53 protein-coding genes and 1 tRNA gene (1 of these 54 running past the window's edge) are annotated in these 56153 nt (G+C 72.0%); 31 read left to right on the top strand and 23 right to left on the bottom strand.

Annotation, left to right across the window (positions count from 1 at the left end; translation table 11 throughout):
• Positions 1-736, top strand: partial view of a LuxR C-terminal-related transcriptional regulator gene (locus ABD269_RS07390; RefSeq protein ID WP_344117032.1) — the 3' portion only. 239 nt of this gene lie to the left of the window's left edge; only the last 736 of its 975 coding nucleotides appear in the window; its start codon lies off the left edge, out of view; it ends in the stop codon at positions 734-736.
• Positions 737-908: 172 nt separating this feature from the next.
• Here ABD269_RS07390 and ABD269_RS07385 read toward each other — a convergent pair whose 3' ends face one another.
• Positions 909-1229, bottom strand: a complete 321-nt coding sequence (locus ABD269_RS07385) for a hypothetical protein (protein WP_425572849.1) — start codon at positions 1227-1229, stop codon at positions 909-911.
• Positions 1230-1231: 2 nt separating this feature from the next.
• Positions 1232-1381, bottom strand: coding sequence for a hypothetical protein (locus tag ABD269_RS07380; RefSeq protein ID WP_301886836.1), 150 nt, complete (start codon positions 1379-1381; stop codon positions 1232-1234).
• 108 nt (positions 1382-1489) lie between these two features.
• Here ABD269_RS07380 and ABD269_RS07375 point away from each other — a divergent pair, with 108 nt between their 5' ends.
• Positions 1490-2113 carry a TetR family transcriptional regulator gene (locus tag ABD269_RS07375; RefSeq protein ID WP_344117031.1) on the top strand — a complete coding sequence of 208 codons (624 nt, stop codon included), beginning with the start codon at positions 1490-1492 and terminating at the stop codon, positions 2111-2113.
• Between the two features lie 7 nt (positions 2114-2120).
• Here ABD269_RS07375 and ABD269_RS07370 read toward each other — a convergent pair whose 3' ends face one another.
• Positions 2121-3395, bottom strand: a complete 1275-nt coding sequence (locus tag ABD269_RS07370; protein WP_344117030.1) for a M6 family metalloprotease domain-containing protein — start codon at positions 3393-3395, stop codon at positions 2121-2123.
• A gap of 267 nt (positions 3396-3662) precedes the next feature.
• Between ABD269_RS07370 and ABD269_RS07365 the strand changes: the two genes are divergently transcribed.
• Positions 3663-4301 carry a TetR/AcrR family transcriptional regulator gene (locus ABD269_RS07365; RefSeq protein ID WP_301886839.1) on the top strand — a complete coding sequence of 213 codons (639 nt, stop codon included), beginning with the start codon at positions 3663-3665 and terminating at the stop codon, positions 4299-4301.
• Positions 4302-4378: 77 nt separating this feature from the next.
• Positions 4379-5893, top strand: a complete 1515-nt coding sequence (locus tag ABD269_RS07360; RefSeq protein WP_344117029.1) for an MFS transporter — start codon at positions 4379-4381, stop codon at positions 5891-5893.
• 75 nt (positions 5894-5968) lie between these two features.
• Here ABD269_RS07360 and ABD269_RS07355 read toward each other — a convergent pair whose 3' ends face one another.
• On the bottom strand, positions 5969-6508 hold the full coding sequence (locus tag ABD269_RS07355; protein ID WP_344117028.1) for a MarR family winged helix-turn-helix transcriptional regulator: 540 nt from the start codon (positions 6506-6508) through the stop codon (positions 5969-5971).
• A gap of 117 nt (positions 6509-6625) precedes the next feature.
• On the opposite strand from ABD269_RS07355, the gene ABD269_RS07350 reads away from it, so the two are divergent.
• A complete protein-coding gene (locus ABD269_RS07350; RefSeq protein WP_344117027.1) occupies positions 6626-7408 on the top strand; it encodes a dioxygenase family protein in 783 nt (260 codons plus the stop codon).
• 41 nt (positions 7409-7449) lie between these two features.
• Here the strand turns inward: ABD269_RS07350 and ABD269_RS07345 are convergent, their stop codons facing one another.
• Entirely contained in the window at positions 7450-7887 is a 438-nt protein-coding gene (locus ABD269_RS07345) for a hypothetical protein (protein ID WP_301886843.1), read from the bottom strand.
• A gap of 543 nt (positions 7888-8430) precedes the next feature.
• On the opposite strand from ABD269_RS07345, the gene ABD269_RS07340 reads away from it, so the two are divergent.
• Positions 8431-9438, top strand: coding sequence for a sigma-70 family RNA polymerase sigma factor (locus ABD269_RS07340; RefSeq protein ID WP_301886844.1), 1008 nt, complete (start codon positions 8431-8433; stop codon positions 9436-9438).
• Between the two features lie 89 nt (positions 9439-9527).
• Here the strand turns inward: ABD269_RS07340 and ABD269_RS07335 are convergent, their stop codons facing one another.
• Complete coding sequence (locus ABD269_RS07335; RefSeq protein ID WP_344117026.1) at positions 9528-10034, bottom strand: NUDIX domain-containing protein; 507 nt, start codon at positions 10032-10034, stop codon at positions 9528-9530.
• A 273-nt stretch (positions 10035-10307) separates the two neighbouring features.
• Here ABD269_RS07335 and ABD269_RS07330 point away from each other — a divergent pair, with 273 nt between their 5' ends.
• On the top strand, positions 10308-10829 hold the full coding sequence (locus ABD269_RS07330; RefSeq protein ID WP_344117025.1) for a P-loop nucleotide/nucleoside kinase family protein: 522 nt from the start codon (positions 10308-10310) through the stop codon (positions 10827-10829).
• A gap of 167 nt (positions 10830-10996) precedes the next feature.
• Here the strand turns inward: ABD269_RS07330 and ABD269_RS07325 are convergent, their stop codons facing one another.
• Positions 10997-11212, bottom strand: a complete 216-nt coding sequence (locus ABD269_RS07325; RefSeq protein WP_344117024.1) for a DUF397 domain-containing protein — start codon at positions 11210-11212, stop codon at positions 10997-10999.
• Between the two features lie 88 nt (positions 11213-11300).
• Complete coding sequence (locus ABD269_RS07320; RefSeq protein WP_486387798.1) at positions 11301-12662, bottom strand: NsdA family TPR-like regulatory protein; 1362 nt, start codon at positions 12660-12662, stop codon at positions 11301-11303.
• Between the two features lie 121 nt (positions 12663-12783).
• Here ABD269_RS07320 and ABD269_RS07315 point away from each other — a divergent pair, with 121 nt between their 5' ends.
• Positions 12784-13110: a hypothetical protein gene (locus tag ABD269_RS07315; protein ID WP_344117279.1), complete on the top strand. Its 327-nt coding sequence runs from the start codon at positions 12784-12786 to the stop codon at positions 13108-13110.
• Between the two features lie 274 nt (positions 13111-13384).
• Here the strand turns inward: ABD269_RS07315 and ABD269_RS07310 are convergent, their stop codons facing one another.
• From ABD269_RS07310 to ABD269_RS07295, 4 genes are all read right to left on the bottom strand, one after another.
• Positions 13385-15346, bottom strand: coding sequence for a PTS fructose transporter subunit IIABC (locus ABD269_RS07310; protein ID WP_344117022.1), 1962 nt, complete (start codon positions 15344-15346; stop codon positions 13385-13387).
• Positions 15347-15418: 72 nt separating this feature from the next.
• Positions 15419-16369: a 1-phosphofructokinase gene (gene pfkB / locus ABD269_RS07305; protein WP_344117021.1), complete on the bottom strand. Its 951-nt coding sequence runs from the start codon at positions 16367-16369 to the stop codon at positions 15419-15421.
• Positions 16366-17127, bottom strand: a complete 762-nt coding sequence (locus tag ABD269_RS07300; RefSeq protein ID WP_344117020.1) for a DeoR/GlpR family DNA-binding transcription regulator — start codon at positions 17125-17127, stop codon at positions 16366-16368. The genes pfkB and ABD269_RS07300 overlap by 4 nt, the downstream gene beginning before the upstream one ends.
• Positions 17128-17290: 163 nt before the next feature.
• Positions 17291-18766 carry an MFS transporter gene (locus tag ABD269_RS07295; RefSeq protein WP_344117019.1) on the bottom strand — a complete coding sequence of 492 codons (1476 nt, stop codon included), beginning with the start codon at positions 18764-18766 and terminating at the stop codon, positions 17291-17293.
• A 98-nt stretch (positions 18767-18864) separates the two neighbouring features.
• Between ABD269_RS07295 and ABD269_RS07290 the strand changes: the two genes are divergently transcribed.
• The 5 genes from ABD269_RS07290 (at position 18865) to ABD269_RS07270 (ending at position 23158) form a co-directional block, all read left to right on the top strand.
• A complete protein-coding gene (locus tag ABD269_RS07290) occupies positions 18865-19836 on the top strand; it encodes a helix-turn-helix transcriptional regulator (protein ID WP_301886855.1) in 972 nt (323 codons plus the stop codon).
• A gap of 160 nt (positions 19837-19996) precedes the next feature.
• Entirely contained in the window at positions 19997-20425 is a 429-nt protein-coding gene (locus ABD269_RS07285) for a GntR family transcriptional regulator (RefSeq protein ID WP_301886856.1), read from the top strand.
• Positions 20422-21345 carry an ABC transporter ATP-binding protein gene (locus ABD269_RS07280; protein ID WP_344117018.1) on the top strand — a complete coding sequence of 308 codons (924 nt, stop codon included), beginning with the start codon at positions 20422-20424 and terminating at the stop codon, positions 21343-21345. The genes ABD269_RS07285 and ABD269_RS07280 overlap by 4 nt, the downstream gene beginning before the upstream one ends.
• Positions 21342-22310, top strand: coding sequence for a transporter (locus ABD269_RS07275; RefSeq protein WP_344117017.1), 969 nt, complete (start codon positions 21342-21344; stop codon positions 22308-22310). The genes ABD269_RS07280 and ABD269_RS07275 overlap by 4 nt, the downstream gene beginning before the upstream one ends.
• A gap of 89 nt (positions 22311-22399) precedes the next feature.
• Entirely contained in the window at positions 22400-23158 is a 759-nt protein-coding gene (locus tag ABD269_RS07270; protein WP_344117261.1) for a class I SAM-dependent methyltransferase, read from the top strand.
• Between the two features lie 20 nt (positions 23159-23178).
• Here the strand turns inward: ABD269_RS07270 and ABD269_RS07265 are convergent, their stop codons facing one another.
• Together ABD269_RS07265 and ABD269_RS07260 are read right to left on the bottom strand one after the other, a co-directional pair.
• A complete protein-coding gene (locus ABD269_RS07265) occupies positions 23179-24288 on the bottom strand; it encodes a P1 family peptidase (RefSeq protein ID WP_344117016.1) in 1110 nt (369 codons plus the stop codon).
• 13 nt (positions 24289-24301) lie between these two features.
• A complete protein-coding gene (locus tag ABD269_RS07260) occupies positions 24302-25522 on the bottom strand; it encodes a low temperature requirement protein A (protein WP_344117015.1) in 1221 nt (406 codons plus the stop codon).
• Between the two features lie 196 nt (positions 25523-25718).
• Between ABD269_RS07260 and ABD269_RS07255 the strand changes: the two genes are divergently transcribed.
• Positions 25719-25910, top strand: coding sequence for a hypothetical protein (locus ABD269_RS07255; protein ID WP_116212244.1), 192 nt, complete (start codon positions 25719-25721; stop codon positions 25908-25910).
• A gap of 25 nt (positions 25911-25935) precedes the next feature.
• Here the strand turns inward: ABD269_RS07255 and mscL are convergent, their stop codons facing one another.
• The 5 genes from mscL to ABD269_RS07230 all read right to left on the bottom strand — a co-directional run bounded on the left by mscL (position 25936) and on the right by ABD269_RS07230 (position 31347).
• Positions 25936-26415, bottom strand: a complete 480-nt coding sequence (mscL, locus tag ABD269_RS07250; RefSeq protein ID WP_344117014.1) for a large conductance mechanosensitive channel protein MscL — start codon at positions 26413-26415, stop codon at positions 25936-25938.
• A gap of 653 nt (positions 26416-27068) precedes the next feature.
• A complete protein-coding gene (locus ABD269_RS07245; protein ID WP_344117013.1) occupies positions 27069-27881 on the bottom strand; it encodes an S-methyl-5'-thioadenosine phosphorylase in 813 nt (270 codons plus the stop codon).
• Between the two features lie 89 nt (positions 27882-27970).
• Positions 27971-28303: an FmdB family zinc ribbon protein gene (locus tag ABD269_RS07240; protein WP_301886863.1), complete on the bottom strand. Its 333-nt coding sequence runs from the start codon at positions 28301-28303 to the stop codon at positions 27971-27973.
• 66 nt (positions 28304-28369) lie between these two features.
• A complete protein-coding gene (locus tag ABD269_RS07235; RefSeq protein ID WP_344117012.1) occupies positions 28370-29647 on the bottom strand; it encodes an MFS transporter in 1278 nt (425 codons plus the stop codon).
• Between the two features lie 200 nt (positions 29648-29847).
• Positions 29848-31347: a potassium/proton antiporter gene (locus ABD269_RS07230; RefSeq protein WP_425572858.1), complete on the bottom strand. Its 1500-nt coding sequence runs from the start codon at positions 31345-31347 to the stop codon at positions 29848-29850.
• Positions 31348-31571: 224 nt separating this feature from the next.
• Here ABD269_RS07230 and ABD269_RS07225 point away from each other — a divergent pair, with 224 nt between their 5' ends.
• Entirely contained in the window at positions 31572-34463 is a 2892-nt protein-coding gene (locus ABD269_RS07225; RefSeq protein ID WP_344117010.1) for a penicillin acylase family protein, read from the top strand.
• A gap of 81 nt (positions 34464-34544) precedes the next feature.
• Here the strand turns inward: ABD269_RS07225 and ABD269_RS07220 are convergent, their stop codons facing one another.
• On the bottom strand, positions 34545-35165 hold the full coding sequence (locus tag ABD269_RS07220) for a 5-formyltetrahydrofolate cyclo-ligase (protein WP_344117009.1): 621 nt from the start codon (positions 35163-35165) through the stop codon (positions 34545-34547).
• Between the two features lie 51 nt (positions 35166-35216).
• Between ABD269_RS07220 and galU the strand changes: the two genes are divergently transcribed.
• The 7 genes from galU to ABD269_RS07185 all read left to right on the top strand — a co-directional run bounded on the left by galU (position 35217) and on the right by ABD269_RS07185 (position 40595).
• Positions 35217-36119, top strand: coding sequence for a UTP--glucose-1-phosphate uridylyltransferase GalU (galU, locus tag ABD269_RS07215; RefSeq protein ID WP_116212238.1), 903 nt, complete (start codon positions 35217-35219; stop codon positions 36117-36119).
• 79 nt (positions 36120-36198) lie between these two features.
• Positions 36199-37461, top strand: coding sequence for a molybdotransferase-like divisome protein Glp (gene glp / locus ABD269_RS07210; protein WP_344117260.1), 1263 nt, complete (start codon positions 36199-36201; stop codon positions 37459-37461).
• A 73-nt stretch (positions 37462-37534) separates the two neighbouring features.
• The gene (gene moaC / locus ABD269_RS07205; RefSeq protein WP_344117008.1) at positions 37535-38056 is read left to right on the top strand and encodes a cyclic pyranopterin monophosphate synthase MoaC; all 522 of its coding nucleotides are present in this window, start codon (positions 37535-37537) and stop codon (positions 38054-38056) included.
• Positions 38053-38619: a MogA/MoaB family molybdenum cofactor biosynthesis protein gene (locus ABD269_RS07200; protein ID WP_344117007.1), complete on the top strand. Its 567-nt coding sequence runs from the start codon at positions 38053-38055 to the stop codon at positions 38617-38619. The genes moaC and ABD269_RS07200 overlap by 4 nt, the downstream gene beginning before the upstream one ends.
• Positions 38616-39236, top strand: a complete 621-nt coding sequence (locus tag ABD269_RS07195; RefSeq protein ID WP_344117006.1) for a GNAT family N-acetyltransferase — start codon at positions 38616-38618, stop codon at positions 39234-39236. The genes ABD269_RS07200 and ABD269_RS07195 overlap by 4 nt, the downstream gene beginning before the upstream one ends.
• A 151-nt stretch (positions 39237-39387) precedes the next feature.
• On the top strand, positions 39388-40428 hold the full coding sequence (gene sepX, locus ABD269_RS07190) for a divisome protein SepX/GlpR (RefSeq protein ID WP_301886873.1): 1041 nt from the start codon (positions 39388-39390) through the stop codon (positions 40426-40428).
• A gap of 93 nt (positions 40429-40521) precedes the next feature.
• A tRNA-Ala gene (locus ABD269_RS07185) sits at positions 40522-40595 on the top strand.
• Positions 40596-40715: 120 nt separating this feature from the next.
• Here ABD269_RS07185 and ABD269_RS07180 read toward each other — a convergent pair.
• Positions 40716-42902 (bottom strand): alpha-N-acetylglucosaminidase, encoded by a 2187-nt coding sequence (locus tag ABD269_RS07180; protein ID WP_344117004.1) that lies wholly within the window; start codon positions 42900-42902, stop codon positions 40716-40718.
• Positions 42903-43095: 193 nt separating this feature from the next.
• Here ABD269_RS07180 and ABD269_RS07175 point away from each other — a divergent pair, with 193 nt between their 5' ends.
• The 3 genes from ABD269_RS07175 to ABD269_RS07165 all read left to right on the top strand — a co-directional run bounded on the left by ABD269_RS07175 (position 43096) and on the right by ABD269_RS07165 (position 45393).
• Complete coding sequence (locus ABD269_RS07175; protein ID WP_344117003.1) at positions 43096-43557, top strand: hypothetical protein; 462 nt, start codon at positions 43096-43098, stop codon at positions 43555-43557.
• 20 nt (positions 43558-43577) lie between these two features.
• Positions 43578-44813 carry an ATP-binding protein gene (locus ABD269_RS07170; protein ID WP_344117002.1) on the top strand — a complete coding sequence of 412 codons (1236 nt, stop codon included), beginning with the start codon at positions 43578-43580 and terminating at the stop codon, positions 44811-44813.
• Between the two features lie 70 nt (positions 44814-44883).
• The gene (locus ABD269_RS07165) at positions 44884-45393 is read left to right on the top strand and encodes a DUF1269 domain-containing protein (RefSeq protein ID WP_301886877.1); all 510 of its coding nucleotides are present in this window, start codon (positions 44884-44886) and stop codon (positions 45391-45393) included.
• Between the two features lie 27 nt (positions 45394-45420).
• Here the strand turns inward: ABD269_RS07165 and ABD269_RS07160 are convergent, their stop codons facing one another.
• Positions 45421-45903: a GNAT family N-acetyltransferase gene (locus ABD269_RS07160; protein WP_344117001.1), complete on the bottom strand. Its 483-nt coding sequence runs from the start codon at positions 45901-45903 to the stop codon at positions 45421-45423.
• Positions 45904-45970: 67 nt separating this feature from the next.
• Between ABD269_RS07160 and ABD269_RS07155 the strand changes: the two genes are divergently transcribed.
• From ABD269_RS07155 to ABD269_RS07140, 4 genes are all read left to right on the top strand, one after another.
• Positions 45971-46762: an exodeoxyribonuclease III gene (locus ABD269_RS07155; RefSeq protein WP_344117000.1), complete on the top strand. Its 792-nt coding sequence runs from the start codon at positions 45971-45973 to the stop codon at positions 46760-46762.
• A 187-nt stretch (positions 46763-46949) separates the two neighbouring features.
• On the top strand, positions 46950-48470 hold the full coding sequence (locus ABD269_RS07150; RefSeq protein WP_344116999.1) for a flavin-containing monooxygenase: 1521 nt from the start codon (positions 46950-46952) through the stop codon (positions 48468-48470).
• Complete coding sequence (locus ABD269_RS07145; protein WP_344116998.1) at positions 48467-49345, top strand: SDR family oxidoreductase; 879 nt, start codon at positions 48467-48469, stop codon at positions 49343-49345. The genes ABD269_RS07150 and ABD269_RS07145 overlap by 4 nt, the downstream gene beginning before the upstream one ends.
• A gap of 100 nt (positions 49346-49445) precedes the next feature.
• Positions 49446-49634, top strand: coding sequence for a hypothetical protein (locus ABD269_RS07140; protein WP_301886882.1), 189 nt, complete (start codon positions 49446-49448; stop codon positions 49632-49634).
• A 138-nt stretch (positions 49635-49772) separates the two neighbouring features.
• On the opposite strand, the gene ABD269_RS07135 is transcribed toward ABD269_RS07140, so the two are convergent.
• Positions 49773-53027 carry a S41 family peptidase gene (locus ABD269_RS07135; protein WP_344116997.1) on the bottom strand — a complete coding sequence of 1085 codons (3255 nt, stop codon included), beginning with the start codon at positions 53025-53027 and terminating at the stop codon, positions 49773-49775.
• A 174-nt stretch (positions 53028-53201) separates the two neighbouring features.
• Between ABD269_RS07135 and ABD269_RS07130 the strand changes: the two genes are divergently transcribed.
• Both ABD269_RS07130 and ABD269_RS07125 read left to right on the top strand, forming a co-directional pair.
• Entirely contained in the window at positions 53202-53804 is a 603-nt protein-coding gene (locus ABD269_RS07130; RefSeq protein WP_301886884.1) for a TetR/AcrR family transcriptional regulator, read from the top strand.
• Between the two features lie 99 nt (positions 53805-53903).
• On the top strand, positions 53904-56105 hold the full coding sequence (locus ABD269_RS07125; protein ID WP_344116996.1) for an MMPL family transporter: 2202 nt from the start codon (positions 53904-53906) through the stop codon (positions 56103-56105).
• Positions 56106-56153: the final 48 nt, after the last annotated feature.

Raw genomic sequence — 56153 nt, 5'->3', positions numbered from 1 at the left:
GCAGCGGTTCGTGGCGAGCAGGCTGGCCGTCGCCCGGCTGGTCACCGAGTACGGGGAATCCCGCAGCCCCGCCAGCCACGAGGACGCCCGCCGCCTGGAGGGTGTGGACGCCATCCACAGCTGTATCGAGGAGCTGACGCACGCCTGCGAGACGGAGATCGCGGTGTTCTCGCCCGGCTCCACCCCGGCCACGCGGTATCTGAAGGCCCTGACCCCGCTGCACATCGACGCCCTCGACCGGGGCGTGAGCGTGTTCCACATCTGTCTGGAGAGCATCCGCAACAGCACGTCCGCGCTCGCCCGCGTCCGTGGACTGGCGGGTCGGGGCGGCCAGGTGCGCACCGTGCCCCACCTCCCCACCCCCCTGGCCATCTACGACCGCCGTGCCGCGCTCGTGCCCGTGGACCCGGAGGCGTCCGAGCCCACGGCGGTCCTGCTGCACTGCACCGGAACGGTGGCGGCGCTGCAGGCGCTCTTCGACCAGACCTGGACGCACGCCACCCCGCTCCACGCGGACCAGCGGCGCGACGAGGACGGTCTCAGCGGCCAGGAGCGCGCCGTTCTCGAGCTTCTCGCGCAGGGGCATACGGACGAGGTCGTGGCCCGGAAGCTCGGTGTTTCCGTGCGCACCAGCAGAAGGATCACCGCGGATGTCATGGCGCGTTTGGGAGCGCGCAGCCGATTTCAGGCAGGGGCCCTGGCGATTTCCCGCGGCTGGATATCCGACCTGCTCTGAAACCGGAGCCCCGGGCCGCCGCCACGCCCCCGCTTCGCCGGAGCCGATTCCGTGAACTGGCCTTGTCCGTAAGCGGACATGGCCACCCGGATGCCTGTAATTCATGGGGGCATTGCGTGGAATGCCTTTGCGCCGGAGGCGCATTGGGGCCACTCGGAGATCGGGGCCGGGGTCAGGTGGTCGCGGCCCAGGAGATCGTGTGGTCCGTCGCCATCAGCGTCGCGATGACGATCAGGTCCGCCGCCCCCAGCGCGAGGCCGAGCGTCGCGCGGCCCTTGCGGGTCGTGCCGCGGGTCAGGGCCAGGGTCGCGAGGGTCAGGGCGATCGGGCCCAGGACCAGGTTGAAGATGAGCAGCCCCAGCAGGCCCAGGACGAAGGACCAGACGGCCATGGTGTCCGGCCGGCTGCGGGGAGGGCGCGGGGCGGGGGAGTTGTGCGAGGCCGGCGCGGCCGGTGCAGTCGGGCGGTGCCGGGTGGTCAGGGTCGTCGTCATCGTCAGCGCTCCCTCGTCCGTTCGCGGACCGCGAAGACCAGCAGCCAGGCGGCGATGGCGCCCGCCGCCGGGAGCAGCAGGGGGAGCGGGGTGTGTGCCGCGGCGCCCACCAGGACTCCCAGGAGGAGGACGGCCGCTATCAGGAAGATCATTTCCGGTCCTTCCTCAAGCGTTGGGTGAACAGTTGGGATGACAACTGTTCACTGAAGGGAGCGTACCGCGCCTGGCGCCATCCGGCAAACAGTTGTTAACTGAACTCCATGAGCAGCAACACCCTCGGCGTCCGCCAGGCCCAGAAGCAGAAGACCCGGCAGGCCCTCCTGGAGGCGGGTCTCGGCCTGCTGGAGGAGCAGAGCCTGAGCAGCCTCGGGCTGCGCGAGGTCACCCGGGTCGTGGGGGTGGCACCCGCCGCCTTCTACCGGCACTTCCGGGACATCGCCGACCTCGGCGTGGCCCTGGTCGAGGAGTCGCTCGGCAGTCTGCACGTGATGATCCGCGCGGTCCTGGGCGAGCAGGCGGACGCCGAGGAGGTCATCGACCGCAGCGTCGAGGTGGTGGCCGCGCACGTACGGCTGCACCCGGCGCACGTGCGGTTCGTCGCGCGCGAACGGCACGGCGGCGTACGGGCCGTGCGCGAGGCCATCGCGGCGGAGCTCGCCCGGTTCGGGGACGAGGTCGCGGAGGCGCTCGCCACGCAGGAGGTCTCCGACGGGTGGAGCGCCGAGGACGTGCGGATGCTCGCCGGGCTGTACGTCGACCACCTGGTGATGACCGCGTCCGCCTTCCTGGAGGCACCCCCGGAGGAGGAGCGGCGCATCGCGGACACCGCGCGGCGGCAGTTGAGGCTCATCAGCCTGGGGCGCAGGCACTGGCGGGACGCCTGAGGGCCGGTCAGCGCCCGCCCACCGTCACGGCCACCCGCCACGTCCCCGACCCGCGCCCGCTCAGCACCTCGATCTCCACCCCCGCCGCCGAGCAGCGCTGCCCGGCGACGTAAGGGGCGTCGCTCAGCGGGGCGTTGACGTTCAGGTCGCCGGCGTAGCAGCCGATGCTGCCCGGGGTGGCGTCGGAGGTGCGTACGGGCCCTGCGCCCGAGGCGATGTCCGTGGCGACCGTCGAGACGAGCACGCCGGAGCGGCAGACCGTGTGGTCCAGGGGGCCGGGCGCGCGGACCTCCAGGGTGATCGCGCGGGTGCGGGAGAGCGGGACGACGGCCAGCTTGGGGCCGCCGGGCACCGAGGTGGGGGTCAGGGTCAGGACGCGCCGGCCGGGGCCCGTCAGGCAGTGCACCTGGTCCGGGGCCAGCCAGCCCAGCTTCCACTTGTGCCAGGCGAGGAAGTCGTTGGACGGCCCCCAGTCCTCGTCCATCGGGTCCCAGTGGCCGACGGGCGTCTTCACCCGGCCGCCCTCCTCGGCGCTCGTGTAGTAGAGGTCGGGCAGGCCGAAGCTGTGGCTGTTCTCGTGGTTGAGCACGCGGAACGGGCTGTCGCCGGTCTGCCGGCTCCAGATGAACGAGACGTTTTTGAACGGGGTCCCGTCGTCGGTGGTGAGCCCGGTGGGGGCGCCCGCGAAGGTCACCGAGCGGACGTCCTGGGTGGCGGGCGGCCCGGCGCCGGGGGCGATCAGCACATTGATGAGGTCGAACTGCCGGAAGTCGACCGTCCGGCCGACGGCGGCGAGGATCTCCTTCGCGATCGCGTGATAGCCGTTCTCGCTCCCGCTGTCGAAGGGTGCGCCGCGCGTGATGCCGTACGTGGCGTACGGGCGCGACATCCGGATCCAGCGCGGCACCGGCGTCGAGCGGTAGTCCAGCCGGCCGTACGAGCTGGCCCGGTAGAAGTCCGCGACCGCCGGGAAGAACTCGGCGTAGCGCTCCCACGGGCTGGTCCCGGCGGTCGCGTCGGGGAAGTCGACGAAGAGGGTGACGGCCCGCACCGTGCCGTAGGAGCGGGCGAAGCCGGCCGGGGTGTGCGCGGACTCGGAGACGTTGTCGGTGACGCCGGGGAGCGCGCAGGGGCCGGACGGGCGGTCGCCGCCGCCCGCCGCGGCGGAGCGGGAGGCGGGCCCCGCGGTGACGACGGCGCCGGCCGAGCCCTCCCGGGCGGGCAGCGGCACGGTGAGGGCGAGCGTGGTCAGCACCATGACCACGATGGCCAGGGATCTCATGCCGGTGCACCTCCGGGGCGCGCGGCCCGCCGTCCGGCCGCTCTGTGATCACCCTGTGCCGCCGCGCGCCCGCGCGCTCCTCGGGCTGCGGCAGATGGGGGCACCGCGAATGTGACCGGGGTCACGCGAGGAACGGAAACAACCGGGGATGGATTCCCCGTTTAAGCCTTCGTTCGATCGAAACGGGGAATCGCTCCCCGCTTACGGGTCGGAACACACGGCAAGCTCGTGGAAACGTGACAGCGGTCACAGAAAGGAGTGCCACCCGTGGCCACCCCCCAGCCCCGCCTCCGTGCGGACGCCCTGCGCAACCGGGAGCGGATCATCGCCGCCGCGCGCGAGGCGCTCGTCGAGCACGGCGACGAGAGCTCGCTCGATGAAATCGCTCGACGCGCCGGGGTCGGGAATGCCACGCTGTATCGGCACTTCGCGGACCGCTCCGAGCTGATCCGCCATGTCACCCTCTTCGTCCTCGGCCGCCTCGCGGACCGGGCGGAGTCCGCAAGAGCCGAGGAGCCCGATGCTTTCCAAGCGCTGAGGCGCTTCGCCCACGCCGCCGCGGACGAGCGGGTCGGGGCGCTGTGCACGCTGTTCGCCGAGAGCATCGACCCGACGCACCCGGACCACGTCGCGGCCAGCGACCGCCTCGACCGGGCCATCGAGGCGCTGATGGACGCGGCCCGCGCGTCGGGCCAGCTGCGCGACGACGTCGCCGTCGGGGATCTGATGATCGCCCTCGCCCAGCTGACCAGGCCCCTTCCGGGCAAGGGCTGTTCGACCTTCGACCAGTTCGTGCACCGGCACGTCCAGCTCTTCCTCGACGGGCTGATGAACCCCGCCCGCTCCGAACTCCCCGGCTCCGCGGCCACGTTGGAGGAGCTGCGCCGCGAACACTGCTCCGGGTGAGCCCCACAGACTTCGTGGCCGTCCTCGCGCCACGCCACCAGCCGTCCCGCACCACGCAACACTGAGGTAGGCAATTCATGCCACAGACAACCGCCCCCGACCCCCGGCGCTGGAAAGCGCTGATATTCATCGCCCTGGCCCAGCTGATGGTCGTCCTCGACGCGACCATCGTGAACATCGCGCTGCCCTCCGCCCAGGCCGACCTCGGCATCTCGGACGGCAACCGGCAGTGGGTCATCACGGCCTACGCGCTCGCCTTCGGCGGCCTGCTGCTCTTCGGCGGCCGGATCGCCGACCTGTGGGGCCGCAAGCGCACCTTCGTCATCGGCCTGATCGGCTTCGCGGTCGCCTCCGCGTTCGGCGGCGCCGCGATGAATACCGGCATGCTGCTGGGCGCCCGCGCCCTGCAGGGCGTCTTCGGCGCGCTGCTCGCGCCGGCCGCGCTGTCGCTGCTCGCCGTGACGTTCACCGAGGCGAAGGAGCGCGCCAAGGCGTTCGGTGTCTTCGGTGCGATCGCCGGTGCGGGTGGTGGCGTGGGCCTCATCCTCGGCGGTGTCTTCACCGAGTACCTCAACTGGCGCTGGACGTTCTTCGTGAACATCCCCTTCGCCGTCGTCGCCGCGGCCGGTGCGATCGCCGTGATCCACGAGCCCGCCGACAGCCGCAACCCCTCGAAGCTGGACATCCCCGGCGTCGTCCTGGCCACCCTCGGCCTGGTCTCGCTGGTCTACGGCTTCACCCGCGCCGAGTCCGACGGCTGGACCGCCGGTGCCACCGTCGGCCTGTTCGTCGCCGCCGCCGTGCTGCTGGCCTCCTTCCTGGTGGTCGAGTCCAAGGTGAAGTCGCCGCTGCTGCCGCTGCGCGTGCTCGCCGACCGCAACCGCGGTGGCGTCTACGCCTCGCTCGGCCTCGCGGCCATCGCGATGTTCGGCCTGTTCCTCTTCCTGACCTACTACCTCCAGGTCGCCCGCGGCTACAGCCCGGTCAGCACCGGCCTCGCCTTCCTCCCGATGATCTTCATGATGATCATTGGTTCGACGCAGATCGGCGCGCGCCTGATGACCCGGGTCGCACCGCGCTGGCTGATGGGCCCGGGCTTCCTGCTCGCCGCCCTGGGCCTGCTCTGGCTCACCCGGATCGACCTGGGCACCTCGTACGCCACGGGCATCCTGCCCGGCCTGCTGCTGATGGGCCTCGGCATGGGCACGGCCTTCATGCCCGCCATGAGCCTGGCCACGCACGGCATCCAGCCGCGCGACGCCGGTGTCGCCTCCGCGATGGTGAACACCTCGCAGCAGGTCGGCGGCGCCATCGGCACCGCGCTGCTCAACACCATTGCCGCGAGCGCCAGCACCGCGTACGCCAAGTCCCACCTGTCCGAGGCCGCCCGGGGCGCCGCGGGGCAGAAGCTGCTCGTCCTCCAGTCGAGCGTGCACGGCTACTCCGTGGCCATCTGGTGGGCGGTCGGCATCCTCGCCGTGTCCGCGGCGATCGCGTTCGTCGCGATCAACACGGGCCACCAGGGCGGCCCCGCCGCGCAGTCCGGTGACGGCGAGACCGCCGAGGACTTCGTCCCCGTGATGGCGCACTGACGCGAGTCGCAACACGCGAAGGCCCCTGGGAACCGCCCGGTTCCCAGGGGCCTTCGCCGTACGTGCTGCCGCGGCTCAGCGCAGCCAGGGCAGGTCCGCGCCCGTGGCCGGCTGGAGGCCGGTCGCGATGGTGCGGCAGATGTCGCCGAGCTGGACGACCTGCTCGGGCGTGAGCCGGTCGAAGATGGCGCCGCGGACCGCGGCCGCATGGCCCGGCGCGGACTTCTTCAGCATGGCGAAGCCGTCGTCCGTGAGGACGGCCAGCTGGCCGCGCTTGTCGGAGGGGCACTCCTCCCGGCGGACCCAGCCGTTCTTCTCCAGGCGGGCGACGGCGTGCGAGAGGCGCGAGCGCGTGATCTTGGCGCTCTGGGCGAGCTCGGTCATCCGCATCCGGCGGCGCGGCGCCTCGGAGAGCTGGACCAGCAGCCCGTAGTAGACGTGCGGCATCCCCGCGTCGCGCTGGAGCTGCCGGTCGAGATGGTCCTCCAGGAGCGTGGCGGCGTGCATGTACGCCCGCCAGGTGGCCTGCTCCTCGTCGCTGAGCCAGCGCGGCGGCCCGTCGTCCAGGCTCCGGGCCGTGCCGCCCTGTGTGTCCTCTACAGGTCGATCGGTCATGACATCCACTGTTTCACCCGCCGGTTTCCTCGGAGTCCCACTTCTTGAAGTTTAAATAAGACAGAACTAAACTGGAGCATCGCTTGAGAGTTCAAGCAATTTCTTCAGGAGGGCACCATGCAGGCAACCGGCGAGCGCATGCCAGCGCTCTACCTCTCCCATGGCGCACCGCCCCTCGCCGATGACGAACTCTGGCCCGGCCAGCTCGCCGCCTGGTCCGCCGGGCTGCCGCGGCCGACCGCGATCCTCATGGTCTCGGCCCACTGGGAAGAGGCGCCGCTCGCCCTCGGTGCCACCACGACGGTGCCGCTCGTCTACGACTTCTGGGGCTTCCCCGAGCACTACTACGCCGTGCGCTACGCCGCTCCGGGCGCGCCGGAGCTCGCCGACCGGGTGCGCAGGACGCTGCGGGGCGCCGGGACTCCCGTACAGGACATGCCGGACCGCGGGCTGGACCACGGCGCGTACGTCCCGCTGGTCGAGATGTTCCCCGAGGCGGACATCCCCGTGCTCCAGATCTCGCTGCCCACGCTCGACCCGCGGCGGCTGATGGAGATCGGACGCAAGCTCGCGCCGCTGCGCGACGAAGGGGTGCTGATCGTCGGCAGCGGCTTCTTCACCCACAACCTGGCCGCGCTGCGGCACGCGGGATCGGGGCCGCCCGCCTGGTCGGAGGAGTTCGACGCGTGGGGGCACGAGGTGCTCGACGGGCAGGACGTCGACGCGCTGCTGGACTTCGAGAACAAGTCCCCGGCGGGCCGGCTGGCCCACCCGCGCACGGAGCACTTCGCGCCGCTCTTCGTCACCCTGGGCGCGGCCGGGGGCGACCTCGGCCGTCAGCGCACCGTGATCGACGGCTTCTGGATGGGGCTGGCGAAGAGGTCGGTGCAGTTCGGCTGAGCATGACCACCGGTCGGTGCGCGTGCCTCGGCGCTCGTGCCTCAGTGCTCGTGCCAGTAGAAGACGTAGTACGAGGCGAGGCCCATCCCCAGGCCCAGCAGCAGCCCGATCTCGATGGAGCGCAGCACCGAGTCCCCGCTGAGGCTGTAGAGGAAGCCCATGCTGACGCCGAAGAGGCTCCCGTACGCGATCGCGCGGACCTCGGTGACCATCTTCTTCCGCTCGCGGATCAGGACGTATCCGGCGCCCGCGGAGACCAGCGCGACGACGATCCCCATCAGCCAGGAACCGAGCGTCGAGTAGCCGTTCTGGCTCGACAGGAAGACCGCGTACAGGCCGAGCACGAAACCGCCGGTGGCCGGGACGGCCCAGGACAGGCGTGACGCGTGGCCCTCGGCCGGGAGGTGGGTGCCGCGGGCGACCGGGCCGGGGCCTTCGTGGCCCCGGTGGTGGCCGGGCATGATCGAGTGCGTCGGCATCGCGGGCTCCTCTCGCCTGTGCGTCACCCCCGTGTCGGCTCCGCGGCCGGCGGTGGCGCGCACCGCTCGCTTGTCCCACCAGGGCACACCCGCGTACGGGCGGCGGCAACTCGATCACGCCACGCCCCGGCCGCACCCCCGCCCGCGCCCCTCCCGTGCCCTGCTCGTGCCCTGTCCGTGCCCTGGAATCCGGCCTTCCGGGCGTCCCGGACGCGAGGGCGGGCAACCGTGGGCGCTTCCGGGTCGTCTTGAAGGGTGAGCGGGTGCCGGGGGCGTCAGGGCCGACGGTCGCGGACCACGCTTCCCGGCCGTCCCGGTGTCACCCTCCGTACCGCCCTGACCTGCGCTTCCCTGGGTCTTCGGAGCGTTCTCCCGCGCTGTGGCCGGACAGGGTACTGCATGATCACAAAAAATAAGACGTTCCATGGGAATTCTGTCCGGATTCCAGTCGTTCTTTCCTTCGGACGGGACACCCCGTGGCAGGGTCCGCCCTCAAGGGGAGTCCCATCCGTCCCGCGACCGACTCATCGCAAGGGAGCACGCATGGCAACCCGTGCCGTCGCCCGTCGTCAGACCGCCGCAAAGGGCGCTGAAGGGGCACGCAGCGTTCGCGCCGCTGGCGGGGAAATCGCCGACCGCGACCTGGTCGGCATGTATCTCGAAGAGATCGCGCGTACGCCCCTGCTCGACGCCGCCAAGGAGGTCGAGCTGTCCCAGACCATCGAGGCCGGGGTCTACGCCCAGCAGCTCCTCGACGGCGCCGTCGACGCCGAGGGGGCCGGAGCGGCGGGCGCCGACCGTGCGGAGCTGGAGGCGATAGCCGCCGAGGGCGCCCGCGCCAAGGACGTCTTCATCAAGTCCAACCTCCGCCTCGTCGTCGCCGTCGCCCGCCGTTACCCGCGCAGCGGTCTCCCCCTGCTCGACCTCATCCAGGAGGGCAACGCCGGCTTGGTGCGCGCGGTCGAGAAGTTCGACTACGCCAAGGGCTTCAAGTTCTCCACGTATGCCACGTGGTGGATCCGCCAGGCGATCACCCGGTCCATCGCCGACCAGTCGCGCACGATCCGGCTGCCCGTCCACCTCGTGGAGGAGCTCGGCCGGATCCGCCGCGTCCAGCGCGAGTTCAACCGGGAGAACGGCCGCGACCCCGATCCCACCGAGATCGCCGCCGAGCTGGACACCACGCCGGCCCGCGTCAGCGACGTCCTCGACTGGGCCCGCGACCCGGTCAGCCTGAACATGTCCGTGGACGACGAGGGCGAGACCCAGTTCGGAGACCTCCTGGAGGACACCTCCGCCGTCTCGCCCGAGCAGTCCGTGATCGCCCTGCTCCGCAGCGAGGAGCTGGAGGACCTCATCGGCCGCCTCGACCAGCGCACCGCCTCGATCATCAAGGCGCGCTACGGCATCGAGGACGGCCGCGAGCGCACCCTGACCGAGGTCGGCAAGCAGCACGGCCTCACGCGTGAGCGCATCCGGCAGATCGAGAAGCACGCTCTGCTGGAGCTGAAGAAGATGGCTCACGACACGGGTTTCGACGCGGCGGCGTAAAAGGGCATAACCTCATAGACCGGGCCCCGGCGCCACCCCCCCTGCGCCGGGGCCCTTCTCTTTGCCCTCTGCCCGTACGGGCCCTGCGCTCAGCGATCTCCGCTGCGCAGATACCTCGGCCGGCCTTCCGCGAGCGCGGCGACCGCTTCCCCGAAACGGCGCGCGAGGCGCGGCCGGAGCAGCTTCCGCGCTTCCCCGAAGGGGACGAATCGGAGCTCGGACAGCTCCTCGTCGTGGGGGCGCAGGGCGTGAGCCGTCCCGCTGTCGACCGTTCCGCCGTCGAAGACGAAAGCCAGCTGATCGTCCCAGGGGCCGTGCGGCGCCACCCAGTCCACCACCAGCAAGGCCCGCAGCACGACGGCCAGCCCCAGCTCCTCCGCCAGCTCCCGGACCGCCGCCCGATCCGGCGCCTCATTGGCCTCGGCCATCCCGCCGGGGAGGTCCCATCCGGGCTTGTACGTGGGCTTGACCAGCAGAAACCGCCCTGTCACGTCACGCAGCAGGACATCGGCGGCGACGCGCTTCCGGGCTTGCGTGACATTGCCTTCGGCGAGGTACGCGTTCCAGGCATCGGGATCGGCGGGGGTGGGCCTCATCGTGTCGGCATGTGTAGGTTCTCCAAAGGTGGGGCCAATTGGCCCCCAGTGAGCTGGGGTTCGTCTATCGACAGGTAGGTCGGGAGACAAGATCTTCCGGATCGTGAGGCCAATCTGGAGTGTCCGTCACCGGTCATAAGTGTCGCTGATTCGACTTCTCGAGATGAATGACAGCTGATCTCGGCGGTTGGTGCCACCCTGAGAAGCACCGAAGCCGTACCGGATTCCTGCTGTACCTGTTCCCGCGGCCCGCACAGCGTTAGCGTCGGTTCCATGATCGTATGGCTCAACGGCACTCACGGCGCGGGCAAGACGACGGCAAGTGCACTCGTGCAGCAGTTGATCCCGGATTCACGGGTGTTCGACGCCGAGAAGGTCGGTGAGACACTCATGGACATCAAGCCGGGGCTGCCCTGGACGGGCAACTTCCAGGACTGGTCGCCGTGGCGTCCGCTCGTGGTCGAGACCGCCCGGCGCGTACTCGACTACACCGGCGGCACTCTGGTGATGCCCATGACTGTCCTGGTCGAGCAGTACTGGTGCGAGATCAGCACGGGCCTCGCCCAACATGCCATCCCGGTCCGGCACTTCGTCCTCCATGCTGACCAGGAAACCCTCCGCGGGCGCATCGAGCGGGACACTGTTCTAGGCCCCTCCCCGTTCCGTCTCAAATACCTTGAGCCCTACGCCGAGGCGGCCCGCACGTGGCTACATGCCGAGGCTGAGGTCGTCGACACCACGCACCTCACGCCCGCCCAGGCGGCCCAGCAGATCGCAGAGGCCGTCAAGAGCTGAGGCCTGCCCGCCACGCGAAGCGGCTGCAGGTGGCGCGTCCAACGGAACCTCGATGACCTCCCTCCCCCGCAGCTGACGCAGCACAGCACCCTGAATCATCGGAGCCCGCCTCCGAGTGGCCCTCAAGGCTGGGAAGTGGCCCCGCTATCGGGGAACCTACAGCATGCTCAGCAGGGGGACTTGCCTGCGCGGACGATGTCGATGAATGCCGCGAACTCGGCGGGGGCGACGGTCAGAGCCGGGCCGGTCGGGTTCTTGCTGTCGCGTACATACACAAGTCCAAATCCGGGAGCCACCTCAACACAGTTGCTCTGGTTGCCCGATGCGGTCGACCTCACCCACTGCACCGTGAGTGTGGACGCGTCAGATATGTGGCCGGCCATTTCTCCCCTGTGCCAATTTGTCGATGTGGCGCCGAATCAATCGATCTGTTTCCTCGTAGTGACCCACCGGACGCGTCCTTACGATGCTTCAGGCCGCCTGAAGGACCCGGGCCCGCTCGTTGAAGTCGGCCACAAGGGGGTGCTTGCCGAAGGGGATCATGCGCCGCTGCAGATCCTGGACGGCTTCCACGCTGCGGGACGACTTCACCCGGCGGGCGAGGTCGAGCGTGCGGACTCCGGCGGCGTGGGCGGCTTCGAGGTCCCGGCGTTGCAAGTGGGTGACGGCGAGGGCGGCTTGGGACATGGCGCCGCGACGGGCCCGGTTCTGCTTGCGGGCGTGCGCGATGGAGGAACGGGCGTGCTCCTCGGCGTGGTCCGGCCGGTCGATGTCCCGGAAGGCGTTGGCCCACTCGCCGCCGAGGTACGCGGGGTCGATGAACTTGGCCCACTCGGGCTCGTTGGTCGTGTCGACTTTGGCGAAGCTCTGTTCCGCCTGGTTGATGGCCTGCACGGTGGCCTTCTTGTCGCCGAGGACGGCGTGCGCCCTGGCTTCGAGCGTCCAGAGGTCGGCGAGGCAAGCGGGGGAGCTGGTACGGATGAGCCCCTGACGGCCGGCCTGGGCGAGGCGCTTCCCCTCGTCGGGATGCCCGAGCAGCGTCGCTTGGTCCGCCATGCCTGCGAGCACGTGAGCACCGAGTGCCGGATCCTTGGACTCCTCGGTCAGGCGGAGTGCCTGGATCAAGTATCGCTGTGCTGTGCCGTGTTCGCCGGAGTCGAAGGCCATCCAGCCGAGAAGGTAGGTCTGTTCGGCAGCAGCCGAGCACAGCGCGTGCCGCACTTCCTCGGTGTGAGCGTGCCGCAGCAGCGGGTAGACGTGCTGGTTCATGTAGGCGGTGAGCGCAAGCCGACCGCTCCCGCCTCCCTGGAAGATGTCCATTTCCTGGAACGCGCCGAACATGTTCTTCACGGCCGTCACGTCTTCGAGCCGGACTTGCCGCCCCGGTTCGGGCTGCTGATCAAGGGTGTTGAGGAGCCAGTCACGAGACGGCCCTACTGCTGCGACCGCCGCGAAGGGTGCCCCCGCGAGGAAACTCCGCCTGTCCACGTCCGCTCTCCCTGGCTCGGTGACAGCTTCGACCGTCACAGCCCACGATGAGCTGTAGACGAGCGCCCGGTCAATGTCCGGAGACTCGCCCAACCCGAGGTCGTAGGTCGTGACCCGGTACCCGAAGCGCGCCGAGAAAAGGTCGGCGAGGATGGCCGGCACGGGGTGCCGGGGCACCTCCCCGAGGGTCACCCAGCGCCGGACGCTGGACGTGTCGGAGGAGACGTGAGTGTGCCCCCACTCTGCCGCGCGGGACCGTACCTGACGGGCGAGTTCGCCCTTCGACCACCCCGAACGCCCGATCCAGTCGGCGAGCTTCGTGTTCGAATTCTTCACTGCGACCATCCAGGAGATCGACAGGCGTGGTGGATTCACCACGGTTCACCACTGCTTCGGAAGCTACCCGCTGAAGGGCTCCGCTTGTTGGCTGTGTGTGCGACAGGAAGCGAATGCGGAGGCTGACTATATGGGCAGCGGACGGTACGCGGTGGACACCCGGACGAACAGGCTCGGGGAGCGCATGGGCAGTGAAGGCCCATACGTACAGCTGCGACCGGTCGGCGGCGGCAGGGAATGGGACTGCCCGCCGGGCAAGCTGCGTGAGCCCACGGAGGCCGAGTTGAAGAAGGTGGTGATCCTGGGGACCCCGGTGGATGCGATCGGCGTCCCTCGACCGTGCAGGAAATGCCATAGGTTCACCCTGGCGCGCGTGGTGGCAACGCGGGAGGGCCGCCTCCGCGACGCCGCCGAGATCGCCGAGGAGAAGGACCGGCACTGGCGGGAAGAGCACTGATGGGCGGCGCCCATGGCCGCGCCGTCGTGTCCGTACCTCATTCGGCCGGGCCGAGCGTCATCGTTGTCGGCTCTGACGACGGCTGCGACGCATGCGTCGGAATCACGCGCGAACGCCATCACGCGACGGTGCGCCGGAACTGGTCGGCGGTGTGGGCCCTCGAGGCCCGGATGTCGGCCCATTGGGAGTTCGCGCATCGCGCTGTGCCGCAGTAACGGCCGAAGCCCCGAGCCGCCTGCTGTCCAGGCGGCCCGGGGCTCCGACAGCGACCGCGTCAGGCCGCGACCGGGATCTCCTCCCGCGGAAGCGGCTGGGGCGTCGGCCTGTTGAGGCCCTTCAGGAGGACGACCGAGGCCGTTGTGACCGCCGTGCCCGCCGCGATCGCGACGAGGTAGAGGAGCGGGGCCCCGATCAGCGGGACCACGAAGACGCCGCCGTGCGGGGCGCGGAGTGTGCAGCCGAAGGTCATCGAGAGGGCGCCGGTGACCGCGCCGCCCGCCATCGCGGAGGGGATCACCCGCAGTGGGTCGGCCGCCGCGAACGGGATCGCGCCCTCGGTGATGAACGACGCGCCCAGCACCCAGGCCGCCTTGCCGTTCTCGCGCTCGGCCTTGGTGAAGAGGCGGCCGCGCACGGTCGTGGCCAGCGCCATCGCCAGCGGCGGGACCATGCCCGCGGCCATCACCGCGGCCATCACCTTGAGGCTGCCCTCGTTGGGGTCGGCGAGGCCGCCGACGGCGAAGGCGTACGCGCACTTGTTGAGCGGACCGCCGAGGTCGAAGCACATCATCAGGCCGAGGACGACGCCGAGGACGACCGCGTTGGCGCCGGACAGGCCGCTCAGCCAGTCGGTGAGCGCCTTCTGGAGCGAGGCGACCGGCTTGCCGACCACCAGGAACATCAGGAAGCCGACCACCGCCGACGAGATCAGCGGGATCACCACCACCGGCATGATGCCGCGCAGCACGGGCGGAATGCGCACCCGCTGTACGGCCATCACCACGCCGCCCGCGAGCAGACCGGCGATCAGGCCGCCGAGGAAGCCCGCGTTGACGGTCAGCGCGATCGAGCCGCCGACGAACCCGGGTACGAGTCCGGGGCGGTCGGCCATGCCGTACGCGATATAGCCCGCCAGCACCGGCACGAGGAAGGCGAACGCGGCGCCGCCCGTCTGGAAGAACAGCGCGGCCCAGCTCGCCGACTCCGCCCAGGCGAAGTGCTCGGCGACGGAGGGCGCCTTGTTGATCTGGTAGCCGCCGACGGCGAAGGCAAGCGCGATGAGGAGGCCGCCCGCGGCGACGAACGGGACCATGTAGCTGACGCCGGTCATCAGCCAGGCGCGCAGCCGGGTGGCGAAGCCGTCACCGGTCCCGGCCGCCTCGTCCATGGGGGCCCGTGGGGCCGCCGCAGGGGCGAGCGCGGCCTTCTCCCGCAGTTCGGCGATCAGTTCGGCGGGCCGGTTGATGCCCGCCTTCACGCCGACGTCGACGCTGGGCATCCCCGCGAAGCGGTCCCGGTCGCGCACCTCGACGTCGTGCGCGAAGATCACGCCGTCCGCCGCGGCGATCGCCTTCGGGTCCAGCTTGGTGAAACCGGCCGATCCCTGGGTCTCGACGGCGAGTTCGACACCGGCGGCGCGCGCGGCCTGCTCCAGGGACTCGGCGGCCATATAGGTGTGGGCGATGCCGGTGGGGCAGGAGGTGACGGCGACGATACGGAAGGGGGCGGACGTGGCCGCGGGCGTGGGCTCGGGCTCGGGCGTCGCGGGCTCGGGAGGCGCGACCTCCTCCGGCGGCACGTCACCCCGTACCAGCGCCGCCGCGGCCTCCGCGTCCGCGACCGCGCGCAGGGCGTCCGTGAACGCCGGGTCCATCAGCTGCCGGGCGAGGCTCGACAGGATCGTGAGGTGGTCGCTGTCCGCGCCCGCGGGGGCCGCGATCAGGAAGATCAGGTCCGCCGGGCCGTCCGGGGCGCCGAAGTCGATCCGGCCGGCGGACCGGCCGAAGGCGAGCGTCGGCTCGGTGACGTGCGCGCTGCGGCAGTGGGGGATGCCGATGCCGCCGTCGAGACCGGTCGGCATCTGCGCCTCGCGCGCGGCGACATCGGCGAGGAAGCCGTCGAGGTCGGTGACGCGGCCGAGGGCCAGCATGCGTTCGGCGAGGGAACGCGCCGCCGCTTCCTTGGTGTCGGCGGTCAGGTCGAGGTCGACCAGTTCCGCGGTGATCAGCTCACTCATCGCGGGCTCCTTTGCTCGCGGTCACGCGCTGCGGACGCTGTGGGGGAGGGGGTGGGGAAGGGTTCGGCGGGGTCACGTCGCCGGCTCCGTCAGGAGGCGGGAGAGGGGGATCTGTGAAGTCACCGTCACCGCCGTCGGATCCAGATCCGCCGGCGCCGGCATCGCGCTGCCCGGCAGCTGGACCGCCGCCGCGCCGTGGGCCAGGGCGGAGGCGAGGGCCTCCGGGCCGGAGCCGCCCGCCGTGAGGAAGCCCGCGAGGGAGGCGTCACCCGCACCGACGTTGCTGCGGACGGCGGACACGCGCGCGGTGCCGAAGTACGTGCCGGAGTCGTCGACGAGCAGCTGGCCGTCCGCGCCGAGGCTGGCCAGCACGGCCCGCGCGCCCGCGGCCCGCAACTCCCGCGCCGCCGCGACGACGTCGCCGATCGTGATCAGCGCCCGGCCGGTCGCCTGGGCGAGCTCCTCGGCGTTGGGCTTGACGACATCGGGGCGCATCCGCAGCGCGGCGGTCAGCGACGGGCCCGAGGTGTCGAGGGCGATCCGGGCCCCGGCGGCGTGCGCGCGGGCCACCAACTCGCCGTACCACTCGGGCGCGAGCCCGCGCGGGAGGCTGCCGCAGCAGGCCGTCCAGTCGGCCCCGGCGGAGCGCGCCTCCACGGTCGCGAGCAGCGACTCGGCCTCGCCCGGGGTGAGTTCGGGTCCCGCGGCGTTCACCTTGGTGAGGGTGCCGTCGGGTTCCGCGACGGAGATGTTGACGCGGGTCGAGCCGCTCCGTACGGGCAGGCCCGCGGATTCGATGCCGTGCTCGGTGAGCAGCCGCAGCAGCAGCTCGCCCTCCGGCCCGCCCACGGGCAGGACGGCGACGGTGCGGTGTCCGGCGGCGGCCACGGCGCGGGAGACGTTGACGCCCTTGCCGCCGGGGTCGACGCGGTCGGTCGTGGCGCGCAGGACGGCGCCGCGCTCCAGCCGCGGTATCTCGTACGTCCGGTCCAGGCTGGGGTTGGGGGTGACGGTGAGGATCATGCGCGGACCACCGCCGGGCCCGCTGCCTCGATCGCCCGCGCGTCGTCGTCGGCGAGCCCCGCGTCGGTGATCAGCAGGTCCACCGCGGAGAGGTCGGCGAAGCGGGCGAAGTGCCGCTGCCCGTACTTGCCGGAGTCCGCGAGGAGCACGACCCGGCGGGCGGCCGCGGCCGCGGCCCGCTTGACGGCCGCCTCGGCCAGGTCGGGGGTGGTGAGCCCGCCGTCGAGGGAGAAGCCGTTGGTCGCGAGGAACGCGACGTCGGCGTGGATCTCGCCGTACGCGCGCAGGGCCCAGGCGTCGACCGCGGCCCGCGTGCGGTGCCGCACGCGCCCGCCGATCAGGTGCAGTGCGATGCCGGGGTGGTCGGCGAGGCGCGCGGCGACCGGCAGGGCGTGGGTGACGACGGTGAGCGTGGACTCCAGCGGCAGCAGCGCGGCGAGCCGCGCGGCGGTCGTGCCCGCGTCGATGATCACGCTGCCGTCGGCGGGCAGTTCGGCGAGCGCGGCGCGGGCGATGGCGTCCTTCTCGTCGGCGGCCGTGGCCTCGCGCTCGGCGAGGTCCGGCTCGAAGTCGAGCCGCCCGGCGGGGATGGCACCCCCGTGCACCCGGCGGACGAGCCCGGCCCGGTCGAGCGCCTTCAGGTCGCGACGCACGGTCTCGGCGGTGACCTGGAACTCCTCGGCGAGCGACAGGACGTCCACGCGCCCGGTCTCACGGGCGATCCGCAAGATCTCTTGCTGCCGCTCCGGTGCGTACATGTTTTATGTCCGTTCGATGCCCGAGTCTGTGGTTGTCGGGCACGTTACCGCGAGTAGAGCGGAAAAGTAAACGGAAGCGGGCGTGAAGTGGGCACACATGGAAAAACGCCGGGCGGGCTGGAAGATCCAGCCCGCCCGGCGTCCGAAGACGTGTGGCGATCGCCTACGCGGCCACCAGCTCCTGCTCCGGCACGGACGCCTCCGGCGCCGCCTTGTGCCGCGGCAGCAGGAACATCAGCCCGAAGACCAGCACGAGACCACCCGCGACCCACCACATCGAGTGCGTGAACGCGTCCCCGAAGATGTCCGCGACGGGCCGCTGTCGCGGGTCGGCCTTGTCGACGACGCCGAAGAAGGCGACCGAGACCAGGCCGAGGCCGATCGCGTTGCCCAGCTGCTGCGTCGTGTTGATCAGCCCGGACGCGGAACCGGCGTGGTCACGCGGCACCTCCGAGAGCACCGCGTCGGTGATCGGGGCGACGATCAGGCCCATGCCCACGCCCATCACGACCAGCGGCAGCGCCATCTGCCAGGACTTGATGCCGGCGCCGTAGCGGTCGGCCTCCCAGATGTACGTGAGCACGCCCGCGGCCATCACCAGCGCGCCCGCCTGGAGCACCTTGCGCCCGAACCGCGGCACCAGCTTCTGCACGGACATGCCCGCCGCGGCCGAGACGGCCAGCGAGAACGGGACGCCCGTCAGGCCCGCCCGCAGCGCCGACCAGCCGAGGCCGATCTGCATGTACAGCGTCCAGACCAGGAAGAAGATGCCGGAGGTCAGACCGAAGGTCAGCTGCACGCCGATGCCCGCCGCGAAGCTCTTGACCTTGAACAGCGACAGCTCGACCAGCGGCGAGCCGTCCTTGGCGGACTTGTGGCGCTCGTACAGCACGAAGGCGACGAACATCGGCGCGGAGAGCGCCATCGAGACGAAGCCCCACACCGGCCAGTCGTGCTCCCTGCCCTGCGTCAGCGGGTAGAGCAGCATCAGCAGCCCGGCGCTGGCCAGGGCCACACCGACGAGGTCCAGCTTCAGGGCCCGAGGGGCCTTGGACTCGATGATGAAGCGGCGGCCGAGGAGCAGACCGGCGATGCCGACCGGAAGGTTGATCAGGAAGATCGGGCGCCACTCCAGGCCGAAGAGGTTCCACTGGGTGAGCAGCGCGCCGAGCAGCGGGCCGGAGACCGCGCCGAGGCCGACGATCGCGCCGAACATCCCGAAGACCTTGCCCCGCTCGTGGGCGGGGAAGGTGACGTGGATGATCGACAGCACCTGGGGCACCATCATCGCGGCCATCAGGCCCTGGAGCACCCGGGCGGCGACCAGCAGCTGCGGGTCGCTGACGATGCCGCACAGCATCGAGGCGAGCGTGAAGCCGCCCATGCCCAGCAGGAACATCCTCTTGCGGCCGTAGATGTCGCCCAGCCGCCCGCCCGTGATCAGGCCGATCGCGAAGGCCAGCGCGTATCCCTCGCTGAGCCACTGCAGGACGCTGAACGAGGCGTCGATGTCCCGCTGGATGCTCGGCATCGCGATGTTGACGATGGTGACATCGACCAGGTCCATGAAGGACGCGGTCATCACGACCGCGAGCGCCAGCCAGCGGCGGCGGTCGGCAGGCGGTGAATCGGTGGACATCAAGAGAAGCCCTTTCCTGGGTGAGCGGGGGGAACGCATCCGACGTTAGAGGGCATGTAGGACAGACTGTGTCCCACTTCGCTGGCAGGCTGGGTGACATGACCGACACTCCGGCACGGCTGCTGACCCTGCTCTCCCTGCTCCAGACCCCGCGCGAGTGGCCGGGCAGCGAGCTCGCCGAGCGGCTCGGTGTCACCCCGCGCACGATCCGGCGGGACATCGAGCGGCTGCGCGACCTCGGCTACCCCGTGCAGGCCACGATGGGTGCGGTCGGCGGCTACCGGCTGGCCGCGGGGGCGGCGATGCCGCCGCTCGTCCTCGACGACGAGGAGGCCGTCGCCATCGCGGTGGGCCTGCGCGCGGGCGCGGGCCACGCGGTCGACGGCATCGAGGAGGCGTCCGTACGGGCCCTCGCCAAGCTGGAACAGGTGCTGCCCTCCCGGCTGCGGCACCGGGTGGCCACGCTCCAGGCCGCGACCGTGCCGCTGACCTGGGGCGACTCGGGCACCGTCGACCCGCGGACGCTGACCGTCATGGCCGCGGCCGCCACCGGCCACGAACGGCTGCGGTTCGCCTACCGCACCGGGGACGGGACGGAGACGCAGCGGCTGGTCGAGCCGCACCGGCTGGTGAGCACGGGGCGCCGGTGGTACCTGGTGGCGTACGACATCGACCGCGACGACTGGCGCACGTTCCGGGTGGACCGGGTCAGCGAGCCGTTCGCCACGGGCGCGCGCTTCGCCCCGCGCGAGCTGCCGGCGGCGGACGCGGCGGAGTTCATGAGCCGCTCCATGACGCGCCTCCAGCCGACGTACCGCGTGGTGGCCACCCTGCACGCCCCCGCGTCCTTCGTCGCCGCGCGCTTCCCCGGCGCGCTCGGCGCGCCCGAGCCGCTCGACGACGACCGGTGCCGCCTGGACTTCACGACGGCGGACTCCCTGGAGTGGGTGGCCTTCCGGCTGGCCCTGATCGACTGCGAATTCGAGGCGCACGAGCCGGGCGAACTCGTGGCGCACCTGGCCGAGCTGGGCGCCCGCATCTCCCGCGCGGCGGGGTCGGCGCCGCGCTGAGCAGGCGTTCTTCCGGCCGTACCGGCGCAGCACCACGGGCCCCGTGCCACCTGTCCTCCAGGTGGCGCGGGGCTCTCGCGTACGGGTGCGGCGGGATTTGACGGGGTCGGCTCCCGCTCCGCATCATTCCACTAACACGTTAGTGAAACGAGGGTGCGGAATGATCGTGTTCCGGATAGATCGGCGCAGTGGCGTCGCCACCTATCTGCAACTCGCGCACCAGGTCAGGCAGGCCCTCCGGCTCGGCGTCCTGGAGCCGGGGGACCGGCTGCCCACGGCCAGGGAAGTGGTCGCGGCCACCGCGATCAACCCCAACACCGTGCTGCGGGCCTACCGCGAGCTGGAGCGCGAGGGGCTCGTCGAGCCCCGGCCCGGGCAGGGCACGTTCGTACGCCGCTCGCTGTCCCGGCCCGCGACCGCGGCGGACTCACCGCTGCGCGCGGAGTTCACCGACTGGGTGGCACGGGCCCGCGACGCCGGGCTGGAGCGCGCGGACATCACGGCTCTCACCGACGCCGCCCTCGACGAACGCTTCCCCGCACCACCCCCGTCCCACCGATCACCGCAGTCCATGGAGGAAGACACGTGACCGACCCGATCGCCTCTACGGCCCTTCGGGCGACGCGGCTCGGCCGTAGGTTCCGCAGCGGATGGGCGCTGCGCGACTGCGACTTCGACCTGCCCGCAGGCCGGATCACCGCGCTCGTCGGCCCCAACGGAGCCGGCAAGAGCACGCTGTTCCACCTCGCCACCGGCCTCCTGCGGCCCACCACCGGCGAGATCAGCGTCTTCGGCGCCGACCCGGTCACCGCCGAGGCCCGCGACCGCACGGCCTTCCTCGCCCAGGACAAGCCGCTCTACCCCCGCTTCACCGTCGACGAGACCCTGCGCTTCGGCCGCGAGCTCAACCGGGACTGGGACCAGGCCACCGCCGAACGCATCGTCCGCGCCGGGGACATCTCCCTCGACGCCCGCGTCGGCACGCTCTCCCCGGGCCAGTGCACCCGCGTCGCCCTCGCCCTCGCCTTCGGCAAGCGGCCCGGCCTGCTGCTCCTCGACGAACCCCTCGCCGACCTCGACCCGCTCGTGCGCATCGAGGCCATGGGCCTGGTCATGGCCGAGGTCGCCGAGCGCGGCATCACCGTCGTGCTCTCCTCGCACGTCCTGTCCGAGCTGGAGAACGTCTGCGACCACGTGCTGCTCCTCAAGCACGGCGGCGTACGCCTCCAGGGCGACGCCCAGCAGCTGTGCGACGACCACCTCCTGCTCACCGGCCGCGCCGACGGCTCGCGCGAGGACGGCCTGCCGCCCGGACTGGGCGGCGCCACCGTCGTGGAATCGACCGTCACCGGCCGCCAGGTCACCGCCCTCCTCCGTACGGACGGCCACCCCGTCGACGCCCTCGCCGACGACCGGTGGGTCACCGAAATCCCCTCCCTGGAAGATCTGTTGCTCGCCTACCTCCGCTCCGCCCCCGCCGGTACCGCCACCACGGAGGCCGCGGCGTGAAGGGCACCCTCTGGCTGACCTGGCGTCAGCAGCGCACCCTGATCCTCGTCGGCGCCGCGCTCCTCGCCGCCTGCGCGGCGTGGGTCGTGTTCCAGCGCGCGGACATGATGGCGTTCATCGCCGACCATCACATCGACACGAAGAACTGCAAGGGCTGGGACGGCGACTGCCGCGGCGACGACGCCTTCCAGTTGCTCGCCGACACCAACGACGCCATGCGCACGCTCTGCACCCTCAGCGCCGCACTGCCCGTGCTCATCGGCGTCTTCTGGGGCGCGCCCCTGCTCGGACGCGAGCTGGAGAGCGGCACCTGGAAGCTCGCGCTGACCCAGGGCGTCAGCCTCCGCCGCTGGTTCCTCACCCGCTTCACGACGGCGCTCGGCGGCACGCTCGTCGCCTCGGCGGTCCTCGCCGCCCTCGTCGTGTGGTGGTGGGAGCCGGTCTCCAACATGCTCGACGGCCTCTACTGGCACGACGGCTACATCTTCAACGCCACCGGCCCCGCCGCCGTGGCCTGCGCGGTCTTCGGCCTCGTCGCCGGCACGGCGGCCGGACTGCTGCTGCGCCGCACGGTGGCCGCGATGGGCACGACCCTCGTCGTGGTCGCGGGCCTGCGGGTGCTGCTCAACACCGTCCGCCACGACTGGGTCTCGCCCGTGGCGCGGATCAGCCAGGGCGACGGGCCGCGGCAGTACATCGGCACCGCCGAGTCGGCGGGGGACTTCGGCTTCATCGACCGCGCGGGGCGCCTGGTGCACGAACCGGCCGCCTGCGGGCAGGGCGAGGGACTGCCCGACCTGAAGACCTGCATGGCGCAGAAGGGCTTCACCGGCCGCTTCTACAAGGTCTACCCGACCAGCGACTTCTGGGTCTTCCAGTGGATCGAGACGGCGATCTTCATCGGTCTCGCGGCCGCCCTGCTGGCACTGATCTGCGTCGTCCTGCGCCGCCGCGCCGTCCTCTGAGGGCCGGCCGCACGCACTCACATCCGCATACGTAACCGCATACGCATACGCATACGTCGGAGGTCCCTTCCGTGACGTCGTCCAAAGCCATGCTCAAAAACCGCAGCAACCTCACCCACAAGGTCCGTTACGCGGTGACCAACCCGGCGCGCATCGCGCCGTACCTCAAGCGCACGGCCCGTGACAGCTGGCTCCGGCTGAAGCACCCGGACCACGTCGACTACTACCGCGCGGTCATGGCCTCCGACACCGCGCGCAACCCCGAGGCGGCCGTCGGCAGCCGCAGCCACGACCGCTGGCTGGCGCTCGGCGAGATGCAGTTCGACTACCTCATGGAGCACGGGCTCGCCCCGCACCACCGCATGCTCGACATCGGCTGCGGCAACCTCCGCGCGGGCAGGCTCTTCATCGACCACCTCGACGCCGGCCACTACTACGGCATCGACATCTCGCCCGACATCCTCATATCGGCCAAGGAGACCCTCACGACCTACGGTCTCCAGGAGAAGCTGCCCCACCTCACCATCACCCGGAACCTCACCCTCGACTTCCTCCCCGACGCCCACTTCGACGTGGTGCACGCCCACAGCGTCTTCTCGCACTCGCCGATCGAGGTCATCGACGAATGCCTCGCGCACGTCGGGCGGGTGCTCGCGCCCGGCGGCTTCTTCGACTTCACCTTCGACCGCACGGAGGGCGCGGAACACCAGGTGCTGCGCGAGGACTTCTACTACCGCACGCAGACACTGATCGCCCTGGCCGAGAAGCACGGGCTGCGCGGCCGGTTCATGGACGACTGGGAGAAGCGGCCGCACGGCCAGTCGAAGATCAGGGTCAGCGCGGGCTAGGCCCGCAGTTCGGGCCCGCCTCAGCCGCCGTACAGGTCGCGGTACGACGGGAACACCCCGCCCGGGCCGTCCACCCCCTCCGCCGCGAGCACCGCCTTCACCACCGAGCGGGTCAGCACGTCCGCCCCCGCGGCCAGGATCTCGTTGAGCGCGCCCGCCGTCGGCAGGATCGTGCTGCCGAACAACTCCTCCCCGGACAGCGGGCGCTCCCCTGTCGCCAGCGCGAACACCGTGTCCCCGTCGCTCAGCAGATGGACGGGCCGCACCGCGCGGGCCAGCCCGTCGTGGGCCGTGCCCGCGAGCTTCTGGGCCTGGGCGCGGGTCAGCGCGGCATCGGTCGCGACGACGGCGAGCGTGGTGTTGAGCGGCGGCCGCACGGAGGAGGCCGCACGCTTCGCGGACTCCTGCCGCGCGTTCGCCAGCGCCTCCTGGGCGGCACGGTGCCGCTCGGGCGCCGGGACGTCGACCAGCCCCTGCGCCAACTGCCCGTACAGCGCACCCGTCGTGGGCTCGACCACCGAGCCCGCCGCGTTGACGACGGCCAGCGCCGCGACCGTCGTGCCCGACGGCAGGACGACGCTCGCCGTCCCGACGCCGCCCTTGACGCCCCCGGCCACCGCGCCCGCACCGGCGCCGACCGTGCCCTGCTCCACGGGCGCCCCCGCCTCCGTACGCGCCGCCGCCTCGGCCGCGAGCCTGCCGAGCGCGGCGTCGGGGCGGGCCCGCCAGTCGCCACCACGGCCGAGGTCGAACAGGGCGGCGGCCGGGACGACGGGCACGACCTGCGCCGGGTCGGGGCCGACCCGGAAGCCGCGGCCCGCCTCCTCCAGCCAGGCCATCACGCCCGAGGCGGCGTCGAGACCGAAGGCGCTGCCGCCGGACAGCACGATCGCCTCGACGTGCTGCACCAGGTTCCGCGGGTCGAGGGCGTCGGTCTCCCGCGTGCCCGGCCCGCCGCCCCGTACGTCGACGGCGGCGATCGCGCCCCCTTCGGCGGTCAGCACCACCGTGGTGCCGGTCAGGGCGCCGTCCCCGATGCGGTGCGCGTGCCCGACCCGCAGTCCGGGCACGTCGGTCAGCGCGTCGAGGGGGCCGGGGGAGGGGAGCTGTGCGGCATGGGCATCAGTCATGACCCCATGCGTATCACTTCCCTTCCGCTGTGTCTGTGGTCCTTTCCGCCGCCGCCCGCCGCGAGGTCAGGGTGACCCCCACCGCCACCGTGGCCGTCGCCACCACACCGGCCAGCAGGACCGCGGCATGCCCCGCGAACGTACAGGCCAGCACGAGCACGGCCGACACCGGCAGGATCAACTGCTGTGCCAGGCCCCGCTTGTGGTGCCGGGAGTGGATCAGCCAGACCGAGAACATGAACAGCGCCGTGGCCACGGTGACCGCGCCCGACGCCGCGAACGTCGAGATGTGCGCCTTGCCGACGGCCTCCTCGATCGCCACCTCGATCCCCGCCCCGATGGCCGCCGCCGAACCGAAGACGAGGTAGTGGCCGTAACCCCACAGAAAAGCCTGACGGTTGGAGGCCAGGTGGAGATGGATGGGCACCGCGAAATAGATCCAGTACGCCGCGAAGATGATCAGCAGCCCGCCGCCCGCGATCGGCAGCAGCGTGCCCAGCGCCTCGTGCTCGTCCACCGCCGACTGGACGGCGACCGTGGCCGCCGACACGGTCTCGCCCAGCACGATGATGGTGAACAGGCCGTACCGCTCCGCGATGTGGTGCGGATGCCAGCCCGTGGTGTGCCGGTGCTCGGCGATCGCGGGCACCGACATCTCCACGACCGCCATGACCAGGAAGAGCCACGGCTTGGCGTGCTGGGGCAGGAGCAGCAGCCCCAGCCAGCCGACCTGACACAGACTCACCCCCACCGCGTACAGCAGAGCCGTCCGACGCTCCTCGCCCGCGCAGGAGCGCGCGGCCCGCAGCCACTGGGTGACCAGCGCCAGCCGCATCACGAGATAGCCGAACCACACCACCGTGAATTCGCCGTGCTCGAAGGCCCGGGGGATGCCCGCCGCCAGGATCAGCACCCCGGCCATCTGGACCAGCGTCACCACGCGGTACAGCACGTCGTCCGTGTCGTACGCGGAGGAGAACCAGCTGAAGTTGACCCACGCCCACCAGATCGCGAAGAACATCATCAGGTAGCCGATGAGGCCGGTGCCCTGATGGCCCTCGGCGAGCGCGTGCACCAGCTGCCGGCCGGCCTGGGCCACCGCGACGACGAAGCACAGGTCGAAGAACAGCTCCAGCGGTGTGGCCGTGCGGTGCGCTTCGTCGCGGCCACGGGCGGTCATCCGGCGCAGCACATGACCACTGCCGTGAGAGGCGCCGGGGGAGGGCTCGCTCATGGTCTGAGGGAACGCTCTTCGGGTGCGCCTTCAGATGCCGGACGGTCCGGGGCGCGGCGCTCGGGGCGTGGGCCGGGCACCGACAGGGCATATGTGGGCAGCGTCACATCGCTCATGCGGCGATTGTCGCCGCTGCCACAGCCGTGCGCGCGCCGGAGGCACCGTGGGCCGGGCGGCCCGACCGTACCCTGGAGGCATGAGCACCGCCCCCGAACCCGCCGCCGAGCCCACCCCGCCGCGTCGGCCCGCCGCGCTGATCTTCGACGACCCGCTGTCGCAGCAGTCCTCGGACGACACGGACCGCGGCTGGGGCGAGCGGCCGGCCGGTGGCGACAGCGCCGCCGACCTGGCCCGCTTCCTGGACGAGAAGCCGCCCCACCACATCTGAGCCCCGCCGCGGGGCCGCCGCGCGGTCAGCGCTGGGCCGGGACCGTCTCCGGCTCCGGGCCGCGGCGCTGCTCGGTCAGCGCGTCGCGGATCTGCTCCAGCAGCTCGATCTCGGTCACCTTCGCCGACGCCGGCTCCGCGGGCTTCCTGGCCGCTTGGCGGTCCTGCCAGCGCTTCATCGGCAGCAGCATCAGGAAGTAGACGACAGCCGCGGTGATGATGAAGGTCAGCGTCGCGCTGAGCACCGTGCCCCACTGGATGTAGACACCGGCGGTCACCTCGCCCGCGGAATTCCTCGAGCAGGGACCCTTGAGGCAGGCCGCGTAGTTGCCCAGGTCCTTGGTGCCGAAGGCGCCGACGACCGGGTTGATCACGCCCTTGACCACCGAGTTGACGATGTTGGTGAACGCCGCACCGATGACAACGGCGACCGCGAGGTCTATGACGTTGCCCCGCATCAGGAATGCCTTGAAGCCGCCAAGGACGCCTGTTTTCTTCTCGCTCACCGAGCAGCCTCTCTGTGTCTGTGCCTGCACTGTCTCCGTCTGTACCGGAATGGCAGGTTCCATAACCTCCGGACGATTTTGCCAGGTCTGGGCGGTCCGCCGGGGCGATCATGCGAAGCGGCAGTGCGCGAGTGTCGGCAGGCACAGTGTCACCGCCCCGGCGGCGGTGGCGGCGACCCCGGCGGCCAGCCGCCGTCGTCGCCGCGTCGTCCGCCATGGCCCGCACCACCTCCTGCCCACCCGGACCGGTGCGAATTGAGGGAGACCGCGGGTGGGTGGGGGCGTGCGGGGGCATGTGGGCGGGGTGTCGGTGAGTGGGTGCGCCGTGGGGGAGGGCGAGAGTGTGAAGGGGAGCATGCTGGGGCACCGCCTTGCGGGTTCGTGGGCCGGATGACTTCACGATCCCGCGCTTTTCGCGATCCCGCTGGGGGCTGTGGACTACCGCCCGGTTGTGGACAACTCGGCCACCCGCCGGGGGTTTTCTTCCCCCACCCCGCCCCTTCCCGGCTGTGTCGATTTGCGGCTCCGCCGCGTGGGGGTCTCTGCCCCAGACCCCGAAGCACGCTCCGCGCGCTGTCCTCAAACTCCCCCAGCTACCGCTGGGAGGTGCCCCCACGGGCTGCATGCGCACCCCGAAGCGGTGCGGCCCCCCATCAGGTCGCGCACAGACAAGCCCGCTCCGCCGTCTCCGGCAGTGCGCACACCGCCGCGAAGAGGACCTCGCGCAGGCGGCCCACGTTTTCGCCGAAGACGCGCATGACCTCGTCGTGCGAGACGCCGTCGCCCGTCTCCGCGCCCGCGTCGAGGTCGGTGACCAGCGACATGGAGGTGTAGCAGAGGCCCAGTTCGCGGGCGAGGACCGCTTCCGGGTGGCCGGTCATGCCGACCACCGACCAGCCCTGGGCGGCGTGCCAGCGGGACTCGGCGCGGGTCGAGAAGCGCGGGCCCTCGATCACCACCATCGTGCCGCCGTCCACCGGATCCCAGCCGTGCCCGCGGGCGACGGCCAGGGCGACCGCGCGCCCGGCGGGGCAGTAGGGGTCGGCGAAGGTGGTGTGCACCACGTCGGGCACCGAACCGTCCGGCAGCGGCTCGCCGTCGAAGAAGGTCTGGGTCCGGTTCTTGGTGCGGTCCACGAGCTGGTCCGGCACGAGCAGCGTGCCCGGTCCGTACTCCGGCCGCAGTCCGCCCACCGCGCAGGGGCCGAGCACCTGGCGCACGCCGATCGAGCGGAGGGCCCACAGGTTGGCCCGGTAGTTGATGCGGTGCGGCGGCAGGTGGTGGCCGCGTCCGTGGCGGGGCAGGAAGGCGACCTTCCGTCCGGCCAGTTCACCGATGAAGAGAGAGTCGCTCGGCGACCCGTAGGGCGTCTTGACCGTGACCTCGGTCACGTCTTCCAGGAAGGAGTAGAACCCCGACCCGCCGATCACGCCTATGTCCGCCTGTGCGGTACCCATCTCGACCATGCGGCCCACCCTAGCGGCGCACCCGGGAACGACAGGAGCCCGCGGCCCCTCGGGAGGGGCTGCGGGCTCCGATGCGCCGGGGTGGTGCGTCAGGCGGCCGACGAGCTGCTGCTCGACGTGGACGCGCTCGACGACGAGGCCGAGGACGCCGAAGAGGTCGAAGAAGAGGCCGACGAGGAGTCCGAGCCGTTCTTCGGGGCGGACGAGGGCGTGGAGGCCTTCGCCGGGCTGCTGCTGGACGACGCGCCACGGCTGTCGTTCCGGTAGAAGCCGGATCCCTTGAAGACGATGCCGACCGCGGAGAACACCTTCTTCAGGCGTCCGTCGCAGCTCGGGCAGACGGTCAGGGCGTCATCGGTGAACTTCTGCACCGCCTCGAGGCCCTCGCCGCACTCGGTGCACTGGTACTGGTAAGTCGGCACTTGCTCCTCCTGGCACTCTCACTCAATGAGTGCTAACGACGCTCCATAGTGCAGTATTCCGGCCCGTCAGTCCACCGATACGGGCTCGCGGTGACCGACCCCACGTGCGGCGATGAGCGATTCGCCCTTCGGCGACAGCGCCTTGCGCAGCGTGAGGAGGACCACCAGGGCCGCGGCCGTGCCGACCAGCGGGATCAGGAATCCGGCGCTCGCGGTGTGGGAGTCGATCACCCGGCCGCCGATGCTGGCACCGGCCGCCTGGCCGAGGCCCACCGCGCCCGTCAGCCAGGTGAAGGCCTCCGTGCGGGCGGTCGGCGGGACCAGCGAGTCCACCAGCGTGTAGCCGGTGATCAGCGCCGGGGCGATGCACAGACCGACGAGCAGGCCGAGCCCGCCCAGCAGCGGCAGCGCGTGCGCGGCCCACAGCGGGGTGGTGGCCAGCGCCAGCAGCGGGTAGGCGATCAGCAGGCGGCGCTGCGGGGTGACGCGCCAGGCGATGGCACCGCAGACGAGGCCCGCGATCATGTTCCCGGCCGCGAACGTGCCGTACATCAGACCGTTGAGCCCCGGCTCGCCGAGCTCCTTGGTGAAGGCCGTCATCGACACCTGCATGCCGCCGAAGACGGAGCCGATGCCCAGGAAGGCGATCGCGAGGACGCGGACGCCGGGCACGGACAGCGCCGACACGGCCTTCTCGCCGCTCCCGGAGCCCGAGCGGCTCGGCTCGGGCTGGGTGCGCCGCTGCGAGGCGAAGAGCAGGCCGCCGACGAGCGTCAGCACTGCCTCGGTGATCAGACCCGCGGCCGGGTGCACACCGGTGGACAGCGCGGTGACCAGCACCGGGCCGATCACGAAGGTGAACTCGTCGGTGACCGACTCGAAGGCCGCCGCCGTGGACATCAGCGGCGAGCCCTCCAGCTGCGCCGCCCAGCGGGCCCGGACCATCGGGCCTATCTGCGGGGTGGACGCGCCGGCGGGTACCGCCGCCGCGAACAGGGCCCACAGCGGTGCGCCCGCCAGCGCCAGGGTGATCAGCAGGGAGATGGCCGCGGCGTGCACGATCACGCCGGGCACCAGCACCCTGCCCTGCCCGAAGCGGTCCGCGAGCTTGCCGCCCTGCGGGGCGAACAGCGCCATCGCGACACCGGCGGTCGCCGAGACGGCGCCCGCCGTGCCGTACGAGCCGGTGGTGTGCTCGACCAGCAGCAGGATGCCGATGGTCAGCATCGCGAAGGGCTGCCGGGCCAGAAAACCGGGAAGCAGGAACGTCCAGGCGCCGCGGGTGCGCAGCAGCTGTCCGTATCCGGGTCGCGCCTCGGCGTGGTCGTTGACCGTGGATGCCACGGCCGGGCCTTTCCGCCGCCTGGTAGCGCGCACCGGGACGGGGACACCGCACGGAGCGCGCCGAGAGCTGTCCTCTCGCGCAGGACCGTGGTAGATGCCGTGCCGGCCGCCTTGTGCTGCGCGACCGCGGCCGCCGTGCGGTCGCGCCAGCCCTGCATCAGGCAGAGTTGGTTCGGTCAAAGAAATGCGAAATAACGAGGTTACTTCCCCTTTAGCGTACCGGGTGTCCCCAGCCAGCCCGCAAGCTTGCCTCCCTCGCTGACGGCCCGCAGCCGCTTCTCCGCCGCGTCGCGCACCGGGTCGGTGGCCACCACCAGCAGCTCGTCGCCCAGGCGCAGCACGGTCGTGGGCCCCGGTACGGAGCTCTTGCCGTCGCGTACGACGAGGGTGACCGCCGCCCCTGCGGGCAGCCGCAGCTCCCCGACCTCCACGCCGTGCATCTTCGACCCCTCGGGGACCGAGACGGACAGCAGGTGGCCGCGCAGGCGCTCCAGGGGCGCCGATTCGATGCCCAGGTCCTCGGGCTCGGTCTCGCCCAGCCGCAGCCGTCTGGCGAGCCAGGGCAGCGTCGGGCCCTGCACCAGGGTGTAGACGATCACCAGCACGAAGACGATGTTGAAGATCGTCCGGCTGTCGTCGACCCCGGCCACCATGGGGATGGTGGCCAGGACGATCGGCACCGCCCCGCGCAGCCCCGCCCACGACAGCAGTACCTTCTCCTGCCAGGCCGTGCGGAAGGGCGCCGTGCTCAGGAACACCGACACCGGACGGGCGACCATGGTCAGCACCAGGCCGACGATGAGCGCGGGCAGGATGTCGTCGCCCAGTTCGTGCGGGGTGACGAGCAGGCCGAGCAGGACGAACATGCCGATCTGGGCGATCCAGCCGAGCCCCTCGGCGAAGCCGCGGGTGGCGGGCCAGTGCGGCAGTTTGGCGTTGCCCAGTATCAGCGCGGCCAGATAGACGGCCAGGAAGCCCGAGCCGTGGGCGAGCGCGCCGCCCGCGTAGGCCGCGGTCGCGATGGCCATCACGGCGATCGGGTAGAGGCCGGAGGCGGGCAGGGCCACGTGCCGCATGCCGTACGCGCCGAGCAGACCGATCGTCAGGCCGATGGCCGCGCCGATCGCCAGCTCCAGGGCGATCTTGCCGACCAGTACGTACCAGTGGTCGACCGGTCCGGCCGCCGAGAAGGCGACGACGAGGATGACGACGGGGGCGTCGTTGAAGCCCGATTCGGCCTCCAGGACACCCGTCAGCCGGGCGGGCAACGGAACGTTGCGCAGCACGGAGAAGACGGCGGCCGCGTCCGTGGAGGACACCACCGCGCCGATGATCAGCGCCTGCCGCCATTCCATGCCGGCCAGGTAGTGCGCCGCCGAGGCGGTGATGCCCACGCTGAGGGCGACGCCGACGGTGGACAGCAGGGCAGCCGAGGGCAGCGCGGGTCTGACCTCGTGCCACTTCGTGCCGAGGCCGCCCTCGGCGAGGATCACGACCAGTGCGGCATAGCCGATCACCTGGGTCAGGCCGACGTCGTTGAAGTGGACGCCGATGCCGTCCTGCCCGATGGCGACGCCTATGCCCAGATAGATGAGCAGGCTGGGGAGCCCGCTGCGCGAAGAGATCCGTACCGCCGCCACCGCGATGAGCAGGACGAGGGAGCAGATCAACAGGAGTTCGTTGAGGTGGTGGACAGTCAGGGGCCGATCCCTTCACGAGTCTTTCCACGGATGTCGGCCGAAACGTTCCTCCGGCCGACCGTTACTTCGTTTCCTAACCTAATATTTTACGGGTTCTTGACGCGTGATAGTGGCCACAGCGACGCATGTCACTGTCCCGCCGGACTCCGCGTCCGGGCGCCCGGAGCGCTGCGCCTATGGTTGCTTCAGCACTCCAGGACCACCCTGCCCCTCTAAGGACAGCGATGCCCGCCAACAAGACCGGCCCTTCCGGCAAGAAGTCCGGTAAGAAGAAAGGCCGCCGCGCCCGCCTGCTCGTGATCACTCTCGTGCTGCTGCTCGTGGCGGGCGTCGGCTTCGGCGCGTACTGGAGCGTCAGTACGGTCCGCGCCTCCTTCCCGGAGACCAGCGGCACGCTCCAGCTCAAGGGGCTGTCCGGACAGGTGAAGGTCGCGCGCGACGCGCACGGCGTCCCGCAGATCTACGCGGAGTCCGCCGAGGACCTCTTCCGCGCCCAGGGCTTCGTCCAGGCGCAGGACCGGTTCTGGGAGATGGACGTCCGCAGGCATCTGACGGCGGGCCGCCTCTCCGAGATGTTCGGTGACGGGCAGGTGGAGACCGACGCCTTCGTGCGGACGATGGGGTGGCGGAAGGTCGCGCAGGAGGAGTACGACACCAAGCTCTCCGCGACCACCAAGAAATACCTCCAGGCGTACTCCGACGGGGTCAACGCCTATCTCAAGGACCATCAGGGCAAGTCGCTCTCCGTCGAGTACGCGGCGCTTTCGTTCCAGAACGACTACAAGCCCGAGCAGTGGACCCCGGTCGACTCCGTCGCCTGGCTGAAGGCCATGGCCTGGGACCTGCGCGGCAACATGCAGGACGAGATCGACCGTTCGCTCGCCGCGACCCGGCTGAGCCCCAAGCAGATCGACCAGCTCTACCCGGCGTACCCGTACGACCGGAACAAGCCGATCGTCGACGGCGGCGGGATCGACCCGCTCACCAAGGCGTTCGACCCGCAGGCCACCCCGTCCGAGAGCACGCGGACCGGCGGCGCGAACGGCACCGGGGGCACGAACGGCAAGCCGGGCGGTACGGCCGCGGGCGGCGCGAACGGCACCACCGGCGGGACGAACGGCACGACCGGAGGCACCACCGGGACCACCGGCGGCGCGGGCGCGGCCAACCCCACCACCGGCGGGAGCGCCGGGGGCGGTCTGCGCAGCGGCCTGTCCTCGCTCTCCAACACCCTCGACAAGATCCCGGCGCTGCTCGGCCCCTCCGGCAACGGCATCGGGTCCAACTCCTGGGTCGTCTCCGGCAAGTACACGACCACCGGCAAGCCGCTGCTCGCCAACGACCCGCACCTGGCACCGCAGATGCCCTCGCTCTGGTACCAGATGGGCCTGCACTGCACCAAGGTCAGCGCCGCGTGCCCGTACGACGTGGCCGGCTACACCTTCTCCGGCATGCCCGGCGTGGTCATCGGCCACAACCAGGACATCGCCTGGGGCATGACCAACATGCGTTCCGACACCTCCGACCTCTACCTGGAGAAGGTCACCGCCGACAGCTACCTCTACGACGGCAAGCAGATGCCCTTCACCACCCGCAAGGAGACCATCAAGGTCGCGGGCGGCAAGGACCGCGAGTTCACCATCCGCTCCACCAACAGCGGACCGGTGGTCTCCGACCGCAACAGCGAGCTGGGCAAGGTCGGCCAGGACGCGCCCGTGCAGGACCCCGCGCCCGACCGCGCCGAGGGCTACGCCGTGTCGCTGCGCTGGTCGGCGCTCGACCCCGGCAACAGCATGGACGCCCTGCTGGACCTGAACCGGGCCAAGGACTTCAAGGACTTCCGGAAGGCCGCGTCCAGCCTCCAGGTGCCCTCGCAGAACCTCATCTACGCCGACACCCAGGGCAACATCGGCTACCAGGCGCCCGGTGGCATCCCCGTCCGCAAGGGCGACGGCCGCTACCCCGCCCCCGGCTGGGACCCCGCCTACAAGTGGACCGGCACCGTTCCGCAGGCCGAGATGCCCTGGGACTACAACCCCAAGCGCGGCTACATCGTCGCCGCCAACCAGGCCGTCGCCGACAAGACGTACCCGAACCAGCTGACCTCGGACTGGGGCTACGGCGCCCGCAGCCAGCGCATCAACGACCTCATCCAGTCGAAGATCAAGGACGGGGGCAAGATCTCGACGGACGACATGCAGAAGATGCAGATGGACAACACCAGCGAGATCGCCAAGCTGCTGACCCCCTACCTCCTCAAGATCGAGCTCAAGGGCGACAACGAGCGCGAGACGAAGTACGTCCGCGAGGCACAGAAGCTCCTGGAGGGCTGGGACTACACCCAGGAGGCCGACTCCGCGGCCGCCGCGTACTTCAACGCCGTGTGGCGCAACACCCTCAAGCTCGCCTTCGGCAACAAGCTGCCCAAGGAGCTGCGGGTCAAGGGCCAGTGCCTGCGGGTCCGCCCGGCCAACGACTCCGGGCCGCAGGAGGACCTCGACGGCAACACCCGGCTCGTCCAGGAGTGCGGCGAGCGCGACCCCGACTCGGCGCAGCCCGACGGCGGCGACCGCTGGTTCGAGGTCGTCCGGGGCATCCTCGACAAGCCCGGCGACCAGTGGTGGAAGACCAACGGCACCCGCGCCAACCCCGGCGCGGGCAACCGTGACGAGCTGCTGGCCCAGGCCATGAAGGACGCCCGCTGGGAGCTCACCTCCAAGCTCGGCAAGGACGTCAACTCCTGGAGCTGGGGCCGGCTGCACCAGCTGAACCTCAAGAACCAGACGCTCGGCAAGGACGGCCCCGCCGTCGTGCGCTGGCTGCTCAACCGCGGTCCCTGGAACCTCGCGGGCGGCGAGGCCGCGGTCAACGCCGCGGGCTGGAACGCCGCGGGCGGCTACGACGTCGTCTGGGTGCCGTCGATGCGGATGGTGGTCAACCTCGGCGATCTCGACAAGTCGCGGTGGATCAACCTCACGGGCGCGTCCGGGCACGCGTACAACGCCCACTACTACGACCAGACGGACAAGTGGGCCAAGGGCGAGCTCCTCCCCTGGGCCTACAGCCCCGATGCGGTGAAGAAGGCGACGGACGCGGAGTTGACGCTCAAACCCTGACGCCGGGCGCCTGAGCCGGACGGGCTGGATGCGAGGACCACGGTCCACGGATCCGGCCCGTCCGGCGTTTTTCGCGTCCGGTCACCGAAAACGGCGCGCACCCCCCGGTGTCACCACCGCGTCCACCGGCTGATCATGCGGCTCCGCCGGGACCTCGGCGACGACCTCGGCGTCGTACAGCAGCACCACGCGCGCGGGAGTCCGCCCGGCCACCGTCAAGCGCGCGAGGACGCGGTCGTACGAGCCGCCGCCCCGCCCCAGCCGCAGACCGCGGCCGTCCACCGCCAGGCCCGGCAGCAGCACCGCGTCCGCGGAGGTCACGGCGGACGGCCCGAGCCGTTCGCCGTCCGGCTCCAGGAGGCCGCGGGAGGCGCGTACGAGGTGGTCGGGGCCGCGGTAGAGACCCCAGTCGAGATCGTTGTCGGGCAGCAGGACCGGCAGCAGGACGCGCACCCCCCGCTCGCGCAGGGCGTCCAGCAGGGCGCGGGTCCCCGGCTCGCTCCCCACCGAGACGTAGGCGGCCACGGTTTCGGCCTCGGCGAGCTCCGGGAGATCCAGTGCGCGACGGGCCAGAGCTGCCTCCGCGGCCTGTCGGTCGGCTATGGTCAACCCTGCTCTCATCGCGAGGAAAGAACGCCGCAACTCCGCCTTGCCACCCTCGTTTTTGATCACTGTTCGTACAAACTCCTTGTCTCGGGTCATACTCGGTGGAGCCTCATCTTCCGCACATTCCCAACCGTTAGTGTTCGGCCCATGACTCATTCGCGTCCTCGGATCAGCAAGGCTGTCATCCCTGCCGCCGGTCTCGGCACCCGCTTCCTGCCGGCGACCAAGGCCACGCCCAAGGAGATGCTGCCGGTTGTCGACAAGCCGGCGATCCAGTACGTGGTGGAGGAGGCCGTCCTCGCCGGGCTGTCGGACGTCCTCATGATCACGGGGCGCAACAAGCGGCCGCTGGAGGATCACTTCGACCGCAACTACGAGCTGGAGGAGGCCCTGCGGCGCAAGGGCGACGAGTCCCGGCTCGCGCGGGTGCAGGAGTCCAGCGACCTGGCCACGATGCACTACGTCCGCCAGGGCGACCCCCGGGGCCTGGGGCACGCCGTGCTGTGCGCGGCCCCGCACGTCGGCAACGAGCCCTTCGCCGTCCTCCTGGGCGACGACCTCATCGACGCCCGCGACCCGCTGCTCTCCCGCATGGTCGACATCCAGCGCAAGCACGGCGGCAGCGTGATCGCCCTCATGGAGGTCGACCCCTCGCAGGTCCACCTCTACGGCTGCGCGGCCGTCAAACCCACCGACGTCGACGACGTCGTGGAGATCACCGGCCTGGTGGAGAAGCCCGAGCCCGCCGAGGCCCCCAGCAACTACGCCGTCATCGGCCGCTACGTCCTCGACCCGGCCGTCTTCGACGTCCTGCGCGAGACCGCGCCCGGCCGCGGCGGCGAGATCCAGCTCACCGACGCGCTCCAGGCCCTCGCCGCGGAGCCGGGCCTCGGCGGGCCCGTGCACGGCGTCGTCTTCAAGGGCCGCCGCTATGACACCGGTGACCGCGGTGACTATCTGCGTGCCATTGTCAGACTGGCATGCGAGCGTGAAGATCTAGGACCGGACTTCCGGGCCTGGCTTCGCCGTTACGTCACCGAGGAGATGTAGCACCTTGAGCAGAACCACCGACACATCCGCCGCCGGATCGCCCTCCGACCCGGCCGCGGCCGAGGAGCGCCTCTGGTCGGTGGACGAGCACCTCGACGACATCCTCAAGCGGATCCGCCCGCTGGAGCCGATCGAGCTGCAACTGCTGGACGCCCAGGGCTGCGTGCTCGTCGAGGACGTCACCGTGCCCGCCGCCCTGCCGCCCTTCGACAACAGCTCCATGGACGGCTACGCGGTCCGCACGGCGGACGTCGAGGGCGCGAGCGCGGAGTTCCCCGCGGTGCTCACCGTGATCGGCGACGTGGCCGCGGGCAGCGGCGAGCCGCCCGCCGTCGGCCCCGGCGAGGCCGCCCGCATCATGACCGGCGCCCCCCTGCCGCCGGGCGCCGAGGCCGTCGTCCCCGTCGAGTGGACCGACGGCGGCACCGGAGGCGGGCCCGCCACCACCATGGCCGCCCACAGCGCCGCCCCGGACGGCGCCACCGGCGAGGTGCGCGTCCACCGCCCCGTCGCGGCCCGCGCCCACGTCCGCGCCCGCGGCAGCGACGTGGCCGCCGGATCGCTGGCCCTGCGCGCCGGTACGGTCCTCGGCCCGCCCCAGATCGGCCTGCTCGCCGCGATCGGCCGGGCCACTGTGCGGGTGCGGCCCCGCCCCCGCGTCGTCGTCATGTCGACCGGCAGCGAGCTCGTCCAGCCGGGCACGGAGCTGACCCCCGGCCGCATCCACGACTCCAACAGCTTCGTCCTCACCGCCTGCGCCCGCGACGCCGGTGCCATCGCCTACCGCGTCGGCGCCGTCGACGACGACGCCCAGACGCTGCGCTCGACCCTGGAGGACCAGCTCATCCGGGCCGACATGGTGGTCACCAGCGGGGGCGTCAGCGTCGGCGCCTACGACGTGGTCAAGGAGACCCTCTCCGAGCTCGCCGGCGACGAGGGCAGCGTCTCCTTCCGCAAGCTGGCCATGCAGCCGGGCAAGCCGCAGGGCTTCGGCCGCATCGGCCCCGACCGCGTCCCGCTGCTCGCCCTGCCGGGCAACCCCGTCAGCTCGTACGTCTCCTTCGAGCTCTTCGCGCGGCCCGCGGTCCGTGCCCTGATGGGGCTCGACCCCTTCGACCGCACGACCGTGCGCGCCGTGTGCGCCGACACCGTCGCCTCCTCCCCGAAGGGCCGCCGCCAGTTCCTGCGCGGCCGGCACGAGGACGGCACGGTCAAGGTCGTCGGCGGCGCCGGGTCCCATCTGGTGAAGGCCCTCGCCGACGCCAACGCCCTCATAGTCGTCCCGGAGGAGACCACCTCCGTGGAGGCGGGCACCGAGCTCGACGTGATCCTCCTCGACTGACCGCACCTGCACCGCTCTGCCCCGCTCGCTGCCCGATACGGTGTCTGCCCGAACGGACCGGACCAGGAGAACGATGAGCAGCGCCCAGGACCCTCTTTCGCGGCCGACCGGCCTCACCCACCTCGACAGCGCGGGCGCGGCCCGGATGGTCGACGTCTCCGCCAAGGAGGTCACCACCCGCACCGCGCGCGCGAGCGGCCGGGTGCGCGTCTCGCCGCGCGTCGTGGAACTGCTGCGGGGCGAGGGCGTTCCCAAGGGCGACGCGCTCGCCACGGCCCGCATCGCGGGCATCATGGGCGCCAAGCGCACCCCCGACCTGATCCCGCTCTGCCACCCCCTGGCCGTGTCGGGCGTCAAGGTCGACCTGACCGTGGCCGACGACGCCGTCGAGATCCTCGCCACGGTGAGGACCACGGACCGTACGGGCGTGGAGATGGAGGCCCTGACCGCCGTCACGGTGGCCGCCCTCACGCTCGTCGACATGGTCAAGGCCGTCGACAAGGGCGCCGTGATCACGGACGTCCGGGTGGAGGAGAAGACCGGCGGCAAGTCGGGCCCGTGGACCCGGGCGGAGCGGGAAGGGGCGGGGGCGTGAAGCAGGAGCCGTACCGCGCGCTGGTCGTCACCGCCTCCAACCGCGCCGCCGCCGGGGTCTACGCCGACCGGGGCGGCCCGCTGCTCGTCGCCGGTCTGGAGGCACTCGGGTTCGCCGTGGACGGCCCGCGGGTGGTCCCCGACGGCGACCCCGTCGAGGCCGCCCTGCGGGAGGCGGTGCGGCAGGCGTACGACGTGGTGCTGACCACCGGCGGCACCGGGATCTCGCCCACCGACCGCACCCCCGAGGCCACCCGCCGCGTCCTCGACCACGAGATCCCCGGTATCCCCGAGGCCATCCGGGCGGAAGGGCTGGCGAAGGTCCCCACGGCCGCCCTCTCCCGGGGCCTCGCGGGCGTCGCGGGCCGCACCCTGATCGTGAACCTGCCCGGCTCCACCGGAGGCGTACGCGACGGCCTGGCCGTGCTGGAGCGGATCCTCGTCCACGCCGTGGACCAGCTGCACGGCGGCGACCACCCGGGCGGGGGCGAGGCGCACAGCGCGGCGGACGGAGCGCCCCGGCCGCCGCGCCCGCCCGCGGACGGCCCCCGGACCCCGGCATGAGCGCCTGGCCCGCCGAGCTGCGGGACGGCGATGTCCTCCTGCGCCCGATCAAGCTGCGCGACCAGCACGCCTGGCGGGAGGTCAACCGCCGCAACCGCGACTGGCTGCGCCCCTGGGAGGCCACGATCCCGCCGCCCCCGCCCGGCGGGCCGGCCACCCAGCGCCCCACCTACCGGCAGATGGTCCGCCACCTGCGGGCCGAGGCGCACGCCGGGCGGATGCTGCCCTTCGTCATCGAGTACCAGGGGCGGCTGGCCGGCCAGCTGACCGTGGCGGGCATCACCTGGGGCTCGATGTGCTCGGCCCACATCGGCTACTGGGTCGACGCGGCCGTCGCGGGCCGCGGCGTGATGCCGACCGCCGTCGCGCTCGCCGTCGACCACTGCTTCCACCACCTCGGGCTGCACCGGGTCGAGGTGTGCATCCGGCCGGAGAACCTCCCCAGCCGCCGGGTGGTGGAGAAGCTCGACTTCCGGGAGGAGGGCCTGCGCCCCGGGTACCTCCACATCGACGGCGCCTGGCGCGATCACCTCGTCTACGCGCTGACCGCCGAGGAGGTCCCGGGCGGGCTGCTGGCGCGCTGGCACCGGTCCCGGCCGAGCACCTCGCACAAATAAAATAAACGTTCGAATTTAACTGTCAATTGACAGTATTCGAGTGGTTCCGGTCCCAACAATCACAAAAAAAGTTCGAGATATCAGCCGGATCGTGCGACACACCGGGCCAATTGGCGGAATCCCTCGCGTGCGCCCCTCTACGGTGTGAAGTGTGAGCAGCAGCGGCCTCATCTACGCAGTCATCGTCGGGGCCTGGGCCGCCTACTTGGTGCCGATGTGGCTCCGTAGGCAGGACGAGCTCAATGAAGCCCGTCCGACGGAACGCTTCAGCACCGCCATCCGGCTGCTGTCCGGACGGGCGGGCATGGAGCGCCGTTACGCCAAGGGCCTGGAAGGGCGCGCGACCGACGACGCGCAGGACTCCGGCGACCCCGTGGACGCCCGTGGGTCCGAGCCGGAAGCGCCGACCGAGACGGTCGACGTCCGGCCCTTCGGCGCGCCCGCGCAAGCGCCGGCCGGTGCGCCCCCCGGGGTGCCGCACCCCTCCCCGTCGGCCGCCGAGCGCGCCCGGCGCTCGAAGGTGCTCGCGCGCCGTCGCCGCACCACGGTGGTGCTCTTCCTGGCCTTCACCCTCGGCGCGGTCGTCGCGGGCGTCGGCGGGCTGGCGTTCCTGTGGGCCCCGGCCGCGCCCGCCCTGCTGCTCAGCGCGTACATCGTCTACCTCAGGACGCAGGAGCGCCGCCGGTTCGCCTTCACCATGGACCAGCGCCGGGCCGAACTCGCCGCGCAGCGGCTCCGCGAGGGCCGGCCCCGCCCTCGCCAGGCGGCGCCGGACCCCGTGACCGCCGCCGCGCCCCTCGATGACACCGTCACCCACCCGGCGCCCGCGCCCGCCCCGCCCGCCGAGCCCTCGGCCACGGCGGGCCGCCGCGCGCTGGTCGAGCAGACCGACCACGCGGAGTGGGTCGACCAGCAGCGCGACCGGGGCACGGGCGAGGGCTGGGAGCCGGTGCCCGTGCCGCTGCCGACCTACGTCACCGCGCCGGTCGCCCCGCGCGCCGGCGACAGCGTCGACCTCGGCGCCCCGGACACCTGGAGCTCGGCCCGCTCCAGCACCGCGGAACCGACCGGCCGCCGCCCCGCGGAGGACCGCCGCTCCGGCCGCCCCCGCCGCCGTCCCCGCGAGCGCGGCCGCACCCCGCTCTTCGACCAGTACGCCGACGACGACCGCCCGCGCGCGGCCAACGAGTGACCTCCGGGCCCGTTCCCGGCCCGCGTCGCTGACCAGCGGGGGAGCGGATTTCTGAGCACCCGGATGGAGGTGCTAGAGTTTCACTCGTTGCAAGGGCCTGTGGCGCAGTCCGGTAGCGCACCTCGTTCGCATCGAGGGGGTCAGGGGTTCGAATCCCCTCAGGTCCACCGCAACGACTGTTCTTGAGTTGGCTCAGGGATAGTTGACGAGATCCCGTCCGATCGTTCCGATCGGGCGGGATCTCTGCTTTTCCGGGGACGTCCGGGTGAGTGCCGTGAGTTGGGCGGCTAGAGCTTCGCCGCCACCGTCCGGGCGATCCGCACGATGTCGCCCGACGGCTTCGTCGGGAAGGCGGGGTGGTCGCGGGTCCAGCGGTCCTCCAGGGTGAACCAGTCGACCGGCTTCGGCTTGCGGTGGGTCGCGAGGGCCGTGTCCAGGGATGTGAAGTACGTCTTCCAGCGCAGCCGGTAGAGGCCGCCGACCAGGCCCGACCACTCGCGGTTGGCGTAGTCGTGCAGCTTGCCCCGGTCGGCCGACGCGCGGGGGCCCCAGGTGGTCAGCAGGGAGACCGCGTCGTACTCCAGGCGGTCGCGCTCCGCGCCGGTCGTGCCCCAGGCGCGGGCGTCGGCGATCCAGCGGCCCAGCAGGTGGTCGCCGTCGGTCGCCACGGCCTGCTCCAGCAGGGACATCCAGCCGAGCCACTCGCGGGTCAGGCCGTGGAAGCGGGCCCGGTCACCGGCGTCGTAGGCGGCCTTCAGGCGCGGCAGGAGGAGGCGGGCGCGGTTGGCGACGCACTGCCGGGTCACGTCGAGCAGGTCGTAGCGGTAGGCGGTGCTCCGGCGCAGTGCGGGGGTGACGGCGAGGAGTTCCGGCAGGGCGCGTTCGAACTCTCCCGCGTCGTAGCGCAGTTGCCTCGGCGACCAGGCGGCGGCGTGGGTGACGGCCAGGTCGGGGCGGGCGGCGAAGAGGCTGTCGGCGGGCTCGCTCCAGCCGTCCGTGCGGCTGGTGCCGTACGCGGTGTGCCGCAGGACGTCCCAGGCGCGCACGGCGTGGGCGTCGGTGGCGCCGTAGCGGTAGCGGGGCCACTGCTCGAACCAGGAGCGCAGGTCCACCGGTCCGTCCGTCCACGGCAGGTCGGCGAAGAGGGCCAGAGCTGCGGGGTTGTTGTCGGCAGCCTCGGGCATCAGGGCGATGCCGTGCAGCGCGCTGCCCTTCTTCGTCCGCCACCGGTCGTAGAGGGCCGCCCAGTCACGGGTGTTGGCGCCCATCGCGGTGTGGCCGCCGAAGTTCCAGATCGACCCGAAGGCGTACGGCGTGCCGGCCCAGTCGGCCTCCCGGTCGGTCACGTTGGCGTAGTGGTCGGAGAGCCCGTCGAGGATCAGCATCCGGGATCTGTCGACGGCGTCGACGATCTCGCGGCGCGGGTTGGTCTGCCAGCCGAGGATGGCCCAGGTGGCGTGCGGGTGCGCGGTGCGCAGGGCCTTCTCCACGGCCCGCGCGGCGGCGCCGACCGGTACGTTCCCGGGGTCGCCGCCCTCGTGCAGCAGATCCATCTTGTACATCGGACTCGCCCCGAACAGCTCCTGCTGCACCCGGTAGAAGGTCCGGGCGACCCGCCCGAAGTGCGCCGTGCGCGGGTCGAGCCAGTCGGGGCGGCGAAAGCCTCCCCAGTCGCCCTGCGGGACCGTGCGGGCGCCGGGGTTGCGCCGGGCGAACCCGGGCGGCACGGTGCCGAAGTAGCCCGGCAGGACGGGCGTCATGCCCAGCTCGCGCAGCCGCCGGACGATCCTGCGCGCCAGGGCCGTGCGCCGGTCCAGGAGCGCGGGGGAGAGGGGACCGCCGAAGGACGCCATGTTCTGCAGCAGCCACCACGGCTGGTGGGCGGGGCCGGGCAGCCACTCGCGCAGCTCGGCGTCGCTGTAGCCGAACTCCGCGAACGTCCGGTGGTAGACGGCGTCGGCGCCCGCGTAGACCAGCACCTCGTTGAATCCGTGCAGCGCCAGTACATCGATTTCGCGCTCCCAGTAGTCCCACCCTCTGTACGGCCCGGCGTAGCCGTCGTTGGTGTCGTTGAGCACGAAGCGGTGCGCGACGTTCGCGGCCTTCGCCAGCGGGGTACGGACGCCGGGTAGGCGGTCGGGGAGGGCGGTCTGCGCACCGTTCCAGGAGAAGTGGGCGTGGGCCGTGTGTCGGAGATACCAGTGGAAGCCGGTGAGCTGCACCGCCGGGGTGCTGCCCTCCACCAGGAGCGTGCCGGGACCGCCGGAGACGCGGAAGACGTCCGCGCCGCCCCTGCGGGGCACGGTGCGGAAGGTGACCTGGGAGCGGTGGCGGGGCAGCAGCCGGGCGAGGGCCGCGGCGGCGCCGGAGCCACCGCCGGCCCGGCCCTCGGCGGCCGCGGAGGGCGGCCCCGCCGCGCCGAGCGCGGCGGACCCGGCGAGAGCACACAGGAGCGTACGACGGGCGACATGCATGAGTGACCTCCACCGTGACACCGCGGCGACCGGACCGGACCACTTGAGCGCGGTGATCCTACGATCCGACGAGCGCCACGCGGCAGGGGCGCGGTCAGCAATCCAGCCACGCCGGTTACATTTGGCACGAATGGCCCCATCGGGCCGACCCGACCTGCTACGCCGCCCCCGACCGTCCGACCCGAGGAAACCCGTGCGCACGGTGCGCTCCCTGACCGCGACCCTCGGCGCCCTGGCCCTCGCTCTCGGGCTGCTGGGCGCGCTGTGCGGCTGCGCCGAGCCGGGCGGGCTCAAGGTGACGGGCCCCGCGCCGAGCCCCTCGCCCGGCACCGGAACGGTCTCCGTGTCCGAGGGCGCGGGCAAGCCCCCGCTGCGCCGCCCCGCCGCGTTCACCGCCTCCGGCACCGTCCGCCTGACCGAGCTGCGCTGGAGCACCTGGGGCGGGGCGACCGCGGAGGCCACCGGCAAGGTCGGCGGCAGCTGGTGCGCGCCCGCCTGCGCCAGCACGCCGTACGAGGCCAGGGTCACGCTCGGCGGTCTGGTGCGGCAGGACCGTTCCGCCTACTACAGCCGCGCCACGGTCGACGTCGCGGGCCTGCCGGCCGAGCAGCGAGCGGAGCTGCGCGACCTGCGGCTCCACGTCCCCCAGCGTTAGCCGCCGAGGAGCCGAGGACCATGGGACTGCGTACGAAGATCGGCGTGGCCATCACCGCCACCGCCGCCCTGGTCGCCGTCATCATGGGCCTCGTCGTGCACCACCGCACCGCCCTCACCCAGCTCGACACCGCCCGCGACTCCATCGACTCCCGGCTCGGCGCGGCCGTCGAGGACCACGCCGCGGGCTTCGACCGGCCCCGGACGCTCATCAACCCCGACCGGATACCCGGGCCGCTGCGGAAGGCCATCGACAGGGGCAGGCGCGCCACCTATCTCGACCGCAGCGGCCCCGAGCCGACGCTCTGGGCGGGCAGCCGCCTCGGCAACGATGTCATCGTCCTCAAGCACCCCTACACCCGGCAGATGCGCAACCTCCAGGACCTCGACGAGATCCTCTGGCTGGCCGGCGGCCTCGGCACCGCCTTCGCCTGCGTCGTCGGCGTGGGCCTCGCGACCGTGGCCGGCCGCCGCCTCAACGCCTCCGCCCGCACCGCCGAGCGGATCGCCCACGGCGACCTCACCGCCCGCCTCAGACCCCGCGGCGGCCAGGACGAGATCGCCCGCCTGACCGTCGCCGTCAACACCATGGCCGACGCCCTCGCCGCCCGCCTCCAGGCCGAGCGCGAGGTGACCTCGAACATCGCGCACGAACTGCGCACCCCCGTCGCCGGCCTGGTGGCCGCCGCCGCCCTCCTGCCGCCCGGCCGCCCCGCCGACATGGTCAGGGAACGGGCCCGGCGGCTGAGCGGACTCATGGAGGACGTCCTGGAGGTCGCCCGCCTCGACGGCTCCGCCGAGCACGCCGAGACCGACGTACGGGCGCTCGGCGAGCTGACGCGCCGGGCGGTGCGCGCGACGGCCGTGCCGGACGGGGCGGTGGTCGACGTGCGCGTCGTACGCGACAGCCTCGTCGACACCGACGGGCGGCGCGTCGAACGGATCCTCGCCAACCTCGTCACCAACGCCTTCCGGCACGGCGCCGCGCCGGTCGTCGCCGAGGTCGACGGCGGCGTCGTCCGCATACGCGACAGCGGCCCCGGCTTCCCGCCGCGGCTGCTCAGGAGCGGGCCGCAGCGCTTCCGTACGGGCTCCGGCAGCGGCCTCGGCCTGGGGCTGACGATCGCCGCCGGGCAGGCGCGGGTCCTGGGCGCCCGGCTGGCCTTCGCCAACCCCGAGGGCGGCGGCGCCGAGGCGGTTCTCGACCTCACCTCCGCGGTGCGCGAGGGCGGGCCGGGGCCCGACGGGAGCCCGTGAACGTGCGGCCCGGCCCGGCAGGGGCAACAGTGGAAGCCACCACCTCCGCCGACGCACGGGAGCGGCCACGATGGACGAGCACGTCCTCTTCATGAACCTCGACGGCCCCCACGAGGGCCAGGGCGCCCTCGACGCGCTCCGCCAGGCGCACGCCGACGGCGACATCAAGCTGCGCGAGGCCACGGTGATCACCCGGGACGCGGAGGGCAACCTCGACTTCCCCGCCACCGAGGACAACACCGGCACGGCCCGCGGCTTCGCCGTCGGCAGCCTGGTCGGCGGGCTCGTCGGCATCCTCGGCGGCCCGCTCGGCATCATGATCGGCTTCGGCGCGGGCGGCCTCATCGGGGGCGCGCGCGACGCGCGCGAGGCGACTGCCGCCAACGCGGCCGTCGAGATGCTGGCCGCGGAGGTCCCGCCGGGGAGCACGGTGCTCATCGCCGAGGCCGCCGAGGACCGCCCCGACGTCCTGGACACGGCGCTCGAACCGTTCGGCACGGGCCTGGAGCGGTACCCGGCGGACCGGGTGCGCGAAGCGGTCGAGGCGGCCATCGCCAACCGTCCGCCGCACGACGAGTGACCGCGGCGCCGTCGCGACGACTCGGCGCTATCCCAACGGCTTCGTGAAGCAGCGGCTGCTCGGATAATTGCGGTAGAAGCCGAATTTCGTCACCGCCGGTGCGTAACCCGACGATGTGTACAGGGCTATGGCCTCCGGCTGCATGTCCCCCGTCTCCAGGACCATCCGCACCCGCCCCGCGGCCGTCGCGTCCTCCTCCAGGTCCGCCAGTATCCGCCGCGCCAGACCGCGCCCCCGCGCGCCCCGCACCACGTACATCCGCTTCAGCTCCGCGTCCCCGTCCGCGTACCCCTCGGCGTTCGCCTCGTGCGCGCGCCAGCCGCCGGTGGCGACCGGCGTGCCGTCGTCCTCGTACGCGATGAGATATAGGCCACGCGGCGGGTCGAAATGGGCGGGCTCCAGGGGAGTGAGATCGCCTTGCTCCCCATAGCGCTCCGCGTACTCCAATTGCACCTGGTCATTGAGCTTCACGGCGTCCGGGTGGTCGAAGGCGACGGGAACGATGCGCATTCAACGGATCGTACGGCCGGGCGGCCGCCGGCGGCAGGGCTGTGGAGGAAGTCGGTATCGTGCCGGAATGCTCACCGTGACCTCCGTGAATGTGAACGGCCTGCGCGCCGCCGCCAAGAAGGGCTTCGTCGACTGGCTGGCCGCCACCGAGGCCGACGTCGTCTGCCTCCAGGAAGTGCGCGCGGAGGCCCACCAGCTCCCCGACGACGTGCGCGAACCCGCGGGCTGGCACACCGTGCACGCCCCGGCGGCCGCGAAGGGCCGCGCGGGCGTCTCCGTCTACTCGCGGCGCGAGCCCGACGCCGTGCGCGTCGGCTTCGGCTCGGCGGAGTTCGACGGCAGCGGCCGCTATGTGGAGGTCGACCTGCCCGGCGTCACCGTCGCCAGCCTCTACCTCCCCTCGGGCGAGGTCGGCACGGAGCGCCAGGACGAGAAGGAACGCTTCATGGCCGAATTCCTCCCCTACCTCGTCGCGCTGCGCGCGCGGGCGGCGGCGGACGGCCGCGAGGTGCTCGTCTGCGGCGACTGGAACATCGCCCACACCGAGGCCGACCTCAAGAACTGGAAGGCCAACCGCAAGAGCGCGGGCTTCCTTCCCGAGGAGCGCGCCTGGCTGACCGAGGTCTTCGCGGAGTACACGGACGTGGTCCGCGCCCTCCACCCGGGCGTCGAGGGCCCGTACTCCTGGTGGTCCTACCGGGGCCGCGCCTTCGACAACGACTCGGGCTGGCGCATCGACTACCACGTGGCGACCCCGGCCCTGGCCGACCGAGCACGCAAGGCCGCGGTGGAGCGCGCCGCGAGCCATGATCTCCGGTGGTCGGATCATGCGCCGGTGACGGTGGCATACGAGCTGTAGTCAGGGCTGCGGTCGGGTGGGGGTCCGTTCTGCCTGTGGGCGCAACGGACCCGCACCCCTCCCAACTGCCCGCAACCCCCGGTAACTTACCCGCCGCGCACCCCTATCGCTCGCGTGAGCGCTCGCTTACTCTCGCGACTGTGCCAGTGAACGCTGGCGTGATGGAGCGGCTTCGGGAGGCGGCGGCATGGCCGAGCGCGAGCACGTACGGGTGGCGGTGATCGGGTCCGGGTTCGGGGGGCTGGGGGCGGCGGTGCGGCTCCGGCGCGAAGGGATCACCGACTTCGTGGTCCTGGAGCGCGCCGGCTCCGTGGGCGGCACCTGGCGGGACAACACCTATCCCGGCTGCGCCTGCGACGTCCCCTCGCACCTCTACTCCTTCTCCTTCGCCCCCAACCCCGAGTGGCCGCGCAACTTCTCCGGCCAGCCCCACATCCGCGCCTATCTGGAGCGGGTCACCGACACCTTCGGCATCCGCCCCCACCTGCGCTTCGACTCCGAGGTGCTGGCGCTGCGCTGGGACGCGGACCGGCTGCTGTGGGAGCTGGAGACCGCCTCCGGCCCGCTCACCGCCGACGTCGTGGTCTCCGCGACCGGCCCGCTCTCCGAGCCGAGCGTCCCCGACGTGCCGGGCCTGGACACCTTCCCCGGCAAGGTCTTCCACTCCGCCCGCTGGGACCACGACTACGACCTGCGGGGCAAGCGCGTCGCCATGGTCGGCACGGGCGCCTCGGCCATCCAGATCGTGCCGGAGATCCAGCCGGAGGTGCGGCGGCTGACGCTCTTCCAGCGCACCCCGGCCTGGGTGGTGCCGCGCGCCGACCGCAGGATCTCCCACGCCGAGCAATGGCTGCACGCCAAGGTCCCCGCCACCCGCCTGCTGCGCCGCGGACTGCTGTGGGGGGTAAGGGAGTTGCAGGTCGGGATGTTCACCAAGCGGCCGTCCGACCTGCGGATCCTGGAGCGGCTCGCCGCCTCCCACCTGCGCAAGGCCGTCAAGGACCCGGCGCTGCGGGCCGCCCTGACCCCCGGCTACCGCATCGGCTGCAAGCGCATCCTGCTCTCCAACGACTACTACCCCGCGCTCACCCGCCCCAATGTGGACCTGGTGACCTCCGGGCTCGCCGAGGTGCGCGGCTCCACGCTGATCGCCGCCGACGGCACGGAGACGGAGGCCGACGCGATCGTCTTCGGCACCGGCTTCCGGGTCACCGACCAGCCCATCGGCCGGCTGGTCACCGGCGCCGAGGGCCGTACGCTCGCCGAGGAGTGGAAGGACGGCATGGCCGCGCTGCGCGGCGCCACCGTCGCCGGGTTCCCCAACTTCCTCACGATCATCGGCGCCAACACGGGCCTCGGCAACAGCTCGATGATCCTCATCATCGAATCGCACCTCAACTACCTCATCGACTACATGCGGCAGTTGGAGATCCTGGGCGGCCCCTCGCACAAGGCGGCGCTCGACGCCCGCCCGTCCGCCGTGGGCGCCTGGAACCGCAGACTCCAGGCGCGGCTGGCGCGTTCGGTCTGGAACACCGGCTGCGCCAGCTGGTACCTCGACGCGGGCGGCCGCAACACCACCGCCTGGCCCGGCTCCACCACGGAGTTCCGGAAGGTCACCCGCCAGGTGGACCTCACCGAGTACCAGGTGCTGCGCGTGCCGAGCACCGCCGGCAGCGCCCGCCCCGCCGCGGAGGCCGCCCGATGAGCCGCCTGCCGCTGGAGGGACAGGTCGCCGTCGTCACCGGCGCCGCGCGGGGCATCGGCGCCCAACTGGCCCGCAAACTCTCGGCACGCGGCGCCCGCGTCGCACTGGTGGGCCTGGAGGAGGACGAGCTGCGCCGGGTCGCGTCCTCGCTCCACGAGGACGCCGCGCACTGGTACGCCGACGTCACCGACCACGAGGCGATGGCGCGGGTGGCCCGCGAGGTCAAGGCCCGGTTCGGCAAGGTGGACATCGTCGTCGCCAACGCGGGCGTCGCCGCCGGCGGCCCGCTGGAGGACTCCGACCACGAGGCGTGGCGGCGCGTCGTCGAGGTCAACCTCATCGGCAGCGCCGTCACCGGCCGCGCCTTCCTGCCCGTACTCGCCGAGAGCCGCGGCTATCTGCTCCAGATCGCGTCGCTGGCGGCGATCAGCCCGGCGCCGATGATGACCGCGTACTGCGCGTCGAAGGCGGGCGTCGAGGCGTACGCGCACTGCCTGCGCGCCGAGGTCGGCCACCGGGGCGTACGGGTCGGCGTCGGCTATCTCAGCTGGACGGACACCGACATGGTGCGCGGGGCCGACGAGGACCCGGTGATGCGGAAGTCACGCGAGCGGCTGCCGTGGCCCGCGAACCGCACCTACCCCCTCGGCCCGGCCGTCGACCGGCTGGTCGCGGGCATCGAACGGCGCTCCGCGCACATCTACGCACAGGGGTGGCTGCGCGCGCTGCAGCCCGTGCGCGGCCTGCTGCCCGCGCTGATCGCCGTGGGCGCCCGCCGCGAGATGCGCCGCCTCGCACCCGAACTGTCCGGGAGGCGCACGGGACTTGTGGGCGCCGGGGGAGCGGCCGACGAGAAGGCGCGGGCCGTGCGATAGCGGAGGGTAGTCGTACGATATGCGGGCCGTGAGGGTGCGTGCCACGCTGTTCCGGGGGCGGTCCAACGCCCTCCCACACCCCCCACGAGGAGTGAACAGCATGGGCATCAAGGACGAGATGCAGGCCAAGGCCCAGCAGGCCAAGCAGAAGATGCAGGGCAAGCAGGACGAGGCGAAGCAGCGCGGCCAGAGCGAGCAGGAGCGCCTGCGCCAGCGCGCGGAGCAGGCCAGGCAGCAGGGCCAGCAGTCCTTCGACGACATCCAGGACGACCTCGACGACCGCACCTAGTCGACTGCGTCCGGCAGAGCGGGTCCGGGGTTCGCCCCCGGGCCCGCTCTCGTCGTTCGGCTGCTGCACTCTTGCCGCCTGCGGCGGGAGCTCCCTTCGGGAGCGTCCTCAAACGCCGGACGGGCTGGATTGTTCCGCCTACCTCGGCGGGAGTTCGGGCCTGCGGAGGTCCGGTGCGTCCGAGTAGTCCGGGGGTTCGGCGCAGCCGTGCCTCTCCAGCAGGTCGAGCGCGAGCCGTACGGCGTCGTCCATCTGCTTGTGGCGGCCCTCCGCCCAGTCCAGCGGGGTGCGGTCCACCTCGATGTCCGGCTCGACGCCGTGGTTCTCCACGCCCCAGCCGTAGGCGTCGAACCACGCCGCGTTCATCGGCACGGTGATCGACGAGCCGTCCCCGAGCCGGTGCCGGCCGGTCATCCCGACGACCCCGCCCCAGGTGCGCAGGCCCACCACCGGCCCGATGCCCTGGAGTTTGAAGGCTGCGGTGATCATGTCGCCGTCGGAGGAGGTCATTTCGTCGGCGATGGCCACGACCGGGCCGCGCGGCGCGTTGCTCGCGTACGACACCGGCTGCGCGCCGCGCGTGAGGTCCCAGCCGACGATGGTGCGGGTCAGTTTCTCCACGACCAGCTCGCTGATGTTGCCGCCCGCGTTGCCCCGCACGTCGACGATCAGTGCCGGGCGGGACATCTCCATCCGCAGGTCGCGGTTGAACTGCGCCCAGCCGGAGCCGCCCATGTCGGGGATGTGGAGGTAGCCGCACTTGCCGCCGCTCAGCTCCCGTACGACCGCGCGCCGCTTGGCCACCCAGTCCTGGTAGCGCAGCGGCCGCTCGTCGACCAGCGGGACGACGGCGACGCGGCGCGGGTGCCCGTCGGGCCCGGGGGGCCGGAAGGTCAGCTCGACGGTCGTGCCGCCCGCCGCCGCCAGCAGCGGGTACGGGCCCGCTACCGGGTCCACGGGCCGCCCGTCGACGTGGGTGAGCGCCGAACCCTCCCGGACGCCGGAACCGGCCAGCGGGGAGCGGGCCTTGGAGTCGGAGGAGTCGCCGGGCAGGATGCGCCGCACGGTCCAGGAGCCGTCCTTGTCGTGCACGAGGTTGGCCCCCAGCAGGCCGATGGCACGCTGGTAGTGCGGCGGGCCCTCGTTGCGGCGGGCGGGGACCGCATAGGCGTGCGAGGTGCCCAGCTCGCCGAGCAGCTCGCGCAGCAGGTCGGCGAAGTCGTCGGGGGAGGCGACGCGTTCGACCAGCGGGCGGTACTGCGCGAGTACCGCGTCCCAGTCGATGCCGCACATCCCCGGCTCCCAGAAGTACGCGCGGACGATCCGCCCCGCCTCCTCGTACGCCTGCCGCCACTCGGCCGCCGGGTCCACGTCGTGCAGGATGCGCCGCATGTCGATGTAGACGGTCGAGTCGGAGTCGCCGACGTCCCCGGAGGGCACGGCCCGCAGCTCGCCCTCGTCGTTGATCACCAGGCGGGTGCCGTCGCCGCTGACCGCGAACCAGTCCAGGGAGCTGGTGAGTTCGGTGCGCTTGGCCTTGGCCAGGTCGAAGTGTTCGAGCGTGGGGCGGCCGGAGGTGTCGGCGGGGTTGGCGAAGGTCTCGCCGAGGGCGCCGGAGATCGGCCAGCGCAGCCACACCAGGCCGCCGCCGCTGACGGGGTCGAGCGCGGAGTACTTCGAGGCGGCCACCGGGAAGGGCGTCACCCGGCTCTCCAGCCCCTCCACCTCGATGATCGTCGCCCCTTCCGCGCTGCCGCTGTCGTCGGAGTCGAGCCCTCCGGCCGCGGGCCTGCCCTCCGTCGTCAGCGCGAAGGGCGAGGGCGTCGCCGACGACAGCGGCACGAGATAGGGGCGGCAGCCCAGCGGGAAGGAGAGGTCGCCGGTGTGCACGTCGTAGACCGGGTCGAAGCCGCGCCACGACAGGAAGGCCAGATAGCGGCCGTCGCGGGTGAAGACGGGCTGCTCGTCCTCGAAGCGGCCGTTGGTGACGTCGACAATCAGCCGGTCCGACAGCCTGGCGATCTTGATCTGGCGCAGCGAGCGGCCGACGCCGGGGTGCGACCAGGTCAGCCACGCCGAGTCGGGGGAGAACGCCAGGTCGCGTACGGGGCCGTTGGTGGAGCGGATGAGTTCGCGGACCTCGCCCTCGCCCTCGGGGGAGGTGTCCACGAGCAGCAGCCGCCCGTCGTGCGCGGCGACGGCCAGCCGCTCGCCGTCCGGGGCGGCGATCAGTTCCTGCGCCCGGCCGATCCGGCCCGCCGCCAGCCGCCGCGGCTCGGCGGGCCCGGTGGCGCGCGGCAGTTGCGCGATCTCGATCGCGTCCTCGCCCTCGGCGTCCGTGACATAGGCGACCTGGCCGGTCGAGCCGAGCATCTCCGGCAGCCGGACCCGTACGCCCGGGGTGTCGGCGATCGTCCGGGCCGGCCCGTCGCGGTGCGTCAGCCAGTAGAGGCTGCCGCGCACCTCGACGGCGCTGGCGCGGCCGGTGGTGTCCACGGTGAGCGCCTCGACGTTGGTGGCGGCCTGCACCTGGTACGGGCGGCGTCCGGCGCGCGGCCCGCCCAGGCGCACGTCCAGTCTGCGCGGGACGCCCCGCGGCCCGAGGTCGTCCACCAGCCACAGCCCGCCCGCGCACTGGTAGACCACGCGCGAGCCGTCGGTGGACGCGTGCCGGGCGTAGAAGTCGCCGTGGTCGGTGTGGCGGCGCAGGTCCGAGCCGTCGGGCAGGCAGGAGTAGAGGTTGCCGACGCCCTCGTGGTCGGAGAGGAAGGCGACGCGGCCGGCGACGAACATCGGCGAGTCCAGGTGGCCGCGCAGGTCCGGCACCAGCCGGGTGCCGTGCAGCCACAGCCGCCCCGTGGCGCCGCCGCGGTAGCGCTTCCAGGCGGCGGGCTCGTGCGGCGGCTTGCCCGTCAGCAGCAGCGTCCGGCACTCCGCCCCGCCGATCGCGATGTCGGACGCGGGACCCCACGGCAGCCGCCCGCCGGGCCCGCCGTCGGTGGGCAGCCGGTAGGCCCAGGAGAAGTAGGAGAAGGGCTGGCCGTGCGAGGAGACGGCGAGGATGTCGCAGTGGCCGTCCTGGTCGGGCGGCGCCCAGCCGCAGACGCGGGCGTCGGTGCTGCCCCAGTAGGTGAGCCGGCGGGCGGGCCCGCCGTCGACGGGGGCAAGGTGGATCTCGGGGTCCAGGCTGCGCCAGGTGGTGAAGGCGATGTGCCTGCCGTCGGGGGAGAAGCGGGGGTGCCCGACCCGGGTCCGGTCGACGGTCAGCCGCCAGGCGCGAGCGGCGTCCTTCGCGCCGTCGGCGTCGAGGGGGGCGATCCAGAGGTCGTCCTCGGCCGTGAAGCAGAGCAGATCGCCGTGCAGATGAGGGAACCGCAGATACGCATCACTCACCTCCTCATCGTTTCGGCCCCGGAGGGCCACGGCAACTCGGTCCGTGATTCCGCCCGTGGTTCCGCCCGTGACGGAGAACACCATCGAAACGACGACGTTTCGCAAGGCCGGGACGTACGCTCGTGGTGTACGTGTACGAAACCGTTTCGTTCAAGTGGCCGGAAGGAGTGGCGCATGCCGAAGGACCCACCCGAGCCGACGCTGCCACGCCGCACCCGGCTGACGCCCGAACGGGAAGGCGAGCTCTACGGGGCCGTCCTGGAGATCCTGCGCGAGGTCGGCTACGACGCCCTCACCATGGACGCCGTGGCGGCCCGTACGCACTCCAGCAAGGCCACCCTCTACCGCCAGTGGAAGGGCAAGCCCGAGCTGGTCGCGAGCGCGCTGCGGCACCAGAAGCCGGTCAAGATCTCCAGTATCGACACCGGCACCGTCCGCGGTGACCTCCAGGCCATGCTGTGCGCCGCCGACGACGCGCAGATGGAGAAGGACGCCGCGCTGATGCGGGGTCTGGGCCACGCGATCCACACCAACCCCGACCTCCGCCGCGCGCTGCGTGAGCTGCTGATCGAGCCCGAGCTCCAGGGGCTGGACGCGGTGATGCGACGCGGGGTCGAGCGGGGCGAGCTCGACGCCGACAACCCCGCGCTCGACTACGTCGGGCACATGATGGTCGGCGCTTTCGTCACCCGCCACCTGATCGAGGACCGGACCGCGGACTCCGCGTATCTGGCCCGCTACATCAACGCCGTGATGGTCCCCGCACTCGGCCTCTGATCCGATCAACCCCCCAACCTGACGCGCCGCTCTCGTCGTCGGGCCGGTACCTCACGCCCTGTTACGCCAGATCTCGACACGACGGGAGCACAACGCCTCGTGGCCACGTTCCTCTACAGACTCGGCCGGCTCGCCTTCCGGCGCCGCTGGTACGCAGCCCTCATATGGGTGCTGCTGCTGGTGCTCGCCGGCGCGGGCGCCGCCACCGCGTCCAAGTCCACCAACAACGACTTCTCCATCCCGGGCACCGAGGCGCAGGCCGCCTTCGACCTGCTGGAGCAGCGCTTCCCGGGCCAGACGCCGGACGGCGCGAGCGCCCGCGTCGTCTTCAAGGCCCCCGACGGCCAGAAGATCACCGACGTCAAGAACCAGGCCGCCGTCGAGAAGGCCGTCGCCGAGCTCGCCGGTCCCCAGGTGGCCTCGGCCGCCGACCCGTTCAAGGCGAACGCCGTCAGCAAGGACGGCACGACCGCGTACTCCTCGGTCACCTACAAGGCCAAGCCGCAGGACCTCACCGACGCCTCGCGCGACACGCTCAAGGACGCCGCGAAGCACGCCCGGGACTCCGGGCTGACCGTCGAGACCGGCGGCAGCGCGCTCCAGTCCATGCCCGAGGGCGGCTCGGAGATGATCGGCATCGCGGTGTCCGCGGTCGTCCTGCTGATCACCTTCAGCTCGCTGGTCGCCGCGGGTCTGCCGCTGCTCACCGCGATCATCGGCGTCGGCATCGGCGTCTCCTCGATCGCCGCGCTCGCGCCCGTGCTCGACCTGTCGAGCAACACCTCGACGCTCGCCATGATGATCGGCCTCGCGGTCGGCATCGACTACGCGCTCTTCATCGTCTCCCGCTACCGCGCCGAGGTGGCCGAGGGCCGCGAACGCGAGGAAGCGGCCGGACGGGCCGTCGGCACCGCGGGCTCCGCGGTGGTCTTCGCCGGCCTCACCGTGGTGATCGCGCTGGGCGGCCTCGCGGTCGTCAACATCCCCATGCTGACGAAGATGGGCCTGGCCGCCGCCGGGACCGTCGCCATCGCCGTGCTCATCGCGCTCACCCTCATCCCCGCCCTGCTCGGCTTCGCCCCCCGCAAGGTGCTGGCCCGCAAGGACCGCAAGCGCGACGGCCGCCCCGCGGCCACGGACAAGCCCAACATGGGCACCCGCTGGGCCCGCTTCGTCCTGCGCAAGCCGGTCTGGGTGCTGGCCGCCGGTGTGCTCGGCCTGGGCGCGATCGCCGTGCCCGCCGCCTCGCTCCAGCTCGGCCTGCCCGACGACGGGGCGCAGCCCAAGAGCAGCACCCAGCGCAAGGCGTACGACCTGCTGGCCGACGGCTTCGGCGCCGGCTTCAACGGCCCGCTGATGATCGTCACCGACGCGGCGAAGGCGAGCGACCCCAAGGCCGCCGCGGACACCGTGGTCGACACCATCAAGGGCATGGACGACGTCGCCATGGTCACCCCGGCCGCCTTCAACAAGGCCGGTGACACCGCGACGATCACCGTGGTGCCCAAGTCCAAGCCGACCGGCACCCAGACCGAGGACCTCGTCCACGCCATCCGTGACAAGGGCGGCAAGATCACCTCGGACACCGGCGCCAAGGTGCTCGTCACCGGGTCCACGGCGATGAACATCGACGTCTCGCAGAAGCTCAACGACGCCCTGCTGCCCTACCTGGCACTCGTCGTCGGCCTGGCCTTCCTGCTGCTGATGGTCGTCTTCCGCTCCGTGCTCGTCCCGCTCAAGGCCGCACTCGGCTTCCTGCTGTCCGTGGTCGCCGCCCTCGGCGCGGTCGTCGCGGTCTTCCAGTGGGGCTGGCTCGGCTCGCTCTTCGGCGTCGAGGAGACCGGCCCGATCATGAGCATGATGCCGATCTTCATGGTCGGCGTCGTCTTCGGCCTCGCGATGGACTACGAGGTCTTCCTCGTGACCCGGATGCGGGAGGCGTTCGTCCACGGCGAGCGCCCCGGCCAGGCGATCGTGACCGGCTTCCGGCACGGCGCGCGGGTCGTCACCGCCGCCGCCGTCATCATGATCAGCGTCTTCGCGGGCTTCATCGGCTCCTCCGAATCGATGATCAAGATGATCGGCTTCGGCCTGGCCATCGCCGTCTTCTTCGACGCCTTCGTCGTCCGCATGGCCATCGTCCCCGCCGTCCTCGCCCTGCTCGGCAAGGCCGCCTGGTGGCTGCCCGGCTGGCTCGGCAAGATCCTCCCGAACGTCGACGTCGAGGGCGAGCAGCTGCAGAAGCAGCTGGTGACCCCCTCGGCCGACCCCGACGAGGAGCGCGTGCCGGCCGGCGTCTGACCGCCGCCCGCACGACCCGGCCCGGTGGTGGGCCCCCGAACCGGGGGC

This window comes from Streptomyces blastmyceticus, from assembly GCF_039521185.1.
In the GTDB taxonomy this organism is placed as follows: Bacteria; Actinomycetota; Actinomycetes; order Streptomycetales; family Streptomycetaceae; genus Streptomyces; species Streptomyces blastmyceticus.
Note: the sequence above shows the minus strand (reverse complement) of the source record. Positions and strands in the feature narration are given on the sequence as shown.

Excerpts from the sequence above, each read along its gene's own strand:
- ABD269_RS07260 (WP_344117015.1), bottom strand. The coding sequence starts at position 25,522 with ATGAGCGAGCCCTCCCCCGGCGCCTCTCACGGCAGTGGTCATGTGCTG.
- ABD269_RS07255 (WP_116212244.1), top strand. The coding sequence starts at position 25,719 with ATGAGCACCGCCCCCGAACCCGCCGCCGAGCCCACCCCGCCGCGTCGG.
- ABD269_RS07130 (WP_301886884.1), top strand. The coding sequence starts at position 53,202 with ATGCCGAAGGACCCACCCGAGCCGACGCTGCCACGCCGCACCCGGCTG.
- ABD269_RS07195 (WP_344117006.1), top strand. The coding sequence starts at position 38,616 with ATGAGCGCCTGGCCCGCCGAGCTGCGGGACGGCGATGTCCTCCTGCGC.
- ABD269_RS07165 (WP_301886877.1), top strand. The coding sequence starts at position 44,884 with ATGGACGAGCACGTCCTCTTCATGAACCTCGACGGCCCCCACGAGGGC.
- ABD269_RS07285 (WP_301886856.1), top strand. The coding sequence starts at position 19,997 with ATGATCGTGTTCCGGATAGATCGGCGCAGTGGCGTCGCCACCTATCTG.
- moaC (WP_344117008.1), top strand. The coding sequence starts at position 37,535 with ATGAGCAGCGCCCAGGACCCTCTTTCGCGGCCGACCGGCCTCACCCAC.
- pfkB (WP_344117021.1), bottom strand. The coding sequence starts at position 16,369 with ATGATCCTCACCGTCACCCCCAACCCCAGCCTGGACCGGACGTACGAG.
- ABD269_RS07325 (WP_344117024.1), bottom strand. The coding sequence starts at position 11,212 with ATGGCCGGCCACATATCTGACGCGTCCACACTCACGGTGCAGTGGGTG.
- ABD269_RS07355 (WP_344117028.1), bottom strand. The coding sequence starts at position 6,508 with ATGACCGATCGACCTGTAGAGGACACACAGGGCGGCACGGCCCGGAGC.
- ABD269_RS07265 (WP_344117016.1), bottom strand. The coding sequence starts at position 24,288 with ATGACTGATGCCCATGCCGCACAGCTCCCCTCCCCCGGCCCCCTCGAC.
- ABD269_RS07370 (WP_344117030.1), bottom strand. The coding sequence starts at position 3,395 with ATGAGATCCCTGGCCATCGTGGTCATGGTGCTGACCACGCTCGCCCTC.
- ABD269_RS07360 (WP_344117029.1), top strand. The coding sequence starts at position 4,379 with ATGCCACAGACAACCGCCCCCGACCCCCGGCGCTGGAAAGCGCTGATA.
- ABD269_RS07155 (WP_344117000.1), top strand. The coding sequence starts at position 45,971 with ATGCTCACCGTGACCTCCGTGAATGTGAACGGCCTGCGCGCCGCCGCC.
- ABD269_RS07145 (WP_344116998.1), top strand. The coding sequence starts at position 48,467 with ATGAGCCGCCTGCCGCTGGAGGGACAGGTCGCCGTCGTCACCGGCGCC.
- ABD269_RS07340 (WP_301886844.1), top strand. The coding sequence starts at position 8,431 with ATGGCAACCCGTGCCGTCGCCCGTCGTCAGACCGCCGCAAAGGGCGCT.
- ABD269_RS07385 (WP_425572849.1), bottom strand. The coding sequence starts at position 1,229 with ATGACGACGACCCTGACCACCCGGCACCGCCCGACTGCACCGGCCGCG.
- ABD269_RS07350 (WP_344117027.1), top strand. The coding sequence starts at position 6,626 with ATGCAGGCAACCGGCGAGCGCATGCCAGCGCTCTACCTCTCCCATGGC.
- ABD269_RS07310 (WP_344117022.1), bottom strand. The coding sequence starts at position 15,346 with ATGAGTGAGCTGATCACCGCGGAACTGGTCGACCTCGACCTGACCGCC.
- ABD269_RS07245 (WP_344117013.1), bottom strand. The coding sequence starts at position 27,881 with ATGGTCGAGATGGGTACCGCACAGGCGGACATAGGCGTGATCGGCGGG.
- ABD269_RS07270 (WP_344117261.1), top strand. The coding sequence starts at position 22,400 with ATGCTCAAAAACCGCAGCAACCTCACCCACAAGGTCCGTTACGCGGTG.
- ABD269_RS07180 (WP_344117004.1), bottom strand. The coding sequence starts at position 42,902 with ATGCATGTCGCCCGTCGTACGCTCCTGTGTGCTCTCGCCGGGTCCGCC.
- ABD269_RS07290 (WP_301886855.1), top strand. The coding sequence starts at position 18,865 with ATGACCGACACTCCGGCACGGCTGCTGACCCTGCTCTCCCTGCTCCAG.
- ABD269_RS07295 (WP_344117019.1), bottom strand. The coding sequence starts at position 18,766 with ATGTCCACCGATTCACCGCCTGCCGACCGCCGCCGCTGGCTGGCGCTC.
- ABD269_RS07335 (WP_344117026.1), bottom strand. The coding sequence starts at position 10,034 with ATGAGGCCCACCCCCGCCGATCCCGATGCCTGGAACGCGTACCTCGCC.
- ABD269_RS07300 (WP_344117020.1), bottom strand. The coding sequence starts at position 17,127 with ATGTACGCACCGGAGCGGCAGCAAGAGATCTTGCGGATCGCCCGTGAG.
- ABD269_RS07150 (WP_344116999.1), top strand. The coding sequence starts at position 46,950 with ATGGCCGAGCGCGAGCACGTACGGGTGGCGGTGATCGGGTCCGGGTTC.
- ABD269_RS07315 (WP_344117279.1), top strand. The coding sequence starts at position 12,784 with ATGGGCAGCGGACGGTACGCGGTGGACACCCGGACGAACAGGCTCGGG.
- ABD269_RS07170 (WP_344117002.1), top strand. The coding sequence starts at position 43,578 with ATGGGACTGCGTACGAAGATCGGCGTGGCCATCACCGCCACCGCCGCC.
- ABD269_RS07380 (WP_301886836.1), bottom strand. The coding sequence starts at position 1,381 with ATGATCTTCCTGATAGCGGCCGTCCTCCTCCTGGGAGTCCTGGTGGGC.
- ABD269_RS07225 (WP_344117010.1), top strand. The coding sequence starts at position 31,572 with ATGCCCGCCAACAAGACCGGCCCTTCCGGCAAGAAGTCCGGTAAGAAG.
- ABD269_RS07345 (WP_301886843.1), bottom strand. The coding sequence starts at position 7,887 with ATGCCGACGCACTCGATCATGCCCGGCCACCACCGGGGCCACGAAGGC.
- ABD269_RS07220 (WP_344117009.1), bottom strand. The coding sequence starts at position 35,165 with ATGACCCGAGACAAGGAGTTTGTACGAACAGTGATCAAAAACGAGGGT.
- ABD269_RS07375 (WP_344117031.1), top strand. The coding sequence starts at position 1,490 with ATGAGCAGCAACACCCTCGGCGTCCGCCAGGCCCAGAAGCAGAAGACC.
- ABD269_RS07330 (WP_344117025.1), top strand. The coding sequence starts at position 10,308 with ATGATCGTATGGCTCAACGGCACTCACGGCGCGGGCAAGACGACGGCA.
- ABD269_RS07160 (WP_344117001.1), bottom strand. The coding sequence starts at position 45,903 with ATGCGCATCGTTCCCGTCGCCTTCGACCACCCGGACGCCGTGAAGCTC.
- ABD269_RS07320 (WP_486387798.1), bottom strand. The coding sequence starts at position 12,662 with ATGGTCGCAGTGAAGAATTCGAACACGAAGCTCGCCGACTGGATCGGG.
- galU (WP_116212238.1), top strand. The coding sequence starts at position 35,217 with ATGACTCATTCGCGTCCTCGGATCAGCAAGGCTGTCATCCCTGCCGCC.
- ABD269_RS07140 (WP_301886882.1), top strand. The coding sequence starts at position 49,446 with ATGGGCATCAAGGACGAGATGCAGGCCAAGGCCCAGCAGGCCAAGCAG.